The organism is Photobacterium marinum (genome assembly GCF_000331515.1).
GTDB lineage: Bacteria > Pseudomonadota > Gammaproteobacteria > Enterobacterales > Vibrionaceae > Photobacterium > Photobacterium marinum.
On the sequence record NZ_AMZO01000020.1, the window covers coordinates 57,672 to 115,342 of the forward strand.

The following is a 57,671-nucleotide window of genomic DNA, read 5'->3' on the forward strand; positions in this document are numbered from 1 at the left end:
TTTGTCTGAACTTCAACCCGGATAAGTTCCCGAGCTAAACTGGTCACCATGTTCAGCACTTGATTTTCCACATCACTGTCAAGCTGCTGCTGCGGCGTTGCCAGCTTATCAATCAGCGCTGTAAGGTGAGCAACGTGCTCGTTAATCTGAACCTGTCCCTGTTCCAGCCCTTGCTGTAGCCCCTGCTCCAGACCTTCCTGCTGACCAGCTTCCAGCCCTTCTGTCTTGCCAGCTTCAAAGCCTTCGGCATGACCGGCTGCGATACCTTCTACACGGCCTTCTTCATAAGCAGAATGACGAATATCTTCCAGATCAGCTGCCGTCAACGGCGGCGGGCCCAGTTCTTCCTCTTCTTCTGGAAGTTCAGGCTGCCATTGCGGATCATAATTTATTGCATTGTCGGTCGGAGCGCTGTGGTCATCGGCATAATCCGGATAAGCCCAGCGTTCCAGCTCCTGCGCCTGATGCTCAGTTACGCGCAGGAACCCACGACGACGTTCAAAAGACATAGTTTGTCCCTAGTGCGCAGCTCTTTGTATTAAGGGCAACATTACAAGAATTCATCAGCACCACCTCCGGACAACATCAATTCACCGGCATCAGACAGGCGACGAGCAATGGACAGGATCTCTTTCTGTGCAGCTTCAACATCAGCAACACGAATTGGTCCCATTGCCTCAAGATCATCCTGCAACATTTCTGCCGCACGCTTAGACATGTTACGCAGAATCTTGTCACGCAGCATATCGTCGGCACCTTTGAGAGCTTTCTGCAACTGTTCCTGAGGTACGTCACGCAGCAAGGTCTGAATACCGCGATCGTCGACTTCAGCCAAGTTGTCGAATACGAACATCAGATCTTCAATCTGAGCAGCCATATCTTCATCGTTTTCACGGATCTGATCCATCAACAGACCTTCAACATTGTTGTCGAGGTAGTTCATGATTTCTGCAGCAGCCTTAGTACCACCAATCTTCGCAGCCTGAGCACCAGCCTGACCAGCAAACTGTTTCTCCATGATGTCATTCAATTCATGAAGTGCGGCCGGCTGAACTTCTTCAAGGTTGGCGATACGCATCATAAGGTCAAGACGGACACGTTCCGGGAACTGGGACAGAATTTCTGCCGACTGCTCAGGTTCCAGATAAGACAGTACGATCGTCTGGATCTGTGGGTGTTCGTTAAGAATAATGCTAGCCACCTGACGCGGATCCATCCATTTCAGTGAATCCAGGCCGCGGGAGCCACTACCCATAAGGATCTGGTCAACCAGGTTGTTCGCCTTATCTTCACCCAGCGCAGCAACCAGAGCATTTCGAACAAAGTCTTCACTCCCCATACCGATGCTGGTGTATTTCTGGATATCTTCCAGAAAGTGGCGGTGAACAGCCGCTACTTTCTCCTGACTCAAATCCGCCATCGAGGCCATCATTCCACCGACACGCTGAACTTGCTTCGGCTCCAGGTGACGAATAATACTGGCCGCATCCTGCTCACTGAGGCTAAGCAGCAAAATCGCTGCTTTATCAGCCCCGGTCAGTGTCGAGACATCAAACTTTTTCTCTTCTGTGGTTGCGACTTCGTTAGCCATCTTCACTCACCCAATTCTTAACAACTTGTGCGGCCAGATCCGGTTCATTCGCAACCAGAGCCCTGACAGCTTTCAACAGGTCTTCATCTTTATGCAAATTCGGTAGATTCAGGCTGCTACTACTCAATTCGAGGACATCCGCACCATCAAGCTCGGCACCAATCAAATCAATATCATCATCACTGCTCGCTAGGATTGGCATACCATTTTCATCCAGCGGCGTGCCATCGGAAGCCTGATTTGGATAAAGTAGTTTACGCATTGCCGGACGAACCATAACAATCATGATAACAATAATCACCAATGCAGCTGCCAGCCAACGGATCCATGTATTAAAGTTCGGATGCTCCCAAATTGGCAGATCCGCTATCTGTTCTTCTTCCGGTACAGCGAACGGTACAGAAATCACTTCTAGCATATCGCCACGCAGATCAGAGAAACCGACCCCTCCTTTCAGCAGGCGGCTGATTTTTGCCAGCTCAGCTTCACTGACCGGAACACGGGTGATTTCACCGGTTTCGGGATTGACAACCTGCTTGTAATCAATCGCAACCGATACCGTCTGACGACTTATGATACCAGTCTGCGCACGCTTATGACGGATCTTGGTGTCCAACTCAAAATTACGGGTTGATTCACGGTGCACCGAGCCATTGTTAGAACCTTTGCCTGACTGCAATTCAGCAATATCCTGCGGGATGGAAGAATCGGCCGGCGGCTGATTACTCAGCGCTCCAGGAATACCAGCGACAATGTTGCCATTGTTGTAGTCTTCCAACGTATATTCACTTCGGGTTGAAGGAGTAGACGGGTCATATTGCTTCTGCGTCTCTTCAATTGCGCTGAAGTCCATCGTCACATCAACCTGGGAGGTATAATTACCTAGCCCCAGAACAGGGATCAGGATAGCGTCAATTTTCTCTCGCAGTGCCTGCTCCTGTTTACGTTCAAGCTCATATTCCTTACGCTGTGCGGTCGCGGCAGGATCTTCTGTGCCCGAACTCAGCAGACGTCCATGCTGATCAGTTACAGTTACGCGGGTCGGCTTCAAACCTGGAACGGCCGTGGCCACCATATCAACTATCGAGTCAACCTCTTGCTGCCCCAGAGAACCATTGCCACCCAAAGTCAAAAATACGGTGGCTGATGCTTCTTGATTGTGACGAACAAACACGCTCTGCTTTGGCATCGCCAGCAAAACCTGTGCTTTACGCACCTGACGGATTTGTTCGATCGCCCTTGCCAGCTGACGCTCACGGCTCAGCTTCAGACGCTCGCGCTCAAGACGCTGGGATACGCCGAACCCCATGTCTTTAAGCAGAATATCATCCCCTTCCTGAACCGTACTGTTCAAGCCGGCACGGGTCATTTCGAGCTTTATAGATGAAAATGTATCGGCGGGAACACGAATCGTATTGCCATCCAGGGTGTACTCGATTTTTTTCTGATCGAAGTGATCAAGAATAGGGATAAGTTCTTCTGTCTCAAAGGTGCCAAGTGGTCGCATCTCCGGCTCACGTAACCAGAAAACTACCAGTACAATCAATGCCACACAGATCGCAACAGAAAGCACCAAAATGACCTGGCGCAGCAAATCAAGGTTACCCAGCATGCTGTCGACACGCGTGGCACTTTTCTCTTCTGTATCAGGATCCTGCAATTCAAGCTCGGTATCGGAAACAACCGGAGCAGGAGCATTACCAGCAACAGCTAACTCATTGTTTGAAGATGGTTCAGACACTGATTAATTCCCGAATTAAACTGGCATGTTCATTAGTTCTTTATACGCTTCTACCAGCTTGTTGCGGACCTGTACGGTCGCTTCAAATGCAACACTGGACTTGTTACGAGCAATCATCACATCTGACAGGGATACGTTACGATCCCCCTCATCAAAACGTGTTGCCAGTTCACCCGATGCAGACTGAAGATTATTTACTGTTTTAATGGCATCGCCCAGAACAGCACCAAAATCGGCACTGACCTGTTGGCTGGTTGCCGGACGGTTTGTACTCTGGGCTTCCAGCTTCATCGCCTGCAATTCGGCTTGTAGTCCGTTGACTTTCATAACTCTTCCCCGCACAGTCAAAAGATTGTCACTTAAATCAAAATAGTGACGTTTTTATTCGTTTGAGATACTTTTCTACTGTTTCCTGCAAGCTTAACGCCAAGTCGGCTTAAAATGCCAATAAAATAGAATTCTCACCCTAAACCGGGATCTCTATCCCGGCGTCACGCATTTTCGCCAGTTTATAGCGAAGGGTTCGCGGACTGATCCCCAGTTTTTCGGCGACATCTTTTCGGCGCCCGTCGCAGGCTCGGATTGTCTCCAGGATAATCGCAAATTCCTGCTCTCGAAGCTCTCCCCCCAAACTTTCCGGTGTACCGGAAACCTGAACCGGTTCGAGATTCGGTACAGCGCTCGTTGATTCTACCGCGGTTTGCAAGCTTTGTGCATCCAGCCAGTCAAGTCCTTCCAGTAAAATATGCTCATTTTCAATATTACTGCCATCGCAAAGGATCAAGGCGCGCTGAATAACATTATCCAGTTCTCGCACATTACCTGGCCAGGCATATTGCTGTAACTTAAGTAATGCCGACTGACTGAATTTTGGCACCAGTAGTCCCTGCTTCACACAATGGCGCTCCGTCAGGTATGTTGCCAATGGAGCAATATCGCCTTTTCGCTCAGCCAAAGCAGGCCATACTAGCGGAAATACGTTAAGACGATAATATAAATCTTCGCGGAAGTGTCCTTCCGAAACATACTGTTTCAGATCCCGGTTACTGGTTGCCAACACCCGGACATCCAGTTTGATACTCTTACGGCTACCGAGGCGTTCTACTTCGCGCTCTTGAAGAACACGTAGAAGTTTTGCCTGGAGGTTCAGATCCATCTCACTGATTTCATCCAGCAAGATCGTGCCGCCCTGAGCTTGCTCGAATTTCCCCGGACAAGCCTGTACCGCACCGGTAAACGCCCCTTTTTCATAACCGAACAAGGTTGCTTCCAGCATGTTATCGGGAATCGCGGCACAGTTAATGGCAATGAAAGGACCTTCACTACGGTTTGAATGCTCATGGATATAGCGGGACATCACTTCTTTACCCGATCCGCTTGGCCCCAGAACCATTACGCTGGCATCAGTCTTAGCGACTTTTTCTGCCAGAGACAGCAATTTCAAAGATTTCTCGTCGGCAACAACCGCCCTGCCGGATTCATTTTTGACAGGTGCATAGCGGCTAACCATGTTCAGCAAAACTTCCGGCGCAAACGGCTTTGCCATATAGTCAATCGCGCCTTCTTTCATTGCCGATACCGCATCTTCGATATTGGCGTAAGCTGTCATTAACAGCACCGGTAATTTCGGCCAGTGCTGCTTAATACTGCGCAACAAACCCAGACCGTCCATTCCTGCCATCTGAACGTCGGAAACAACAATATCGACAGGTTCAGATTTCAGCAGCAACAGAGCCTGCTCGGCACTTTCGGCCTCCAACCACTGATAGCCAGCCAATGCCAAAGTATCAATCAGAGCTTCGCGTAGCCCTTCATCATCCTCAACAACCAGTACGCGGCTTTGATTCATCATAACTCTCCAATTGCTGCTTCGTTCTCGTTTTGGGCGGATTCAGGTATGGCGGCCTGAGTGTCAGCCAAAGGCAGTGAGATTGTAAAACACGCCCCCTGACCCGGCTCGGATTTCAAAGACAAGCGACCTTTATGGGCCGAGGCCACCATTTGTACCACAGCAAGACCGAGCCCGGTTCCCTGCTTTCTTGTCGTAAAAAATGGTTCCAGGATTTTGGCCTGCATCTCAGGCTCAATTCCGGGACCGTTATCCAGCACCGACAAATGGATGACACCATCTCGAAGCTGACAATTAACGGCAACTTTGCACTGCTTTCCAGCCATCTGCACGGCATTAGTGATCAGGTTGCCAATGGCACTTGCCAACGCATTAGCATTACCAAACACCTTCAGGCTTTCATCGTCACAGTCAATACTGAAATCGACTTGGTTAGAGACGATCATCGTCTCAACCATTCTTTCAAGCTCATTAAGCAGGCTTTCAAGCGTAAATAGCTCAACAACCTTATTGTCACCGCCTTTGGCAAACAGCAGCATATCATTGACTTGCTTTTCAAGATCATGAAGACGATCGACTAATTTAGCCTGAAAGCGGTCACGCGTCTGAGAATTCAGGTTCGGAGACGATAAATTCGAGGCATATAACATTGCGCTTGAAAGCGGTGTACGAACCTGATGAGCCAGTGACGCGACCATTTTACCCAATGATGACAATCGCTGCATTTCACTGATCCGTGATTGTAGCAATCGCGTTTCTGTCATATCAGTAATGAAAATCAATTGACCGCTGTCTGATGCCGAGATAGCTAATTTAACTTTGCGACCATTGCGTAGTGACACTTCATGGCCATCATCTTCCTGCGGAGAAAACGATCGTTGAATGACAGAAAACCATCGCTCGCCAACAAGCGGTTCACCAAGAAGGCGGTGAGCTTCAGGGTTGGCTTCGAAAACCTCACCTTTTGAGTCGAGAAAAATAACCCCTGAAGGCATCACATCCAGCGCCTGTTGGTAACGGCCAACCTGCTTAGTAAGGGAACCCAGCGGAGATACATTGTCGCCCATGAAACACCTGATCAGTTCGCAGAAAAGTCCTAATAAAGCACTTTCTATGCCAAAATAAAACCAATGGTATCAATAGGTTATTTACTTGAAAAGAAATTTGACGGCGTCAAGATTATGACACCGTCGGAATTTAATATATTTAGCGAAGATCTTCTTTATTCAGACCATACTTGCGCATTTTTTCCACCAGCGTGGTACGTCGCATACCCAGCATATCGGCGGCACGGGCTACGACACCTGTCTGCGCCTCAAGAGCCTGGCGGATCATCTCCACTTCCAGCTCTGCCAGCATTTCCTTCAGATTAACACCTTCAGGCGGTAGATCATTCACCGATGGAACATCCGGCTCAGAATAACTGGTTGCAAACATATCAGCCAACGCAGCCCGTTCCTGATCTTCTGTCGAAAGAAGTTGCTCTTCCGGTTGAAAGTCGGGCAGATCATTGTAACGATACTTCATCGGCAGATGGTTCACATCCACCATTTCCCCCGGATACAGAATGATCAAACGCTCAACCAAATTTGCCAGTTCGCGTACATTTCCCGGCCAATCGTGATCCATCAGAGAAGTAATGGCTCGCGGAGTGAAGTGCACTCGTTTAGCACCTTCTGATTCCATACGCGCTAACAGTTCCTGCAACAACAACGGAATATCGCAGATACGTTCACGCAGTGCAGGCATCTCAATCGGGAAAACATTCAAGCGATAATACAGATCCTCACGGAACGTATTTTCTTTAATCATATCATCCAGATTTCGATGAGTCGCAGCTACGATACGAACATTAGCCTTAATCGTACTGTTGCCACCCACGCGCTCAAAACAACGCTCCTGAAGCACGCGTAATAATTTAACCTGCATCGCCATTGGCATATCGCCAATTTCATCAAGGAATAAGGTGCCGCCTTCAGCCAGTTCGAAACGCCCTTTACGGGAAGAAATAGCGCCGGTGAATGCCCCTTTCTCATGACCAAACAACTCGCTTTCCAGCAAGTCTGGCGGAATCGCCCCACAGTTAACCGGCACAAATGGACCTTTACCACGGGAGGAATGATAATGAATATTCCTGGCCACAACTTCTTTACCAGTACCGGATTCGCCAAGAATCAATACACTGGCATCAGTACCTGCCACCTGTTCGACAAGATGACGGATCTCACTGATCGCTTCGCTACGGCCAACCATACTACGGAATAATGTATTTTTACGTGCCAGTTGAGGAACCTGATAAGCTCTCTTACCAAGAAACTCCTGACAATGACGTAGGGCATCCGATAGCTGCCCGTAATTCAGCGGTAGCTCAAGCTCACCAACATAATTCGGTAATCCCGCCAGTTCGCTGGCATGATCCGTTAACGCAATAACCGGGATATGGTTGTGGATTCGCAGGTAGTCAAGAATTTTGCTAAGTGACTTACCGGTAGTTATTTTACCCAGTAAACAGGCACTCCAATCCTTTTCCCAAAGCGAATTTTCCACCTCGCGCGTAGAGAAAGCCTCATGCTGTTCTCCAACAAAATTAAGAATGACACCAAGGTCATGACGATGCTGCTGATCGTCATCAATTACGAGGGTTTTAGCTAAACCTTGCATAGGAGAGATATTGCCTGCCTTTATAGGAAATTCTATTTCTGTGGCTTTTATACCAAACTGAACAACTTTCAACTTTTTACGAAGTTATTCAATTTTGTATTACTGAGGAACAGCAACCAAAAATTATTGCTTTCCATTGTAATAAAAGCTCAGGATAAGGCAACCAAGGACACACAAAAGCTGTGAACCCTGTACAAAGGAAAGTGCAATCCAGATCATTTTAGTTTATTTTTTGGCTTCCTGAAGAAGGAAGCCAATAATAAATTGATTGCACAAGGCAGAAAGGTGTTACTACATATCCAACTGCGTCATATTATGGTATTCCGCAGGGATTTGATCCCAAGCTGCTTTAATTTCACGCAACATATCAATTACATCATCAATCGGCTCAGGAAGATTGTCCTGGTTTGCCTTATAAATCTGCTGAATCATAAAGTCATATAGTGAATCTAAGTTTGACGCAATATCACCACCATCTTCCATAGAAAGACAGCTACGCAAACTAATCACAATATCCAACGCCTTACCCAAGCGCTCACCTTTAACTGCAATTGAGCCCTGCTGCATTGCAGCCTTGCCTTGGATCAAGCGCTCAATTGCTCCAGCCATCAGCATCGAGATCACCCGGTGTGGTGATGCTGATGTCAGCTGACTATCCACTGAGACTCGTTTATAAGCCTGTAGAGATCCTCTCATTGCCATTTTTTCTAACCTTACCGAAATTTATTGTATACCTGCATCGAGCGTTGCCCGTGCTGTAGTCGCTGAAGTTGGCCTGCAGATTGATCCCGGCGTTGACTGATCTGCTCAAGCAAACACGACGTTCGTTCAACGGCTGCCTGCCACGCTGATTTTTCCAGCTGTTCAGGCTTAGCCATTAATTCATGCAAGATCTGTTCACGCTGCTGCAATAACTGCTGCAACAGCTGCGGATCCACATCTCCATCGGTGGAGAGCATGGCCTCCAACTGGCCATCTAGCTGTTGTAAACGCTGCATGCTTAACTCTCTCACCTAAAATTCATTATGCTGCCGGCATCATGCTCATCATGGAGCTAAGCTGACCTTTCATCTGTCCCATAGCTCCATCCATCGCAGTGAACTGATCATGGGTACGCTGATAAACACTTTGCATCCGGCGATCCAGATTAGTCTGCTCTTTATTCAGACGCATCATCTGATCGTTAAGACTGTTCTGGCGACTTTTGATACTGCCAGTTATCCCGGTATGGGCATGAACCAAATCTTCGATCCGGCGGGCAAAACCTTTCCGGCTGCCAAAAAACTCACCAACATCGGTAAAATTTTGCTCCAGCTGTCTATCCAGCAGGTCATAGTCAATTTCCAGTCGCCCGGCCATTGTGGTCATCACGCCGAGTTCACTCAGCGTTTTGACTGTTTCCGGCGCGCCTTCAATCGGCGCAGAAAATGCGGAACGAAGCTGGTTATCTACCGTGCGGATAATACTATCGCCCACCAGCGGGCCTTTTTCCTGAGTTTCAGGATCAAATTTAGCCAGCTCCTGAGATGTTTGATAAAACTGGTTATAGGCGTTGACGAACTGCTCAATCGCCCCACCAACAGCAACGCGATCATAAGCCACATCAATAATGGCATCCGAATCACCCTTACTGTCTTTCAACGCTACCAGGTTGAGATCAACGCCTTTAATGGCATCTTTAATCGTATTGTTGTCACTGGTAACAGTGGCCAAACCATCGATGACGACCTTAGCATCCTTTGCAGCCTGCATTTCACTCATAGGGCTGACTTCATTATGTGCATTGAAGCCAAACTTTTGCAGTGTACTGGCTGGTGGTGCATCAACCCGAACCTTAATCGTATTCTGCTCACCGCTTTTATCAGCAGACAGAACCAATCGCGCCCCGGCGTCATCTTTAATCACTGACGCCATCACACCGGTGTTTGACGGATGACGATTAATCAGGCGTACTACATCAATAATCTTGCTTTCGTCCTCTGGGATCTCAACATCAAACTTAGTCGCCCCCAAAGAGATAGCCAGTTTACCTGCACCCATCTTTTCATCTTCGTCAAATGTACTTGATACAATCTTGTGTGACTGTGCAAGCTGGTCAACTTTGACGGTGTATTTTCCTGGAATAGCTTCATGTGATGCCTTTGCTGTCAGCACCTCATTGTTATCCGATGAAGCAGTACGTGCCGATAAGGTATGGTTACGACGAAAGTCAGCCATCATGAACTTCAGTTCATTCAACGAGCTTTTCAGTTTTCCATAGGCACTGATATTGACATCGACGTTGTCCCGGCGCTCATTGATTCGCGCTTCTTTCGGAGCCCGCTCAGATTCAACGATTTTGTTAACCATACCGTTAATATCAAAACCGGAAGCCGTGGCTGCTGCGCCTATATTCATTGACTACCCCAAATGATGTCGTTTTACACTTTCGTCTGTAACAATCCTCCCGAATGAGCGGCAAGCTGTCGGGATAAAGCTAACATATCTTCATCAGGAATTTGGCGAACCACATCACCGGTACGTTTATCGTAAATAGTGACGATGCTTTTGCCAGACTCTTCATCAATCCGAAAAGCCAGACCTTTATTCAGCGTATTTCCAACAAACTCTTCAATTTTTTCAACGACTTTCTCCAGCTCTTCACGCTGAAGGTGGCGCTGTTGTTCTATGTTGAAGCTTTGTTCTACGCGACGAACATCGGTCTCACCTTTATCGCTGCTTGATGCCACTGGTTGCTGATTGGATGAGTGAGCGGCAGCGGGTGTCCCCTGAGTACTACTACCAGATTTATTAGCAATATTTGTGCCAACAGAAGAATGGGTGCCATTCTCAGAAGAACGAGGAGGAAGTGAAGAAGTAGAAACGGGTTTGACATCCATATTCTTTCACCTTCTGAAAGCAGAAAACGGCAAGGAGCTGCCTCCTTGCCGTTATACGGAGGTATTAACCTAGCAGGCTTAGAGCGGCTTGAGGAGCCTGTTTTGCCTGAGCCAGGATAGACGTAGAAGCCTGAGAAAGAATCTGGTTCTTCGTCATGTTAGTTGTTTCTTTCGCAAAGTCAGTATCGCGGATACGACTGTTCGATGCGTTTACATTCTCGTTAACGTTGTCCAGGTTGTTGATTGTGTGGTTCAGACGGTTCTGAGATGCACCCAGTTCTGCACGGTGCGAGTCAACATACTTCATCGCGCCATCAAGAACTGCAACAGCCTGCTGTGCACCACCAACGGAGGTTACGTCAATTTCAGAAACAGTCTTGTCTGCCGCAACACCACCGATTGTTGCATCAACATCTTTACCGTCACTGCCAACCATGGTCATTGCACCGGTCTTAACGCCAACTGTACCTTCTGTAGTGAATAGCTGAAGCTCGCCTTTTTCAGAAACAGATGCGTTGATCTGGTCGTTCTGACCGTTGATGCGAGTCGCGATTTCTTCGATATCGTCGCCTTTAACCAGGTCAACACTGATATCAGTCGCCACACCAGAGATCTTGTCAGTAACTGTCAGGCCAATTGTCGTATCGGCTTTCAGTGTAGAGTCGGCTGGTGCAGTCTTGGTTGAAACCAGCATGCTACCACCCATCTTCGCTTCATCTGAACGGATGTTCTTGAAGTTCATCTGAACTGCTTCACCAGAGTCTGCACCAACCTGGAATGAACGAGAACCGAAGGTACCGTTCAACAGTTTAGTACCACCGAAAGAGGTTGTTTCTGCGATACGGTTAAGTTCATCGTTCAGCGCTGTTACTTCTTCCTGGATAGAGTCACGGTCTTCTTGTGAGTTAGAACCGTTAGCTGACTGTAGTGACAGGTCACGCATACGCTGCAGGATGCTTGTTGTTTCCTGCATAGAACCTTCAGCGGTCTGTGCCATTGAGATACCGTCGTTGGCGTTACGTACAGCTACGTCAAGGCCACGGCTCTGAGTTTCCAAACGGTTAGATATCTGAAGACCTGCTGCGTCATCTTTTGCACTATTGATCTTGCTACCGGTAGCAAGACGCTCCATTGAGTTACTTTGAGCTTCGGTCGCCTGACCCAGGTAGCGCTGAGCGGTCATTGCAGAAACGTTAGTATTTACTGTAACTGCCATAATGTCTCTCCTTAAAGTGTTCGATATGGCTTGACCAGCCCAGCCGGAAAAACCTAGTTATTCTTTGTACATGAGTTTTAACGGCATACGATTGGAAACCTTTAAGATTTTTTTTATTTTTTTTTGTGGTAGTTCAGAAATGTGATCAAGCTCATAAAAACCAACAATGCACAGCAAAGTTAAAATCATTATAAATCAACATCTTAGTCAAATAAGTCTTATTAAAACTTACAAGAAAGAAAAAACTGATATGTATGGAGAGAAGAGGCAATAGGTTAACTTTCACCACAAACAAAAACGGCAAGGGGCTGCCCCCTTGCCGTTTTCGCTCATCTGAGTTCGGAAAATTATTGTAACAAACTCATTGCAGCCTGAGGAACCTGCTTGGCCTGTGCAAGAATAGAGGTACTTGCCTGCTGCAGGATCTGGCTCTTCGTCATTTCCGTTGTTTCTTTCGCGAAGTCTGTATCGCGGATTCGGCTGTTAGACTCCGAAACGTTTTCAGAAACGTTAGCCAAGTTGTTAATGGTATGGCCCAAACGGTTCTGCTTCGCACCTAAATCTGCACGCATTGTATCAATGTATTTCAATGCAGCATCAATAATTGGCACAGCCTGCTGTGCGCCGCCTACAGATTCCACATCAATACCGCCGACAGTAACATTCTGTGCAGCACCGGCAATATCACCCGGAACGACTTTACCGTCTTCGTTCATCATGCTCATCTTGCCCTGTGTCACTGTCAGAGCACCGCCATCAGCAAACAGCTGAAGTTCACCTTCTTCGCTCACAGAGGCATTAACTGAACTATTCTGACCATTGATTCGGGTCGCGATCTCTTCAACATCATCACCTTTAAGCAGGTCAACACTTACATCGGTGACGTTACCCAGCTTATCGGTAATCTGGAAGCTTACCTTCGCATCAGCGTTCAGAATCGCTTTTGGTTCAATTTTTGTGGTCGAAACCAACAGGCTACCACCCATTTTATCATAATCGGCACGTACACTATCCATACCCATAATCAAGGCTTCACCTGAATCCGCACCGATCTGGAATGCCGCTTCACCGAATGTACCGTTAAGCAACTTACGACCACCAAATGCTGTCGTTTCAGCGATACGGTTAAGTTCATCCTGCAGTGCAGTTACTTCCTGCTGGATTGCCTCACGGTCTTCGTCCGAGTTAGCACCGTTGGCTGACTGTAGTGACAGGTCTCGCATACGTTGCAGAATACTGGTTGATTCTTGCATCGCACCTTCTGCAGTCTGCGCAATCGAAATGCCGTCATTGGCATTACGCATTGCGACATTCAGACCGCGCGTCTGTGCAACTAATCGGTTCGAAATCTGCAGACCTGCAGCATCGTCTTTAGCACTGTTAATCTTACTACCTGTAGATAGACGTTCCATTGAGGTATTAAGATCGCTTGTTGCTTTGCCCAGGTAACGCTGCGCAGTCATGGCAGACACGTTGGTGTTTACTGTTACACCCATTTTGCTCTCCTTTGACTTTCGCTATGTTAGCGAAACAGCCTACCCGCAACAGTCAGTTCTAAAGACAGTGAAGCGGGGCCAGCCATATGTGTAAACTTTCTTGGCAAGTCACTTGCCACCTAATTATTTCTTTTTAATATTAAGCAATCATCATGCCAAATTTTAAAAGCCTTAAATAACAGCAACTTAATCCATTTTGTTATCTTTTGTTTCAACAAGTGGCAACCGAATGCCCGTCTGGTTTGCCGTTTTGCCGCCTTAAAAACCGTTACCGAAGCAAAGGATTGGAATAGCTTTTATTAACCACTAGATATAGTTAAACAGATTCAGATCTTTGGTCTTAGCAAATGCCTGCTGAGAAGCCTGAAGCGCCATCATGTTTTCGTTCAATTCAATCACCGCGGTTGCATAATCAAGATCTTCCAGCGTACCGCGGGCCTGACTCATTACGATCTTAAAGTCTTCATGCATATCCTCCTGACGATCCAATGTCTGCAAACGAGTTCCAACTTCAGAACGAGCCCGGTTAATATGCTTGAAGCCTTCCGACAATTCCGCTGCCGTCTGGTGCAACTCAGCCGTTGCCGAGGCATCTGACACGCTGCTGTCAGACAGTTCGATACTGCGGCGGAATGAGTCAAAGATATTCACCTTATCCTGACGGGTAAGATCAATGGCATCACCATCTTCGATCTCCCCTTCGACATCGATCTTAAGTGTGCCCCATTCGATCCCTTTATTAGGATCATACTGAGCGGTACTAACTACACTACCGTTCTGAAACAATTGGTAAGATGTGCCAGCTGAGGTCGATGAAAATTCAACCCGGTAGCTGGACTGGTCTGCGTTATTGGTGTTTTGCGCCTGAGACAACAGAAGCAAAGAACCGCTCTGCAAAGCATAATCAGGCTGATAATCTCCGTAAGGGTTATCAACTTCCATAAACAACTTGTCGCCCGGGTCATTCACCGGAACATCTACAGCCGGTGCAACTTTCGCCATACGCTGGTAACTGTCACCGGCATAGGTCACATTACCGCCGTTATCACGAAAAAACGGCTGCTTGCTATATTGAGTACCGGCAAAGATAAAGTTGCCAGATTCGTCCTTGGCATTAACCAGGTTCATGAAATTATCGAACAACCCCTGCATATCCTGCTTGTGGGCTACACGGTCATCATCAGACAGAGAACCGTTGACCATCAGCATGGATTTGCGCTTGGCCTCATCCAGCATACTTTCAACTTCGGTGATCACTGTCTCTTCATTGTCCAGACGGTTTCGAGCCAATGTGATCGACTTCAGTGACTGTTCGATCTGAGTCGTCTGCTGATCAAAATTCTGAATATAGATAGAAGATACTGGATCATCTCCGGCAGTCAGCAAGCGTTTACCTGAAGCCAACTGCTCCTGGTTCTCCGCCACTTTTACCTGCTGACGGTTCATGTCATTTGCTACAGAGCTGTAATTGTGGAAACTGGCAATTCGGCTAATCATTTCAGTCAGTCTCCTCTATTAGCGTGACGCATTAAGTAGCGTGTCAAAAGTTTCATTCGCCACCGTCATGATCCGTGACGAGGCCATGTAGGCTTGCTGAAATTTCATCATGTTCGCCGCTTCCTCATCAAGGTTAACGCCCGCAATCTCAGCCACCCTGCTTTCCGCCGCATCTTTCTCTACCAGACCAACTTCCTTTAGGCGGGCTGCAGATGCTTTCTGCACACCCATTTCGGTATTCAGCCCCTGGTAGACATCAATCACTGTTGAGCGGCCGTCATCCATCATCTTGGTTGACTGCAACGTTTGCATTTTAATCAGGTTACCGTTGTCACCATCAGCATCGTTCAGGTTAACGGCAAACAGGTCACCACCAACCGCTCCCTGCCCTAGAGTGAATGCGGTACCACCAACATTAACTTCTCCTGTCGGCGGGTAAGGCTGAGGAGCCTGCAAAATATTGCCTTTCATATCCAGAACGGCAAACTGAGTGGCATCCGGTGATACCGCTACCTGAAACTCAGTCAGGCCACCAGCTCTGGTAATGTTAAACGGCGCCTGTCCTTGGGTCTTCGTTACTGAACTCAGATAACTTTGGGCGGCAATTTTTGCCGGATCAGTCATCGGTACATCAATTTCACCGGCCGCTGAGCGGGTAGGACGCAAAACAATGCGTTCGCCTGCCTTCATCGGCGCATCCATTTCAACCCGGAAACCATCCACCATAAAAGCGGGAGGATTACCACTCGGGATTACTTTCTGCTGAGAACCATCAGGCAATGCCAAGGTGTGCTGACTGCCATCGAACTTCAGGTCATACTCACCAACTTTCAGCGCATTCAAATCTTCGATATACACTTTCACATCAGCGGTCGAACCCGGTGGCAACATGGCCCTTGCCGCCGCAACTGCCGAATCGTTAACATCGCGGAACATGTTCTCCCCCACCTGACCATTTAAATCCAGGCCCTGGTGTTGAAGGTTGTTCACAGACTCCGCAAAACCGATAGCAATACGCCCCATCTCATCCATCGCATGGGAAAGGGTTTCATCACGGTACTGGAACATTGCTGCCATTTTGCCGCCAATATCATCGTTACGGATGGTCTTAAGCGATTTACCTTCAACAATTGCCAACTGAGTCTGCTGCGGATCTGGTTTGCCGTTCACCATGCGCAGTTCACTGCATTCGGTGCCCGAGACCAGGGTATGACCGCTGCCGATCATAATGTTGAAAGTTTCGTCATTCTTGCGGGAAACACTAACCTTGGTGTACTCAGACAGCTCGTTGATTAAGTTCTGATGGCGGTCCATCAAATCATTGTCGTGCTTTGAAACAGGCGACTTCACCAATGCTTTGTGCACATCCACCAACTCTTTGGCGATATCGTTAATACGTCCCAGCGTGCGTGACAGCGCTTCATTGGTTTCAGATTTCTGACGAGTAAGAATGGTATGATTGTCGTTCAGCCCTGCCGCCACCAGCTTCGCTTTTTCAAGCACTACTTTACGGGCCCCCATATCACTTGGGCTGTCAGCCAGCGCTTTCACTGAGTCATACCATTGGTTCATGTCCTCTGGAATTTTCTTGGCGCTATTTGCCAACATGCTGTCCAGGCGACCAAGCTGAGATTCACGTTCTGTTGCGTAGCTAAGGTTAGTGGTAGTCAGGTTTAGCTCATCGGTGGCAAACTGATCGTAACCGCGGCGAACTTCTGCCGCATGTACACCGGTACCATACTGGTTGCCCCCCCACCACATAGGGTCATTAGCTTGCTGTACCACAGACTGACGGCTGTAGCCTTCAGTATTAACATTATTAATGTTATGGCTGGTCGTATTTAACTGCCGTTGAGCAGTCAAAACGCCCTGGGTACCCATATTGAGCAAGTCAAACCCCATGAAGCCTCCAGTAATTTGAGGGGGTTACAATACATCTAGGGTTTATATTGCAAAAAGCGTTCCAACTTTTGCATCACTGTTAACCGTTTGATTTTAAAGAGGGAGAACATTGAGGGAGTGGTGTTTTTTTAAGCTGGGGCAAAGGGTTGCCGAAGCGAGTGGCGAGTCAAAATATCAGTTAAAGCACTAGAATAACCTATAGCCTTTACTTTCTTGCACGCTTCTCCTTCTTATTTCATTATTTTATTAACCCGATCCATCACGCTGATGATCTTATCGGAATAATTCGGGTCGGTGGCATAACCAGCTTTGTGCAGATTACGGATAAACGTCACCGGATCCTCTGGCTGTTGCAATGCTTCCGAATATCGCGGGTTAGTATTCAAAAAGCTGACATAATCGTTGAAGCTTTCCTGGTAACTGTCATAAGAACGAAAAGCCGCATTTTCCTGAACAGGAATACCATTGTGAAACTCCAGTGTTCGGGTCGCGACCTTTGAGCCGGACCACCGAGGATCGGCCTTGATATTAAAAAGATTATTGCTCGATCCGACAGCATTCTTCACCACTTTCTTACCCCAGCCGGTTTCCAACGCAGCCTGGGCAATCAAGACCGACGGATCAGTACCCAACGCATTAGCCGCTTTCTCGGCATAAGGACGCATGCGGGATACAAAGTCTTCCGGTGATTCGAACCTTTGTTCCATGTCAACCCGGTTCATTGAAGCAATAGCAGCAGGTGCAATGGCTTCAGGCTGTGGAGCAGGAGATTGTGGCACAGCTTTCCACGGCGAATTTACCAGTTGAGGCTGGCTATCATCGTTCCGGGAGGCAAACACATCATCCAACGGCTTTTCCTGAGGAGCAGCCGGACGAAGCGGTAAATCCTGAGCCTGCTCCTTATCGGATGAATCAGCTTTTGCTTTCTCTTTTAGCTCTTCGCCACCCAACTGCTCAACAATCAGATCAGCCAAACCAAGGGAGCCTGTCGCACTCAGCTCACTAGCCATCTGTTCATCATGCATCTGCTCGAAGAACTTGGTATTGCTACTGCTCATCAGGTCAGATTCAAAGGCTTCATTGGCCTCGCGCATCGACTTAAACAACATCTGAGTAAAGATCGCCTCGAACTGCTGTGCAGCAGCCTTCAAAGACGCCCCTTCATCTTCTTTGATCCCCGCCCTCAATCGCTCAAGGTTGGATATATCATGGATAAAACCCGGATCAGTTGTTTTCATATCACCCTCGAGACCCTAAAACCTCAATTAAATAATAATCAGCTGGCCTTCAATAGCGCCTGCCTGTTTTAGCGCCTGCAAAATAGCCATCAAGTCTGACGGAGCCGCACCCACTTGGTTAACGGCACGTACCAATTCATCCAATGTAACACCCGGCTCAAATTTAAACATCCGGGAATCTTCTTCTGTCACCTGAATGTCAGAGTTTGGTACAACCACCGTATTGCCACCAGAGAAACCATTTGGCTGACTCACCGAGTAGTTTTCTTTAATTGAAACAGTCATACCACCGTGAGTGATTGCCGCCGGTTTCAGTTTCACGTTCTGGCCAACGACAATGGTACCGGTCCGGGAGTTAACAATGATCTTTGCCGCCCCTTCTGCCGGATCAAACTCAATGTTTTCAACTGTCGACAGAAATGCCACACGCTGACTGACATCCCGCGGCGCACGAACACGTACTGATGTCGCATCAACAGCTGCTGCCATTTGCGGGCCAAGGAACTGGTTGATGGAATCAGCCATACGCTGAGCGGTAGTAAAGTCTGACTCATAGAGGTTAAAGGTCAGGAAGTCACCACGACCAAACGGGTTTGGCACTTCACGCTCAACAATCGCTCCGTTTGAAATACGGCCTACGGTCGGATTATTACCGACAACTTTTGAACCGTCAGCACCAGTGGCACTAAATCCGCCTACGACCAAGCTGCCCTGGGCAATCGCGTAGACTTTTCCATCCAGACCTTTAAGGAAGGTTTGCAGCAAAGTACCACCGCGCAGACTTTTGGCAGAACCAATCGAAGATACCGTAATATCAATGGACTGGCCTTGCTTGGTAAATGGCGGCAAAGTGGCATTTACGGCCACTGCGGCAACGTTTTTGGTTTTCGGCTTAGTGCCCGACGGCAACTGAATGCCGAAGTTTTGCAGCATGGCATTAAAGCTCTGGTCGGTAAACGGGGTGGTTTCACCTGTACCTGGCAAACCCACAACCAGACCATAACCCACCAGTTGGTTACTCCGTACTCCGGCAACAGCGGCAACATCTTTGATCCTTGCCGCCTGTAACGGCAGGGCCAGAAACATCATCAAACCAAGACAAAAAGTCCGTAATTTCACTATGAAACTCCGTTAGATACTAACGTTGAAGAAACGAGCCAGCCAGCCTTGCTCCTGGACATCCTGACGATCGCCGGTACCGGAATACTGGATACGTGCATTGGCTATTCGGGTGGAAGCAACTGTATTTTCCTGACTGATGTCATCCGGACGAATCGTGCCGCTCAGGCGGATATATTCATCTCCGGTATTCAGTGTCAGCCATTTCTCTCCTCGCACCAACAAGTTGCCATTTGACAGAACATCGATAACCTCAACTGAAATAGAGCCTTTGATACTATTGCTTTGGTCTGCTGATGTGCTGCCTGCAAATTTATTGGCATTACTAACTTCATAAGAAAGGTCGCGATCACCCATAGTCACCGCCTTACCACCTAGCTGAAGCGGATCCATCGACATATCTGTCGACTTGTCCAGATCTGAGCTGGCACTTTTCTTGGCCTGGGTTTTTTCTTCCAGTAATACAGTGACAATATCGCCGATACCACGAGGTTTGGTGTCGTCATACAAGTCCTGAGCACCATTCACATCAAACAAAGAGCCCGTTGCAGCGGCATAATGTTCTGGTTTTTCCTGCGGCCGTATACCTGTCCATGCCGGATCACCAGCTTGAGGATCTTCACGACGACGCATCATTTCAATCAGAGAAGGCCCTTGTTCAGTTGAGCCTTCTACAGCATCGACCATGGTTGTCGCCTGGCTGACATCAGATTCTTCAACCTGCAACTGAGTGCATCCGGAGAGGACAATCATGACACCTGCAAGAAGTTTTTTCATTGCCACTCTACTCCTGTTATAGCTGCTGGTTAACGTAGCTCAGCATCTGGTCGACGGTCGAGATCACTTTCGAGTTCATCTCGTACACGCGCTGAGCTTCAATCATGTTCACCAGTTCTTCCGTAACATTTACGTTCGATGTTTCCAGCATCGACTGACGAATAGAACCGAAACCGTCAAGACCAGGAACACCTTCCTGAGGATCACCGCTGGCACCGGTTGGCAAGAACAAGTTCTGGCCGATTGGTTCAAGGCCGCCCGGGTTGATGAAATCAACGGTTGTGATCTGACCCAGCACCTGGTTCTGTTGCTGCCCACGAATACGGGCAGACACCTCACCGTCAGTACCAACAGTAATTGCTACGGCATCTTCCGGTACTACAATCTCCGGCTGAACCACATAACCCGAGCCACTGGTTACCAGCTGACCTTCCGCGTTGATAGTGAACTGACCGTTACGGGTATAACCGATGTTGCCGTCAGGCAGCAGGATCTGGAAGAAACCGTCACCTTCGATCATCATATCCATTGCATTATTGGTCGTCTGGGTATTACCTTGGGTAAAGACCTTCTGGGTCGCGACCACTTTCGAACCGGCCCCCAGCATCAGACCTGATGGCAGTTCGGTATCCTGACTAGACTGGCCACCCGGCTGGTTAATGTTCTGGTAGAACAGGTCTTCAAATACAGCCCGGCTCTTTTTAAAACCTACAGTCGAGGCGTTAGCCAGGTTGTTAGAAATGGTCGAGATATTTGTTTGCTGGGCGTCAAGACCGGTTTTACTTACCCATAAAGCTGGATGCATGTTTTATTCCTTATTATCGGTTTAGCCTAAACGCAGCAGTGAAGAAGACGCAGCATCCATCTCTTCTGCGGTTTTCATTAATTTGACCTGCATTTCAAAATGACGCTGCAAATCGATCATACTTGTCATTTCACCCACGGCATTAACGTTACTGCCTTCCAGCGCCCCTTTCAGCAAGGTAACACCAGCATCCGCTTCATAAGTCATACCCGGATTTTTCGGCTTGAACAAGCCATTGACGTCTTTATACAAATCACGGTTATCAGGACGAACCAGCTTCAGGCGATCAACCACCTCCATCGCTTCCGGCGGAGCGCCCTGAGGAAGTACTGAAATTGTCCCGTCATTACCGATTTCAATTTTGCTGATTGGAAGAGGAATGAAAATCGGTGCGCCGCCTTCACCCAACATCAGGTTGCCGTTACTGTTTTGCAGCATACCTGTTTCGTCAATCTTAAGGTGACCGGCACGGGTGTAAGCTTCCTGGCCAGAGGCATCTAATACCGTCAGCCAACCGTCACCTTCTACAGTCACATCCAGATCACGTCCCGTGGTCATTACCGCGCCTTGAGAAAAGTCCTGTCCCGGACGTTCAGTCATCGCAAACACTCGTGACGGCAAACCTTCACCATAGGCCTGCATGCTTCGCGCCTGCTCAAGATCTGCCCGGAAACCGGTTGTTTTCACGTTGGCAAGGTTGTTGGCATGTAGCTGCATACCATACATATCTTGCTTAGCGCCACTCATGGCCAAATACAGTGCGCGATCCATTATCGACTCTCCAATCACATTCTAATGATTTTTAAGCAATAACTATGCCACCGAATTATGGTGTTATAAATCAAACAATTAGGAATAAGGCCTTAGAATACAGGCAGAGGAAGGACAAATTTCTGACAGTGAAGGACAAAATTTGCCGCTTGTTCGACACTTAGCAGAACAAGCGGCAATATTCTCACGACTGTTATTTTCTGTATATCGTGATTACCAGAAAAGCAGCTCGTTATTTATTAACGAATTTGCAGGATAGTCTGCTGTAGCTGATTATCCACTTCAAGAGCACGGGAGTTCGCCTGGAAGTTACGCTGCGCGGTGATCAAATCCACCAACTCCTGAGTCATATCAATGTTTGACTGTTCCAGCGTACCACTCTTAACGGCACCGAATGCGCCCTGGCTGGCTTCACCCCAGATAGCTGCGCCAGAATCCTGACTCACCACCCACTGAGTACCGCCTTTAGACACCAGGCCCTGCTCGTTAGGAACGCGTACCATACCTACACGGCCAAGGGTAACGTTCTCACCGTTACTATAAGTCGCAACAATCGAACCTTTGGCATCGATATCAACTTTAGCCAGGTAACCTGTTGTCGCACCATCCTCATTGAAACGACGAACTTCGAACGGCGCAGCATACTGAGTCGGATCGTCAAAATTAATAGTCAGTGCCTGATTTTCATCAGCACCATTAAGATCCAGCCCCGCACCAGCCGCTCCCAGAGGCTCGGCAATCACCGGATTACCGCCGTTGACCGATGCCACGGAACCGTCAGTGTTGAAGTCAATAAAACTACCTTTCTGACCAGTTGCTGTTGACGCGCCGCCATTAGTGATATCGACAGGCTTTTCACCATTCGCATCTGTTGCTGTATAGAAAACTGACCAACGGTTTGAGGCTGTATTATCTTTCACATAGTAAGTCGTCATCTTGTACGGCTGACCCAGTGAGTCGTAAATAGTGACAGAAGTCGACTTGTTGTAAGTGTTCGGATCGCTGAAATCAAATTGCTTAGGGTCTTTCGGATCACCACCTGCTGGCAGGTTAACGCCGACATTAAGCGTAGTTGAAGCCCGTGGTTGACCAAACTGGTCCGGTACCTTCAGCGACTGAGATTCATAAGACGTGACCTGATCGGTCTCCTGATCCACCTGATAACCCAGCAGGTACTGACCTTCTGAGTTAACAATATTGTTATCTTTGTCCAGGTGAAATGCACCATTACGTGTCAGGCTATTGTTCTGAGGCTGAAGTCGGTCATCAGCAACAGCAAAGAAACCACTGCCTGAAATACGAAGATCCATCGGGTTATTGGTATAAATACTTGAGCCTTCGTGGAACTGTTGAGCTACCACAGAAGTCTGAACACCGCCACCGGTTGTGGTCTTAGCATTCGAAAAGACCGAGTTAGAGTAAACGTCACCAAACTCGGCACGAGACTCTTTAAAGCCATAAGAATTGGAGTTGGCAATGTTGTTACTTGTGGTATTAAGGTCTTTCTGCGACGCTCCGATACCGCTCAGAGAAATATTAAAACCCATGTTATGAATCTCCTAAAAGCTTTATGCCTGGCCTACTTCAAGAACTTCGGCTAGTTTAAATGGCGAGTCGAAGCCCGCGAGGTTAAGCATGACATTGCCATCACCTTTACCAAGCAACACACTGTTGACATTCGCATAGGTAGACACATCGAATTCCCGGTTTTCGCCATCAAGCATACCTGATACTTTCAACTTGTAGCGACCTTCCGGCAACGCATTGCCACTATCGTCTTTACCATCCCATTCAACACGGTGATCACCTGCCGGTTTAGCCCCCATGTCGAAGGTTTTAATTAGCTGGCCCTGCTCGTTTTCGACCCGGACCATCAAATTGTTAATTGCATTCGGCAGCTTCACCATTCCGGTCATACCGCCTTCGCCTTTCTTAACTCCGGTTGCGCTCGGAATAAGCACATCACGCCCGACCAGCGATGAAGCCTGCAACGCCTGATTTGACGTCATGGCAGAGTTAAGGCTGCCGAACTGCTCATTCATCTGAGTGATCCCGTCAACCGTGGCAAATGATGCCATCTGGGCAATCATCTGATCATTGCCGACAGGCTTAAACGGGTCTTGCTGCGCAAGCTGCTTGGTAAGAAGGGAAAGAAAGTCTTCTTGCTTGAGCTCATTTTGCCCGGTAACTTTCTGATCTTCCTGCAGCTTTTTCTCTTGCATCCCCTTGAGCTGGTCAAGGTAGGACAGAGTGCTTTGACCTGCGCCGTTAATACCGGTCATAACAGATACTCCTTAACCCTTATTTACCCATCTGCAATGTGCTCATCAGCATTTGCTTACTTGCATCTGCCACCTGAACATTGCTCTGATAGGAACGAGAAGCTGAAATCATGTTCGCCATTTCTTCCATTACGTTGACGTTAGGCTTGTAGATATAACCTTCAGCATTGGCCAACGGATGATCCGGGTTATATTCCGCACGTAACGGCTTTTGGCTCTCGACAATGCCTTTCACCTGAACTGGCACACTGTCATCGCGCTGGTAACTGGCACTCTGCAGCGCTGCAGCAAATACCGGATGGCGCGCTTTATATGTTTCTTCGGCAGAACTACTTACACTGTTGGCGTTAGCCAGGTTACTTGATGTCGTGTTCAGGCGAACTGACTCTGCACTCATCGCCGATCCGCTGACATTAAAAATGTTAAACAAGCTCATTTATTATTCTCCTTTTAATGCCTTGCTCAGGTTCTTGAACTTAGAACCCAGAAAGTCGAGAGATGCCTGATATTCAAGTGAGTTCTGCATAAACAGGTTTTGCTCAAGTTGTGCATCTACGGTATTGCCGTCACCGGTATCCGGTTGAGTCGGTACACGGTACTTTTGCTCACCCATCAAAGTCGTAGAGGCAGAGATATGCCGATTATTGGTGCGGCTAAGGCCAATCTTTGCCTCCGATGTTGCCGCACTCAATGCCCGCTGAAAGTCGATATCTTTTGCTTTATAGCCCGGCGTATTGGCATTGGCGAGGTTACTTGCCAGTGTTTCCGCGCGCTTAGCGCGAACACCTACGGTGTGCTGATGAATACCTAGTGCTTTATCAAAAGAGATAGACATAACTGCCTCCAAAAATCGTTACCGATAAATAAGCAAAGGGTATGCCAAAAATTGAAGCCAGTGAGAATAGTGTCGAAAATTGAAGAAGTGAGTAAAAGATAAAATGGGGGAAGGAGAATTGAGTATCGAGGAACGAATTAGGTTCCTCGATTACTCAGGAGTCGATACGGTTGGAATTAATGCCAAACAGCTATGTCATGCTTTGTGCCTCTCCTGTCGGAGAAGCCCACCGCAACTATTTTAGCTTGTAAATAATCCCAGGATTACAGCGAATCATCTCAAACTTGTCAGTCAGCCCCGTTAACGATTCAGAGGCTCCCAGCAACAAGTAACCACCAGGGTTAAGACTTGCGGCCATCTGGTTCAGTACCTTCGCTTTCATTTCAGGCGAAAAGTAAATCAGTACGTTACGACAGAAAATCACATCGAACTTACCCAGCAACGCATAACTGTCTTTCAGGTTCTGCGGACGGAAATTAACCATTCGCTTAACCTTATCGTTCACTTTCATCCGGCCGTCACCATTATTTTCAAAGAAGGTACGGCGACGTTCCGGAGAAAGTCCTCGACTCAGTGCCAGGTTGTCATAAATACCGGCACGACACGTTTCCAGCATGGTCTGCGAAATATCTGTTGCCGTGATCTGTACACCACTGGCGAGCATACCAGGACGACGAGCCTGCGTTTCAAGCACAGTCATCGCAATTGAATACGGCTCCTGGCCCGAAGAACTGGCTGATGACCAAATCTTGAGCGGACGCTTGTTTGCCGCAAGATCCGGTAAGATTCGATCAGCCAGAACGGTATATGGGTAGGTATCACGGAACCACAACGTCTCATTCGTCGTCATGGCATCCACCGCAGCTACACGCAATTCACGATTACGGCCACTGATCACTAGTTGCAGTAACTCGGAAAGAGATGATAGCGAAAATCGGCTGACCAACGGACTCAGACGGCTGCGTACCAAATACTGCTTACTGTCGCCAAGTACAATACCGCACTGCGCTTCAAGAAAACGACAAAAATCGCGGTATTCCTGGTCTTTTATTGTTATAGCTGTCATCTACTACTCTATATTCAGGATTCAGGTTATTCCGGCATCGCGGCCTTAACCGCAGCCCCTAACTCATCCGGGTTAAACTTAGGGATGAATGCGTTGGCACCTACACGCTCAACCATTGCCTGGTTAAAGACACCACTCAGAGAGGTATGCAAGATTACATGCAGATCTTTCAGGTCGGCATGATTACGGATCTCTGCCGTTAATGTATAACCGTCCATCTCCGGCATTTCAATATCGGAAATAACCAGAGCAAGTTGCTCGTAGATACTTGACTCTTTCGCCATCTCCTTAAGCAGCTCGATGGCTTCCTTACCGTCTTTAACCATTACACATTCGCAGCCGATAGCTTCAATTGCACGCTGGATCTGCTTACGAGCAACAGTGGAATCATCAGCGACCAGCACTCGACGAACAACCGGCATATCATCAACCAGCTCTTCAAGTACCGTACCTGTGATATCGGTATCAACCGGAGAAATCTCATCCAGGATTTTTTCTACATCCAGGATTTCTACCAGTTCGTCATCGATTTCTGTTACCGCTGTCAGGTAGTTTTCCTTACCTGCACCTTGCGGTGGCGGAAGAATCGATTCCCAGTTCATATTAATGATTCGCTCAACAGATGAAACCAGGAAGCCTTGGATCGAACGGTTAAATTCCGAGATGATCACAAAACAGTTATCCAAATCATCAATTGGACGGCCGCCAGTTGCTAGGCTCATATCAATAACAGAGATAGTCTGTCCGCGAATATGAGCAATCCCTTTTACTAATGGGTGCAAATTTGGCATTGTAGTCAACTTAGGGCACTGAAGCACCTCTTTGACTTTAAATACGTTTATACCGTAGCGCTGACGTCTGTTGAGTCTAAAAGTTAATAGCTCCAACCGGTTTTGACCAACAAGCTGGGTGCGCTGATTCACTGAATCAAGTATCCCCGACATAAGGGTGACTCCATGTTATGCGTTTTTATTTCTATACGTGTACGATAAGCAGCCCTATCGTACACGTATGATGAGCTTCGAGACTAATTTTAGCCCCTGAGACTATGCATTGAAGAGTAGAAACCGTGACCCAAAGAACACATTTAACACTCTTAATATTACTAATCGGCCTGCCGGCAATTTTCTTTAGCACAAATATGTCAGCAGCGCCGCAAAATACCTTAGATAGAGTACAACATACCGCTGAGGAATTCGTCAAAAATGTTGTCGAAAAGCCAGAAAAAGGACAACTCACTGTCAAAGCAGCAAATTTAGATTCCCGACTCAAGCTGACACCCTGTCCAGCCCAACTTAAACTCTCAATACCCGGTAAACAGAACCTATCCGGTAATGTTACCGTCTTAGTTCGCTGTGAGCCAGAAAACTGGCAAGTTTATGTCCCAGTGCGTATTAAACTGCTCCTACCACGAGTGGTTGCGGCGAAGCCCCTTTCCCGCGGCGAAGTCCTTTCTGCCTCCAACCTTGATATCAGAATGGTTGAAACCCGCTTCCAGCGCGGCATTCTTTTTGATAATCCGCAACAAATCATCGGTTCGAAAGTCAAAAGAAACGTCAATATGGGTGACACCGTCGAAGGTGGTGACATCTGCCTGGTCTGCCGTAATGATTCTGTGCTGATCAAAGCCGGCGGAAACGGACTCAATATAGTAACAAAAGGAATAGCTCTGTCTGACGGCTCACTCGGAGAGCAAATCCGGGTTCAAAATACTAAGTCAAAGCGTATTGTCGATGGTATTATCACTGGCGTTGGTGAAGTAACCGTAAATTTTTAATTTAATGCTAAAGTTATTTTTGAGGTGGCCGAAACAAAGGCTGTATCTAATTTAATGCTCAAAGGCTTATTTTATGGCAAGTATTGATCAGCTACGCTCCGGCCATCCGATGACGACGGCCCGAAGCAGTAGCAACAGCGCGTCTGGCTCAACGTCAGAAGCAGCTAAAAATCAGCAGCTTGCGGCCTCCGGAAACGGCCAAAAGGATGCTGTTTCCCTGAGTTCGCAAGGTAAAGCTGTCGGACAAATTCACCAACAGCTCGCCGCTGAACCCAGCTTTGACAGCGCTAAAGTCGCTGCAATCAAAGAAGCTATTACCAATGGCGACTATCAGATTGATGCTGAGAAACTGGCGTCAAATATGATGAAGTTTGAAGATGAGCTGCGTGGTCTGTAAACGCAGCCTGTCACTTTGCAATTTGTGATTCAGAGAGATAATGATGTCCCAAACCATTGAACAGTTACTAGAGCTGCAACTGGCGACCCTAGTTTCTCTCTCTCGCCTGCTGGAACAAGAAAAAGAGGCAATAGTCGCCCGTAAAGCGGCAGATATTGCCCGGCTTGCAGGCGACAAACTGGCCTTGATAAACAAGGTACAACAGCAGGATCACCAAATTGCGAGTCATGCTCATCGACAACAGTTAACTGAAAACCCGGAGCTGGCGGAGAAGATTGAAACCATTCAGACAACTGTCTCACGCTGCAAAGAAATCAACGAAGTCAATGGCGAGGCTCTTCAGCGCGCCCAGCTTAGCTTCCACAAACTCAATAACTTGTTCCAGCAAAGCCGTGGCAAACAACAAATGACTTATAACAGTAGTGGTGTTGCCCAAAACATCCGCTCACTTGGCACAAATATCAAAGCCTAAGCGCGGCATACCGAATGTGCCTATTCCCTCTCCCCATAACTCCCTGCTGTATACGTCATCGTAAACGTCAGGCGTTTTTCTCCCCCCCAAAGACACCGCTAAAGTCAGTTTTTTTACATAAAACTCGTGCAGCAAGCATTGCCTCATCACAGTATCATCTCAAATTACTCGCTAACTCATGCTTCATGCTTCATGCTTCATGCTTCATGCTTCATGCTTCATTATCCAATCAGATCAAAAAGGCGAAGCGTGTAAATACATCGCTTCGCCTATTCTCTCAGTTCCAAATCAGATTGCTCAGATGAATTCCTAGAACAACGTCTCTTGGTTTGTCGGAACGTGATACACTTCTCCGTGCTCTTTCATACGATCCATCTGACGAAGATCAAGTTCCATCTCCGTTACGTAGCTGTCACCAACAGGATAACTACGAATTACCTTCGCACCACGAATGATGCCATCGACTGCGCCGTCGGTATTTTCAATTCCCAGCTGCTGATCTTCCAAGCCGGCACGGGCACTGATACGCATACCATAAACCTGTTCAGTTAATTCACGGTAAGCATCCAATTTGGATGCTCGCATCGCACGCACCTGCTTTTCTTCCAACGTTCTTCCACGTTGCTCACTGATAGAGGCATACCCCACGGCAGTGATCAAATCTTTATTTGGGATCTGGGTCAGAGGCTGACAACCAACCAGTAAGACAATTACCAGCATTAACCAATAACGCATAACAACTCCTAAGGTTTCAGCACAATATTATTGCGCTCAAAGGTATCCGCTTCATTACGGATAATTTTACCGTTTTGCAGACGCATTTTATTGAGAGTATCAAGATCCCGACCGATTCGATCTGATGGCAGGAATCCCTGTGCTGTAGCAATGACGACCCGCGAACGCATACCAATAATACGAGCATTGACCATAACACCACCACCCTGCCTTAGCATAGTCCCTGTCAGCACATAATCGACCGGTTGTTGGGATGCCAACTCCTGCCAATTTCTGCTAATAGCAAAGTCACCTGCTGGCGTTACCTTGATAGCCCCTGTCGCTTTATAATCAACAACGGTATAACCCCGCTGCTGCATCTGATAGATAAAGCCTTCAGTAACAGTATTGCCCAGCCAATTGGTTTCACTCATGTCCTGCAGATCAACAAATGATGTGACAGCCAGTGGTGTTTTGGCACTCAGGTACTGATTAGAAGTCACTAACTGCTCAGTGAGCCCTTCGACAAAAAAGTCCAATGTGTGACGTGGCGTTTCCGCTAACAGAAAAGAACTGCCGGTATAGGGCTCTTTACCGTTATATATCGGAGAATATGAGCAAGATACAGTCATCGCTGCCAGTATCAGGACTATCCATTTTTTCATTCTTGCCTGCTCCGGTGAAAAGATAGTTGTAGCCTGTTATCGTTCATTTTCAGAAAAACTTTACTGATTAATTCCTTATCATTACAAAAGTGAGTTAAGGAACACTCTTTGCATGATGTTCATATACTTGAAAGAAGAAACAGCACGTTTTATCTTCAGTTAAATACTTGGCAAGCAATTTTCGTACCTAAGTTGAATACAATGAATAGACAACTAAAAAAGCTCCTCGTCAGCCTATCTTTATTTGCCTCATTCCAGGCCAATGCCGCTTGGATGGAAGTAACAGGTTCAGCCATGATGCTGGAAAGTGAAAGTACTGCACGCATCAACGCCCTGGAAGATGCAGTATATCAGGCAATGAGCTATGTAGGAGCTGATATTGCCAGCTTCTCGCACTTACGCCCTTACCTTGCTACCGATCAGGAAGAATACCAATTCAGTGGCAGTGAAGTACGTCACGTAATGGTGTTGGATACGAAAAAGAAAAGCGGCAAATATTACCTGACAGCACGTATTGATGTTTACCCATCGGCAAAGACTTGCCACAAGGTACAGTACAAGAAAGGCGTATTGCTCGGTAACTTTACTATCACCTCACCACAGCATGCATCAATGGGTGGCGTTTACCAGCTAGGTAATGATTTTACCCAGATGCTAAAACGACAAATAGAGAGAAAGTCACAAAGCTTTATTGTTTCTGGCATAACACGTGTCCCAATAAACACCGGGCAACCTACCACATTAACAATGCTTGCCGAAGACACTGATGCCCAGTACATCGTCAATGGTCAAATTACCGACTTAACGTCAACGTTGGATCAAAATCTGCTGAAAAGTGACAAAATCAACCGTCAATTTGCAGCCACCCTGCAAGTTATTGACGGCAAGACAGGAGAACTTCTGTTACAAAATAATTACCGGGAAATTGCCCAATGGCCATTTTCTAAAGTCAGCCAAGTTGATACTCGCGGTGCTCGCTTCTGGCAGTCCAGTTATGGCCAGGCAGTGCAGAGAGTCAGCAGGAATATGATGCTGGACTTAGAAACAGCGCTTTCCTGCCGCACCAGCCTGCCGGAAGTCGTCAACGTGTTTGGCAATACCGTTCATATTAACATTGGTCGTATCCACGGTATCAAACGCGGTGATCAACTAAAACTTTGGCACAGCGCCGGCTTTATCGATCAACAGGGGATCCCGCGCAACCGGATGGTACAGACAGACATAACTCTGACGGCTGAACGGGTTTATGAAAAATCAGCCGAGCTCACAATCGAACAAACAGAGCTGGCTTCAAGCATCCAGCCTGGTGATTTACTAACCAAGCAGTTACCTTGATGATACTAATTGCTTAAAAAACGGAAAGATTCAGGTATAATAGCAAACCAAGCAAGTCTGGAATGCTCCCTTAGCTCAGCTGGATAGAGCGTCCCCCTCCTAAGGGGAAGGCCACAGGTTCGACTCCTGTAGGGAGCGCCATTTTCTTGGTTTGCCAATACCAACCATCATTTTGACTCTCTTGTTCTCCTGTTATAAAACAGCCCTCTTTGTCATATACATAGCTTCATTCGCCTCCACTGAATACAAGAACACTAACAGTAAGTACATCGCCAGTTTTTTATTTTGACAAATAACAAAAAACCCCGCCAAAGCGAGGTTTGATTCTCTTTCTCTTATTTGAGAAAAGATGAAATTTGGTGGAGCTAACCGGGATCGAACCGGTGACCTCTTGCATGCCATGCAAGCGCTCTCCCAGCTGAGCTATAGCCCCAAAAGCTGATTAAAGATACTAAAAATATAATTAAATCATGTCAATACATGACTCTCTATCAAGCCATACCACATAACAATTCTGTTAGCCGATTCACACTTTAAGACCAGCCCATTGCCTGCACCTTATCATGAAAAGCTCAACGAAAAACAATGAATCGCTTAATAAGAATTAAAAAAAATGATCGTGTTCTACGCTTTAACTGTATCAATTGGTAATGAATACACGAATAACCTGATAGTTAATTATGGAGAAGTCAGACGTATGAAAAAACTAGCCGCCCTTGGGGCAATCCTGTTGCTAGCTGCTAGCTTTGGCTCTTCTGCATATATCTTAACTGGTACCGATGCAGATCAACCTGAGGATGCTGTAAAGCATTGTGCTACAGCTAAAAATTATTGGGTATGTATCGAGAACTACAAGAGATTCAACAAATAATAAAAAAGCGGAAGAGACAGATCACCTCTTCCGCTAGCTTTAGCTTATATTAAGTAATTAAATTAAGCGTTAGCTTCACGCTCGGCAATGAACGCCAATGCCATATTGATACGAGCAACAACTCGCTCCTTACCAACAAGCTGCATTACAGCATCTACAGATGGAGACTGGCCTTGACCAGTAACAGCTACACGCAATGGCATACCAACTTTACCCATACCAAGTTCCAGCTCTTCACAGGTTTCCTTGATCAGGTTGTGCAGGTTTTCTGTTGTCCACTCCGCCATTGCCTCTGCTTTAGCAAGAGCCAACATCAGTGCTTCTTTTGCTACCGGGCGCAGATGCTTCTTAGCTGCACCGGCTTCAAACTCATTGAAGTCCTGGTAGAAGTAACGAGACTGTTCGGCCAGTTCAATCAGAGTATTACAGCGCTCACCCACCAGCTTAATCACCTCAGTGATTGCAGGGCCGTTAGTGATATCAATTTCTTTCTGATCCAGGTGCCATTGCAGGTACTCAGCAACATACTCAGGTTCAGCAGTCTTGATGTAATGGTTGTTCAACCACAACAGCTTGTCTGTATTGAATGCTGAAGCGGACTTACTGATTGAGTCCAGGCTGAACAGCTTGATCATCTCTTCCAGAGAGAAAATTTCCTGATCACCATGAGACCAGCCAAGGCGTACCAAGTAGTTCAGTAGCGCCTGTGGCAGGTAACCTTCATCACGGTACTGCATTACACTTACCGCGCCATGACGCTTAGAAAGTTTCGCACCATCATCACCAAGTATCATTGCACAGTGAGCAAATTCCGGTACAGGCGCGCCTAGAGCTTTGTAGATGTTGATCTGGCGCGGAGTATTGTTGATGTGATCTTCACCACGAACAACTTGAGTAATTCCCATATCCCAGTCATCAACAACAACACAGAAGTTGTAAGTCGGGCTACCATCAGCACGGCGAATGATCAGATCATCAAGTTCACTGTTAGCGATCTCAATACGGCCACGTACGTGATCATCAAAAACAACAGTGCCTTCTTTCGGGTTACGGAAACGAATAACGAAAGGTGTTTCTTCTGTTGCCGCTTCATTTGCTTCAATTACACGCGGATGCTTAGCATCGTAACGAGGCTTCAGGCCAGAAGCCATCAGCTCTTCACGTAGCTCATCAAGAAGCTCTTTCGGACAGTAACACTTGTATGCTTTATCTTCTGCAAGCAGCTGATCGATAAGCTGGTTATAACGATCGAAACGTTTAGTCTGATAGTATGGGCCTTCGTCCCAGTTCAAACCAAGCCATTCCATACCTTCAAGGATGGCATCAATCGCTTCTTGCGTAGAGCGCTCAAGGTCGGTGTCTTCAATACGAAGAACGAATTCACCATCCATGTGCTTTGCATGTAACCAAGAATATAGAGCTGTTCGAGCGCCACCTACATGCAAAAAGCCTGTAGGGCTCGGAGCGAAACGAGTTTTAACCGTCATTGAACATTACCTAATTTGTGAGGAAATTCGCAGTACGAACACTGCGAGATAGATGAACGCTATTTTACCACCGTGATGTAAATCTACAATGACTCGAAACAATGCAGTTTTAGCAGAAATAATTCTAACGTTTTTTAGTAACATTCATATTCTTTGCCTTATCCAAGTTATCTTCTTCTAATGGGGCTTTCGCAGCACGACCATCTTAAAACGCAACACAAAACAATGTAAAACCAGACGTGTGACCAAGCTCCTACAACCCAAACAATAACACCACAAATCTTTTTAAATTGATGATTTAACAAGTAAAATTACGATAAAAACACCTTGACATGGATTGGCCACATTTGGTGGGCGATAAGGAGAAATGATGAAGTTAAAACAACTTGCCTTGGCTGCAATACTCCCCTCTCTTTCATTTAATTGCGTGGCTGATGTCATTCTAACGCTGCCAGATAACGTTCGCCTCCTGGCAATCAATGAAGTAGAAGCAAATAAAGGATGGGACAGCATCTTCAAAGGTACAGACGAATCAATCACCCTCAAAGATGGAGAAAACCAACTGGTTTATCAAATTGACCATTACTTTTATAAAGGTGATACCCAAAGTGAGCGATACCGCTCTGGGCCGATGATACTGACATTCACTGCAGAAAATACAAATCTGCAACTGGCCCTGCCTACCTTTTCCGACATAGAGCAAGCCAGAGCATTTGCCAATCTACCGACACCAAAATTCACAGATAAGACAGGAAAACCTTACCCTTTTAAGCATGACAAACTCAGTATCAAGGGGTTAGCCATCAGCCATGATTATGCTGACTATGTAAAGTCATACAATGCACAAGGTGGCACCGCCGCTTGGACAAACTCTTCGGCTATAGCAATCGTTTCTCCAATCTCTAAGGCATCAACGCCAGAGATAATTCCAACGACTACAGTACAAAGTACAGAACCAAATAAAATTCAAACTAAGCAAAGCCAATCAGCGGTAGCCGCTGAGAAACTTAAATATTGGTTCAATCAGGCAGATGATAAAACTAGAAAGGAATTTATCAACTGGGCGATTAATAACTTATAACTGAAATTACTACCGATAAAAATAAAAGGGCCCAAAGGCCCTTTTTCATATTCATGCAATCTTAATTAGAAATAAACCATCTAGCTAATTTTCAAAAGCAAAATAACAAATAATGGGAGCCATTCAGGCCCCCATTATTAATATCTTAACTTAGGTATTAGATTAGAAACCGTATTCCATACCCAGGCGTACAACAAATGTATCCTTCTCGATCATTTGACCATCATCATTTGCTGATTTCAGATCACGCTGTGCTATACGCAAGTAAGGAACAAAGCCATTCTTCGAATACATCAGCTGACCAGAAAGAATGCTATCTTCATCATTATTTTTCTTACCGGCTGTTTCTGATTCAAAGTTCTCGGTATACCCCAGCTTAAAGCCCCAAGGACCATTCCAGTATTGACCGATAATAACGAAAGAGTCTTGATCTGTCTTCTCACCGCCAACGACATCACTTTCACCAGACTTATAAGCACCCGCTAAGCCAAAACCGGCTGGCAAAGATGCTTCAAAGCCAACTAGATAACCGAAAGTATCAGCCATTGTTGAGTCAACTTTATCAACTTTACTCCAAACAGGCGCAGTTTCAGGTTTCTTATCAGCATCAACCCAATCCCATTTTGCAGCCGAGCCATCTTTCAGCTTGCGGTCACTTTCTGATTCAAGTCCGACATGGAAAGTAACCATATCAGCGACACGATAATGTGCAGAAGCCCCATACCAGTTGTTACCGTCAACATCTTTATCACCACGGCCTGTCGCTAAACTAAAATTAAAGTCTCCGAAGCTGGGTGAGTCATAACGAGCCATATCACCATGGCGATCACGATGGAATTTAACATCACCACCAAAGTCCCAGGACGCACCCAAACCTGGGTTAGCATAAGGCCAATCAACTAATTCATACATTGGCGTTAACATACGACCAAAACGTACCTTACCCCAGTCACCTTTCATACCAATAAAGGTGTCTCGATTACCCAAGGTGGCACCTTCGCCATCTTCACCCACATAACCTGATTCAACCTGCATAAAGACGTTCAGGTTATCAAACATATCTTTACCGGCGCGGAAACCAATACGGGATTCGTTTTCGTAATCGTAACCAGTACTTGCATCTTTTGATACATTGGTTGAAAGGTTTGTTTCATCGGTATCATAATTAACGACAGAGATTGCAGCTACACCATAAACCTCTACATTAAAGTCATTATTTTCACCGATTTGGTAAGCATTAGCAGACGCAGATACCATAGCTGCTGTAGCAATAGCAGCACCCAGAACAGAGCGCTTAAAGATCTTATTCATGGAAAAACTCCTAAAAAATACTAGCTGTATACCGATGCCCAATAGGTTGGCCGCCGAAGGCACCGAGTAAGTCTCCCGATATTTCAACTCAATAATAACCGAGTTAAATCATACGTTTTAGTTCATTCAGAACTGCTGTTTCACTTCAGCTATTAGACTACTTTCGCGGCGCAAAACATCAATCAGAACTTAATTTATTGTTTTAAAAATATGATGAGTAACAAACTTTTGACGCTAAAGTGATCAGTATCATATATTCCACGCCAACAATAACACTCTGACTAAAAATCAATTAAATACAATAACTTAAAAAAATAAAGGTATGAATATTGTGATCGATTTCTAAGAGCAATAATGAAACTTACTTTGTTTCATTAACTAAAAACCAAATTTAACAGAATGGTTATTTGAGAATATTTCGTTTAAAAAAATAACCAAAAGGAATATTCGTGTATTAGGTGGGAGATTAGAGATTGGAGGAAATTATGGCGCAGACTTTTTGGTCTGCGCCATATTTACTGATGGGAATATTATTAACGATTCATGAAATCAACCAAGTCTTGCTCATCCCAGATTTCAATATCAAGATCCTGGGCTTTTGTCAGTTTTGAACCCGCTGCTTCTCCGGCAACCAGCAAATCGGTCTTCTTCGAAACACTACCCGTTACTTTGGCGCCAAGATCCTGCAGTGCTGCTTTAGCTTCAGAGCGGGTTAACTGAGACAGGGAACCTGTCAGTACCACAATTTTTCCGTCAAGCGGCAATTCAACACCTTCTTCACGCTTCTCAATCGCTGGCCAGTTGATCCCTTCTTCCAGCAACTCGTTGATCACTTTAAGGTTATGCTCTTCACGGAAGAAGTTATAAACGTGCTCAGCGACGATATCACCGACATCTGGTACTTTAATCAGCTGTTCTTTACTGGCCGCATTGATCGCATCCAGTGTTTCAAAATGAAGAGCAAGGTTAGCCGCGGTTGCTTCACCCACTTCACGGATCCCCAGTGAATACAGGAAACGAGGCAATGTAGTCAGCTTGGATTTTTCCAGCGCATCCACCAGCTTCTGAGCTGATTTCGGCCCCATACGTTCCAACACGGTCAACACGCCCGCTGAAAGCTTAAACAGGTCTGCTGGTGTGGAAACCATTTCACGGTCTACCAGCTGCTCAATAACTTTCTCACCACAACCATCTACATCGAGAGCTTTACGGGAAACAAAGTGCTTAAGGGCTTCGATACGCTGAGCCTGACAGAACAAGCCACCTGAACAACGGGCAACAGCTTCTCCTTCGACACGCTCAACTTTGGATTCACAGATCGGACAGGCTTCCGGGAAAATAATTGGCGTGGCATTTTCCGGACGGCGAGACTCCACTACAGACACGATCTGTGGGATCACGTCACCAGCACGACGAATAATCACGGTATCGCCAATCATCACACCAAGACGCTCAACTTCATCTGCGTTGTGAAGAGTTGCATTACTCACCGTCACACCACCAACAAAGACAGGCTCAAGCTTGGCAACCGGAGTAATCGCACCTGTACGACCGACCTGAAACTCTACGTTGTTCAGTAAAGTCATTTCTTCTTGTGCCGGGAATTTATAGGCGATCGCCCAGCGAGGTGCACGGGCAACAAAGCCAAGCTGATCCTGAGTCTCGACATCATCAACTTTGATAACAACACCATCGATTTCATAAGGCAGCGACGGACGTTTTTCTGCAATATCCTGATAATAAGCAATCACGTCGTCTAAGCTATTCAGCTGACGAATTTCAGGGCACATTGGAATACCCCACGACTTCAGCTGAACCAGGCGTTCATACTGACTTGCCGCCAGATCCATGCCTTCAACAACGCCCACCGAATAAGCAAAGAAGCTTAGCGGACGAGTCGCAGTGATCTTTGAGTCCAGCTGACGCAAACTGCCGGCAGCAGCATTACGCGGGTTAGCAAAGGTCTTTTCACCTTTCTTTTGAGCACGGGCATTCAGTTCATCAAAGCCTTGCTTAGGCATGAATACTTCACCACGCACTTCCAGACGCTCCGGCCAACCTTCTCCCTGCAACTTCAGAGGGATAGAACGGATAGTACGAACATTGGTTGTAATATTTTCACCGGTTGTACCGTCGCCACGGGTGGCAGCCTGAACCAAAATGCCATTTTCATACATAAGGCTGACAGCCAAACCGTCAAGCTTTGGCTCACAACAGTAGCTCAGAGATAGCGATGGGATCAGACGATCCTGCATTCGCTTCTCAAACGCACGCAACTCATCATCGTTAAACGCATTGTCTAGCGATAACATTGGCAGTTCATGAGTCACTTGCGTAAATCCATCCAGCGGCTTGCCGCCAACACGCTGACTTGGTGAATCCGGAGTAATAAGCGCTGGATTTTCAGCTTCCAGCGCCAGCAGTTGCTGCATCATCCGATCATATTCAGCGTCAGGGATCTCCGGGTTATCTTCTACGTAGTAGCGATGCCCGTGGTATGCAAGTTGGTCGCGCAGCCCCTTTAGTTGCTGCTGAATGTCTTGACTCATTGTTCTTCCTATCGAATAAAAAAGGCCCCGAAGAGGGGCCTGATTATAAGCTAATTATTTCTTGGTGTTATGCCCGAGAGTAGAGTTTTGCCTTTTCCCGATATTCATCAATACGGTGCGGGGTAATCATCGCCCTTTCATGGTCTAACACATCAGCTCCGAGCTCATCAGCAATTCGTTGAACCGTCTGAAGCATAATATTAAAGTTGTAATCCGCTCTGCCCGGACAAGGCAACATCAGATAAAACGCAATTCCCGGAGTTTCAAAACTATCATCGCCGCCCTCAGGGAACTGAGCCGGGTGAACCATGTTGGTGACCGAGAAAATAATTGCTCCGGTACCTGCATTTTCAGCATGACGGTGGTACACCGAATTTTCCCCATAGAACAGATTATTTTGTTCCAGAGTATTAAATAATTTACTACCAGTCAGAATCTCACCGTTACGAGCATGAATATTCAGAACCAGATAATCAGGTGGCAACACAGGCTCTGGCTCCACTGAAGACTCTGCAACTTCATCAGCAATCACTTCATTACTGATCGGTTGTTGTGGTTCAACGACAGGTTCTGCAGTTTCAGTTGGCTCAACAACAATCATCTGCTCTGGTTCTTTCAACTCAGGCTGAGGAAGCTCTGCCTCAGCTGTCACCTGCTTGATGCCTTCTGACTGAGGCTGAACAATTTGTGGCTGAGGTACATTCACCTCTGGCGTCATCATCGGCTCTGCTGACGGCTGACTGACCGCCTCTGCAACTTTAGAAGCCGGCTCTTGCTGAGCTGACATCTTCGGCAAATCAAAATCAGCAGACTCTTTAAAATTACCTGCGGCTGAATCCATCAGGGGATCAACCTCAGCCTTATCACCAAAGTGCAGTTCAGGTTCTTTACGAGGCGGTCGCGGATTTCCCTGAGCCGGTTCATCGCTGTTAACCACTCTTACGTTACCCACACCGTCTTCATCAAAACCATCCGCATCAACCGGCTTGGATGATTCATCTAACTTGCCCAGCGGCTTTTCACTGAACTTAGCGGGTTTTTCCTTTCGACTGCTCCAAAGGCCATGCAACAGTAACGCGGCAATCGCCAACGCACCGACAATAATAAGAACCAGACGCAATTCCTGCATATGAATACTCTGAATATACTCGTTACCCATTACGGGACTAATGACACACGATAATTCATCGGGCTGCCCAGAACATGAATCCATCAGGCCTGGAGTAACACCGAATAACTCTACCGATTCCTTTTATTATCTCGCTTATCCCAAGGCAGATAATAAAAGGAATCTCCAATAATGTACCAAATCTAAGATCATAAAGAGAAGTTGATTATATCGATTCCTGCAAGATAGTGTGGCTGAGCACAAAAACGGACAAAAATCAGCCGGAATATTGCGATATTTTACTTTTAATCTACACGATTAAGGTGATGATATTTGATTCACTGCACCGCTCACCGTTAATATGCACTCACCAGCCTTTTCTCATATTTAAGTTCATTGATAGAGAAAAGCCCATAAAGGAGAATCAGATGCGTCAGTCACCAGCAATCCAACACCCGGTCAGTGGTGCCCAGTATTTCTTCAAAGGAATGTCACTGGCCATGCAGCCCGGTACCCGCCGTTTCGTTCTTTTACCGCTGCTGGTGAATATTCTGCTTTTCGGAACGGCTTTTACTCTGGTGTTGAGTCAACTCAGCGAGTGGATCGATAGCTGGCTGGCTTACCTGCCGGAATGGATGGACTGGCTATCCTATATATTGTGGCCATTACTGGCTGTTGCCACCCTCGTCACCTTTTCCTATTTCTTCAGCACCATTGCTAACTGGATTGCAGCACCTTTCAATGGCTTACTGGCAGAACACCTTGAAGCCAAACTTACCGGTGAACGCCTGCCGGATGCTGGCATTAAAGCCATCATCAAAGATTTCCCTCGTATCATGCACAGGGAATGGGTAAAGCTGAAATACTACCTTCCTAAGGCCATTGGCCTGCTTATTCTGCTATGTATCCCAGCTATAGGCCAGACGGTGGGCCCAGTGCTCTGGTTCCTGTTCAGTGCCTGGATGATGAGTATTCAGTATGCCGACTACCCTTTCGATAACCATAAGGTACCATTTAGCGCGATGCGTGATGCCTTGAAAGTTAAGCGCGGTAAGTCACTAAGCTTCGGTAGCCTGGTGATGCTCTTTACTATGACTCCAATCCTAAATCTGTTTGTTATGCCAATCGCAGTCTGCGGTGCAACAGCCATGTGGGTAGACAACTACCGTGATGAATACAAACGGAGATAAGCTCAGATAATGAATAAAGGAAAGGTGAGTGTCTGTCGATTCTCGCCTTTCTTATTTTTAAAAGGCTTGGATAATCGACCTTCCCTCATACCAAGCCTTCACGGCTTAGCTCGTACCGCCCCTTAATAGTCCCCCTCTGACTCTGAGAGATTCCCTTGTAGGGGTCACTCATTTCCATCGCCTCCAACAATGCGCCTCTTATATAACAATAAGATATAACAATTAATTACTTTCCAAATGAACATGACCGATTATTCTTTAAGTGTCATTTTTACAGATCGCGTTACGAAGGAACGAAAAGCATGAGCAAAATCTACGAAGATAATTCCCTGACTATTGGTAACACCCCGCTAGTTCGTCTGAACCGTGTCAGTAAAGGTAATGTGCTGGCCAAAATAGAAGCGCGTAACCCAAGTTTTAGTGTTAAGTGCCGTATTGGCGCAAACATGATCTGGGATGCCGAAAAGAAAGGTATTCTGAAAGAAGGCGTCGAACTGGTTGAACCAACCAGTGGTAACACAGGTATTGCCCTTGCTTTTGTTGCAGCAGCTCGCGGCTACAAGCTAACCCTGACCATGCCGGAAAGTATGAGCTTAGAGCGCCGCAAACTGCTCAAAGCCCTTGGAGCCAATCTTGTCCTGACTGAAGCACCAAAAGGCATGAAAGGCGCTATTGAAAAAGCAGAAGAAATTGTGGCATCCGATCCATCGAAGTACCTGCTTCTTCAACAGTTCAACAACCCGGCTAACCCGGAAATCCATGAAAAGACCACTGGACCAGAAGTCTGGGATGCTACAGATGGCGAAATAGATGTCTTTGTCTCAGGCGTCGGAACCGGCGGTACATTAACTGGTGTCAGCCGTTATATTAAACAGCAAAAAGGCAAAGCCATTACTACTATTGCAGTTGAGCCATCAGAGTCGCCAGTTATTACTCAGACCCTGAACGGCGACGAAGTACAACCAGCTCCGCATAAAATTCAGGGTATCGGCGCAGGCTTCATTCCTGGCAACCTCGATCTGACATTAATTGATGAAGTTGAGCGAGTAAGCTCCGAAGAGTCCATTGAAATGGCTCGCCGCCTAATGGATGAAGAAGGGATCCTGGCCGGAATTTCATCTGGCGCAGCGGTGATTGCAGCAAACAGAATTGCAGAGCGTCCGGAGTACGCAGGCAAAAACATCGTTGTTATTCTACCAAGCTCTGGTGAACGTTATCTTTCAACCGCACTCTTTGCAGGGCTATTCACTGAAAAAGAAACCCAACAGTGATCACATTTTGAAAGATTAGGTTCACGATTGTTGCTCAAAAGCCCCCCAACAGGGGGGTTTTTTGTTGCATTTTGAACTGAGCTTTAATATAAATCCGTTGAATTTTATTTTAAGCATCAAAATAAAAGGTCAATAAACCGCCATCTTGATGCATCAAAAACAAGAAATGTCACAAAAATTTGACTTGGATTAAGCAAATACGACGGACTGTTGGGTAGTTTATACTCCAGATTAGCGAGCTAATGTTATCCGCGTTAAGCTTACTTTCAGTTAAGTAAATATCAAATACTACTATATCAATAATCGGGGTGAAATATGTATCAGAAGCAAGTTGAGATCACTGCAGAAAACGGTCTACACACTCGTCCAGCAGCTCAGTTCGTAAAAGAAGCTAAAGGTTTCGACGCGGACATCACTGTTACTTCTAACGGTAAGAGCGCAAGCGCGAAAAGCCTGTTCAAACTACAAACTTTAGGTCTGGTAAAAGGTACAGTTGTGACTATCTCTGCTGAAGGTGCTCAGGCACAGCAAGCTGTAGATCACCTAGTTGCCCTAATGGACGAACTGCACTAATTCGCAGTCCGTTTGTTACTTCCCCTAGTTTTAAGTTAATTTAAGGTAAGGCTATGATTTCAGGTATCCTGGCATCTCCTGGTATTGCTTTCGGTAAAGCACTACTACTGCAGGAAGAAGAGATTGTTCTAAACAAAACTCCTGTCGCTGCAGACCAAATCGAAAACGAGATTCAGCGTTTCTTCGATGCTCGAAAAAAATCCTCTGAGCAACTAGAAGTAATCAAAGAAAAAGCAAGAGCAACCTTCGGTGAAGAGAAGGAAGCCATCTTTGAAGGCCACATCATGTTGCTGGAAGATGAAGAGCTAGAAGAAGAAATCATAGCCTTCATTAAAGACAACAAAGCGTCTGCAGACCTTGCAATTCACTCTGTGATTGAAGAGCAGGCGACAACGCTTGAATCACTTGACGATGAATACCTAAAAGAGCGTGCAACCGACATCCGTGATATCGGTAACCGCGTTGTTAAGAATGCTCTGGGCATCAACATCGTAAACCTAAGCGCAATCAACGAAGAAGTTATTCTGGTTGCTAACGACCTGACTCCTTCTGAAACTGCTCAAATCAATCTGAAATTCGTTCTTGGCTTCGTGACTGATATCGGTGGTCGTACTTCACACACCTCTATCATGGCGCGTTCTCTGGAACTACCTGCAATCGTAGGTACTAACGACATCACAGCTCAGGTTAAGAATGGTGACATGCTGATTCTTGACGCAATCAACAACAAGATTGTGATTAACCCATCTGACGATGAGCTGACTAAATTCAAAGCTATCCGTGACGCATACCTAGCTGAAAAAGAAGAACTGGCTAAACTGAAAGATCTTCCAGCTATCACGCTAGACGGCAAGCAGGTAGAAGTTTGCGGTAACATCGGTACAGTTAAAGACTGTGACGGTATTCTTCGCAACGGCGGTGAAGGTGTTGGCCTGTACCGTACAGAGTTCCTGTTCATGGATCGCGATGCCCTTCCAACTGAAGAAGAGCAATACCAAGCGTATAAAGAAGTTGCAGAAGCAATGCACGGCGAGCCAGTGATTATCCGTACTATGGATATCGGTGGTGACAAAGATCTGCCGTACATGGATCTGCCAAAAGAAATGAACCCGTTCCTTGGCTGGCGTGCAGTTCGAATCAGCCTGGACCGTCGTGAAATTCTACGTGACCAGCTTCGTGCTATCCTGCGTGCATCTGCGCACGGTAAGCTTCGCATCATGTTCCCGATGATTATCTCTGTTGAAGAAATCCGTGAACTGAAGGCAGCTATCGAAGAATACAAAGCAGAACTTCGTGCTGAAGGCCTGGCATTCGACGAAAACATCGAGATCGGTGTGATGGTTGAAACACCTGCGGCTGCTGCAATTGCACACCATCTGGCGAAAGAAGTTGCATTCTTTAGTATTGGTACTAACGACTTAACCCAGTATACTCTTGCTGTTGACCGTGGTAACGAGCTGATTTCTCACCTTTATAACCCACTATCACCTGCAGTACTGACAGTGATTAAGCAAGTAATCGATGCTTCTCACAAAGAAGGCAAGTGGACTGGTATGTGTGGCGAGCTTGCTGGTGACGAGCGTGCAACCCTACTTCTACTAGGTATGGGTCTGGACGAATTCAGCATGAGCGGAATTTCGATTCCACGCATTAAGAAAGTTATCCGCAACGCGAATTTTGCTGACGTTAAAGCTATGGCTGAGCAAGCACTGGCTATGCCTACTGCTGCTGAGATTGAAGCACACGTAGAAAAATTCATCGCAGAAAAGACCATCTGCTAATTAATAGCTGCAGATAGAATAAAACGCTTAGGAGCAACGATATGGGTCTGTTTGACAAATTGAAGAAGCTGGTTTCAGACGACAGCAACGAAGCTGGTGCAATTGAAATCATCGCACCACTATCTGGTGAAATCGTAAACATCGAAGATGTGCCAGATGTTGTTTTTGCTGAAAAAATCGTTGGTGACGGTGTTGCTATCAAACCTGCTGGCAACAAAATGGTTGCACCAGTAAACGGTACTATCGGCAAGATCTTCGAAACTAACCACGCTTTCTCTATTGAGTCTGATGATGGTATCGAACTATTCGTTCACTTCGGTATCGACACTGTTGAACTGAAAGGCGAAGGCTTCACTCGTATCGCAGAGGAAGGCCAAACTGTTAAAGCTGGTGACGCAATCATCGAATTCGACCTAGCTCTTCTTGAAGAAAAAGCTAAATCAACTCTGACTCCAGTTGTTATCTCTAACATGGACGAAATCAAAGAGCTGAACAAGCTTTCTGGTGCAACTACAGTTGGTGAAACACCAATCCTGCGCATCAAGAAGTAAGATAGTAATATCTTCAAGAAAACGCAGCCTCCGGGCTGCGTTTTTTTATGGGTATAAAAGATATCAATATCGAGCATGAAGATGCGTGATATAAAAAAGCAAGAGCGGTGAACTCTTGCTTTTCTTGTCCTTCGAAGCAAAGCACACTCGCTTCTGCTATAAACTCTCTAAAACTTCCTTCGAAGGTGCAAAGAAATATGCGCCGTTAACAGCACGAGTGAAACGTAGCAGCTGATCAACTGTACCATCAGTTTCACCATACATGCTCTCCAGCATGGCGTTGAAGTTATGTTGCGTATTACAATAAGCAATAAACAGCAGGCCGTGATCACCAGTCACCGAGCCATATGGCAGGCTATGACGAACAATTTTAAGCCCTTTACCTTCCTCTTTGATATCAACACGACCAACATGTGAATCAGCAGGAACGTCCTCAAGCTCAACAGAATCTGGCTTAGTTCGACCAATCACTTTTTCTTGCGCTTCTACTGCCATCTTATTCCAGGCTGGCAAGTTGTGAATAAAGCGCTGAACCATAACAAAACTACCGCCGGCAAACTCACCATCAGCAATCAGAGCAACATTACGACGGGATTCTTCCGTTTTTGGGTTCTCAGTACCGTCAATAAAGTCGGTCATATCACGTGCGTCCAAGTACTTATAACCATAAGTCTCGTCCATAACTTCCACTTCCTGAGCAATTGGCTGCAAGAACTGCCGTAGCGTGTAAAAGTTAAGATCATGACGGCTGGAGTTCACGTGCAGCAAAATATCACCACCTGTTGCAGGTGCAGTAGTATCACCAGAACCTAACTGACGAAAATCGTCAAAACCAGCCGGGCAGCCTTTTTCCAGGCTCAACCAGAATGACTTACCAAAGGCGATACTAGCGCGCAGTGAAGCACCAGGCTGCTGCTCATTCACTTGCGCCAGCACATTATGAAGCTCCTGACATTGCTTGATCACAGCCTGCTTATCACCAGTAACTTTCATTACTACATACAGTGCAAACGGACCTGCTTCCGGCAAAATGGCTGGTTGTGCAATAGCCATATATTTCTCCTAATTATTATTAACTGACATCTTATACCCTGGCACATTAAAGTTACCGAGCAATCCCCTAAGTATCCTCAAAAATACTAGGGTATAAAGGCATAATTATAACGCTCAAGGTACCAAATAACTGAGTATTTCCTCTGCTATCAAAAATTAAATCTGCTCTTTACTTCCTTACGTTCGTAAACGAAAATTGGCACAGCTCACAAATACAAGCAATTGCATATAATGAAAAGCCTTCTGTCCCTATTCATCTCAATGTGTCTACTTGCACTGGCTGCCCCTTCGGCCGCCACTGAAAGCGTTTCTATACAGCTACGCTGGCTGCATCAGGCACAGTTTGCCGGCTTTTATATGGCAAAAGAAAAAGGCTTTTATCATGATGCCGGACTTGACGTTACTATCCTGCCAGGCGGTAACAACAAAGTACCAATCAAAGAAGTTCTTAACGGCAATGCTGATTTCGGTGTTGGCAACACTGAAGTGCTAGTAGCCTATGGCCGAGGGTTTCCTGTTACTGCTCTTGGGGCTGTTTTCCAGCTGTCACCATCTATCCTGATGGCAAACGCTGATAGTGATATTCAAACTATCCATGATTTAGTCGGAAAGCGTGTAATGATGTTTTCCGGCACTGAAGATGCTGAACTTATCCTTCTTCTTTCTCGTAACCATATCTCTCTTACCGATCTTGAACAAATAACAACATCAGCCAATATCAATGACCTACTTTCAGAAAAAGTAGACGCCTTCAATGGTTACCTGACCAATGAGCCATTCTTTTTTGAGGAAAGCGGCGCAAAAGCATTGATTTTCAACCCTGCAGATTACGGTATTCGCTTTTACAGTGATGTTATTTTTACCAGCCAGGCACTGGCTGAAAACCGACCTGAAACTGTTGATAATTTTCTGAATGCCACGATAAAAGGATGGTATTACGCCCTTACCCACATAGAAGAAACACTGGATGTCATAGAGCAAAAGTATCACCCACAGAAAAGTCGGGCTAACCTTGAGTATGAATTAAAGACAGCATCAAAACTGATCATGCCTGATGTTGTCGATATCGGTCACATGAGCCAAGCACGCTGGCAGCTCATTGCGGATGAGTTAGCTGAACTCAATATCATTCCACAGACGACTATAGATCAGAACTTCCTCTACCCGTTACGAAGCAAAATCGCCTGGCAGCAACTAAAGGTTTGGATTCTTATTGGCGCTATCTTGCTGACAATTACATCCATGGCTGCCGCTTACTTTTCTTATGTCAATCAAATGCTGAAAAAGGAGATATCGCGAAGGAAAGAAGCGGAACAAAGGGCTGAAGAAATGGCCCGAAAAGACACCCTTACAGGAATTGCTAACCGTTATGCCCTGGTCGAAAAACTGCATCATACGATAGCAAACAGCACCACCCGGAAACCTGCCTTGTTATTCATCGACCTTGATAACTTTAAAGCTGTTAATGACACCTATGGTCACTCCATCGGTGATCAGGTATTGCAGCGGTTCTGCGCACGAGTAAGTACACTGCTGGATAGTGAAACGACTTTTTTTGCCCGGCTGGCAGGCGATGAATTTGTCATCCTGCTTTACAACAGCAATAAACATGAAACGCGAAGACTGGCTCAATCGCTGTCAGCTTATGCCGGAAAACCCTTCTTCATTGATAACAATCGGATCCAAATTGGTGCCAGTGTTGGTATTACCTTTTATCGACAAAATGATACACCAGATTATTTTCTTTCCCGGGCCGACAGCAAAATGTACAGAAACAAAAAACGCTCCCAGAAGGAGCGTTTCAAAAACGTCAGTCATGTTCTTTAAATTCTAAACAGATGTCACTTCCACTTTCAGTTTCACTTGCTCATCTGCATCGCCATCAGAACTTTCAAATGATGCCGGCGAATTCAAACCAGTTGAAATCGTTGGTGAAATAATCGTCCGCCAGGCCCCGTCATCAAGTCGCTCCTGCACCTTAAAGGCGATTTTTACTTCTTCAGCCGATACTTCCAATAACTCTGCGCTACCAACTAATTCCCGACGATTAGTACTTTCATTATTGAAGCCGAAAAACACTTCATTATCAGTGCCAAAGAACACAGTCTCTTCACCCGGCAACAGGGACAGGGATGTATTCACTGTCTGGGTCATACCAGCGCTTGATAGTTCAAAGTCCACATCCAGAAGCCAATCAGCCATGGCTAATGGGCTTAAAAAGGCGCTAAAGAGGACTAAACCTTTACCCCAATCATTCATCTGCATTACCTCTCCAAAGGCTGGTCTGCAAATGTATTTCTAACCCTGGTGCTACGGATAAGATAGAGGCCCAGCCATACGGTTATTAACAGCGTTATCGCTCGGGACCAGCTAAATGCACCATTTAATAATGTCAGTTGATACACTTGCAGAGCACAATCTGTCATGTAGGCCGCGAGCAAGATCGATTTACCACGCCGCCACAATGCATTAATTAGTTTTTTGTTTTTGTGTCGTTGTCCGGTTACCCACATTAAAAACAATGCGGGTAACCCCATTACCATTGCGAAATAAAGGTTATTTCGCACCGGATACAAAATTTCTAAAACCTGGGCGCCCTGTTCACGACTGGCGCCGGCCATAACAAATATAATCCATGCTTTTGCATTAAAAATTAAAGTCAGCCAGAGCATTGCTGACGGCTTTAATAAGCCATGCTTGTCATAAGCATCTATCGGATAAAGCAAACTGATTCCCCGTACACCATTTCTCTTTTTAGCAATGGCGGCACAGATTACAGAATTCAACCTCAATAGGAGTAGCACGTTATATTTATTATGCTGATACCATAATTCATATCGCTCTAATCACAACCCGGCAGTGGTAAATTCTGTGGCTGACCGCACTTTTCGATTGTTTGTCTTGTAGCCCAGATCACGCTTTGCGTAGCTAATATCGTGTGATTTTCTCATTTTATTACATAGCTCACAGTCTGAATTTAAGTTTTTTTAATTCATTAAAACCCTCACCAAGCCATTAAATATCATTAACTTAGGCTTAATGATATAAAACAGTTTAGCCCGTTCATTTTTTGTTCACAATGTGAAATTTTCCTACATTTGTAAGGAAAATCTCCTAGTTGCCTCTCATCAAAAGCGTCCGACTTCAGGGTATAATCACCACAGAATAAATAATTCACTGTTCCTCATGGATTAATCATGGCTAAAAAAAACCAGCAAAACACCCCGTCGCCGGAAACTCAGGCTGAAGCGATGAGAATAGCGAAAGCAACACAGAAACAAGGCCAGACCAAAGAGCAAACCAAACTCATTGCCCAGGGAATTCAAAAAGGTATTGAGCAATACAAAAAGCAGCAAAAGATGAAGGCCCGCGAACGCGATAAATTCCGCAAAAAGCAGGCGAAAGAAAAACAAACAGTAGAAGCCACAGAAACTCATACGGCTACCGAGCAACAAACCATTTATAAACAGCACTGGCTACCTTGGCTATTGCTTGCTTTGTCATGGGTTGGTTTTGCTGCCTATACTTTTTTGCCGGCAGTAAAATAAAAGGGCTCTCCCTTTATTTGCTAACCGCTCGAAAGAACAAGGATCGTGTTATGAAAAAGGCATCAACTTATATATTGGTAATATTCTCCAGTCTGCTTCTTTTCGGTTGCTCTAATAGTGACCAGCAGCAGATAATGGCCGATCGCACCGGGTCTCCCTGTGGTGAAAAACCTAACTGCGTTTCAACACTGGAATCCAGAGAAGATTTTACACTGGCGCAATTTACGCTCAGCCAACAAGGTGGACAGAACTGGCAGGCTATTATTGATAATGCCCTTGAGCTTCCCGGAGCCAGCATGGCGCAACAAGAAGACAATTACTTCCGCGTAGAATGCCGTAGCCGGATCTTCGGCTTTGTAGATGATTTTGAAGTTCGCCGACAGGGCGATACCCTCATCGTCCGATCTGAATCAAGAACCGGTTATTCCGATTTCGGTGTTAATAGAGAGCGAGCAGAGCAATTTCGCCAACTGTTAATTGCTGCGGGTTTACTCAAGCCTTAATAACGTTAAAAAAGGTACAAAACACACTTGATAATGATTCCCATTTAGATCTATAGTTACCCTATCGATCCGGAGGGAAGACCATGGACAGACCATCATTTCTGGTATTAAGCATTATCGGCTTATTTAGTATGGTCGCCTTGCATCTTGCTGAAATTTGGCTGGGCGGGCAAGCTATGTCACTTAAGCAGTTCCTTCTCGAGTGGTTACCTCTTTACTGTTGCTGGGCAAGCCTGTTGCTTATCGGTGTGTTCAAGCGCTCGCTACAAAACTCAGAAAACCACTTTCACACGAGCTCTGGGAATTAACACCTGTAAAAAAGCCATGTCTCACGACATGGCTTTTTTTGATTAGCGATGTTCAGCTTCCAGAAATAGAAGCAGAGGCTACTCAAACTTCTTTGTCTTTACCCAAGGAAAGAAGCCAGATAGAAATGGCAGCCACCCCAACAAATCCTGTCAGGATAATCACCGGCATAGCGGCATAACCCAGGGTATGCCAGATAATCGACTCTAATGTACTCATCGTCTTTGTACCTTTCTGTTATTGCCGGGAATCCGGATTACCAGCCTTCCACATCTTTCATGTCAGGCAGTTTATGTGCGATCCCTTTGTGACAATCAACGCAGGTCTTCTCACCTGATGCCAGCGCAGTTGAATGCTGTTTAACGCTGCGCGCACCCTGTTCGGAGAAATCCATATATTCAAAGTCATGACAGTTACGACATTCCTTCGAATCGTTGTTCTTCATCCGGTGCCATTCACGGTTTGCCAGATACCCCCGGCGCTCTTTGAACTTTTCTTCGGTATCAATTGTCCCCATCGCAAAAGCCACCAGCTCTTTCGATGCCTGGACTTTACGAACAATCTTATCTGTCCAGTTATGCGGTACGTGACAGTCTGAACAGATAGCACGTACACCGGAACGGTTTGAATAGTGCACCGTCTCACGGATCTCTTTAACAATCGGAGCATGACAACCGGAGCAGAACTCTTCGGTGTTGGTCAATTCCATCCCGGTGTTAAAAGCCCCCCAGAACAGCAGGCCGCCGATAAAGCCCATAAACAGGACCAATCCCACAGCCACCTTACTCGGTGACGTCATCCGCCGCCAAAATGTTTTCAATATGTTCATCTATAGCCTCTCTGTGTCTGTTGGCTATGACTAGCGCAGCGCATCAACACGCTGGAAGTTATTTTCAACCAATGGCTTGGCATCAGCCTGTGGTACGTGGCACTGCAGACAGAAGTAGCGTGAAGGTGAGACATCTGACAGCACCTGGCCCTTACGCGGTGACTGGTAATGCGTCACACTGATCTTGGTTGCGCCCATTTCATTGGCATTTTTCCAGCTGTGGCACGCCAGGCATTTATTGGCATTCAGCGACACTTCGTAGTTACGAATAGTGTGCGGGATCAGTGGTGGCTGGTACACATAGTCACTGTCGATTGTGCCCTGATCGCGAGGGTAACGTTTCATCGGATCCGCCGCACGGGTCGTTTCCAGTTCAATACCACCACGCAGTGATTCCAGGCCACCAATTCCACCAGGATTGTTCAGTGCTTCTGCACTTTGTACGGCACCGGCTACCATCATGCCAACTGCCATCACAGCTAAAACTAAACGTTTCATGTTCTTCTCCGCCTTATGGCTAAATTCGAGTCAGGCTAGCTGCTGCCCGTTCCTCGGAACGGACAGGCTTTGCTATTACTTCAATGAGTTACACTTTAGTGATCTTGATTGGGCACTTCTTGAAATCGGTCTGCTTAGACAGCGGATCCGTTGCATCCAGAATCAGTTTGTTAATCAAAATCCGTGCATCAAAGAAAGGTACGAAAACCAGACCGACAGGCGGGCGGTTACGTCCACGTGTTTCAACTCGACAACGAACTTCACCACGACGGGAAGCAAGGTTGACTTCATCACCACGGCGCAGGCCACGAGCACGGGCATCATCCGGGTGGATATAACACACAGCATCCGGCACGGCTTTATATAGCTCAGGTACACGACGGGTCATTGTCCCTGTGTGCCAGTGCTCAAGTACACGGCCAGTACATAGCCACATATCGTATTCTTTGTCCGGCATTTCCGGAGCAGGCTCGTACGGTGCAAAGATGATATTTGCCTGACCATCCGGCTTACCGTAGAAACGGTAACCTTCACCGGCTGGTACATATGGATCCGAACCTTCTACGAAACGCCACTGGGTTTCTTTACCGTCAACCACCGGCCAACGCAGACCGCGAACCTGGTGATAAACATCGTAAGGCGCCAGGTCGTGACCATGACCGCGACCAAAGGCTGCGTATTCTTCAAACAGGCCTTTCTGAACATAGAAGCCCTGAGACTTAGCGTCATCATTCAGTTCCTGGGCTTCAGACAGCGGGAACTTATCTACCTGACCGTTGCGGAACAGCATGTCGTACATTGTCTTACCGCGGTATTGAGGTGCTTTCGCCAGCAGATCCTCTCCCCATACATCTTCAATCTTGAAGCGCTTGGAGAATTCCATGATCTGCCACAGATCCGATTTCGCATCACCCTGGGCTTCAACCTGTTGATACCAGGCCTGAGTACGGCGCTCGGCGTTACCGTACGCACCTTCTTTCTCTACCCACATTGCTGTCGGCAGGATCAGGTCAGCCGCCTGTGCTGTTACTGTCGGATATGGGTCAGAACAAACAATGAAGTTTTCCGGGTTTCGGTAGCCTGGCAGGCGCTCTTCGTTGATGTTCGGACCAGCCTGCATATTGTTGTTACACATTACCCAGTAAGCATTCAGCTTTCCGTCTTTCAGCATGCGATCCTGCACCACGGCGTGATAGCCCGGCTTCGGTGGAATAGTGCCTTCAGGTAGTTTCCAGATTTTTTCACTGATCGCACGGTGCTTAGGATTCTTAACAACCATGTCAGCAGGCAGACGGTGAGCAAACGTACCCACTTCACGCGCTGTACCACAGGCAGATGGCTGGCCGGTCAGTGAGAACGGGCCACAACCCGGCTTGGAAATCTTACCGGTCAGAAGGTGGATGTTATAAACCAGGCTGTTCATCCAAACACCACGGGTGTGCTGGTTCATGCCCATGGTCCACAGTGACATTACCTTGGTATTCGGATCCGCATACTGCTTCGCCAGTGCCAGCAGTTTCTCAGGCTCTACGCCTGACATCTCAGAAGCTTTCTCTAGTGTGTACTCAGCTACAGAAGCCTTGTACTCTTCAAAACTCATCGGATGCAGTTTGCCAGAGTTAGCATTCGCCGCTTTCTGCTGTAGCGGGTGCTCATCACGTAGGCCGTAACCGATATCTGTAGTCGCACGCTTGAAGTGAGTGTGCTTATTTACGAAATCCCAGTTCACCGCATCATTCTGAATAATGTAGTTCGCAATGTAGTTCGCAATCGCCAGATCGGTCTGAGGCTCAAAGATCATACCGTTATCCGCCAGTTCGAAAGAACGGTGGGTATAAGTCGACAGCACGTTCACTTTGACATGAGGATTGCTCAAACGGCGGTCAGTCAGGCGAGTCCACAGCACGGGGTGCATCTCGGCCATGTTTGAGCCCCATAGCACAAACGAATCAGAATGTTCGAAATCGTCGTAACAGCCCATTGGCTCATCGATACCGAAGGTACGCATGAAAGCACCAACCGCAGACGCCATACAGTGACGGGCATTCGGGTCGATGTTATTCGAGCGGAAACCCGCCTTCATCATTTTGGCAGCCGCATAACCTTCCATCACGGTCCACTGGCCGGAACCGAACATACCAACACCGGACGGGCCCTGCTTCTTCAGTGCTTCTTTCCACTTTTCAGCCATCACATCAAAGGCTTGATCCCATGATACCGGCTGGAAATCACCGTCTTTGTCGAACTTGCCGTTCTTCATGCGCAGCAGCGGCGTCTGCAGACGATCTTTGCCATACATGATTTTCGACAGGAAGTAACCCTTGATACAGTTCAGGCCCTTGTTCACCGGCGCTTCCGGATCACCCTGGGTAGCCACAACGCGGCCATTCTGAGTACCAACCAGTACTGAACAACCTGTACCACAAAAACGACAAGGCGCTTTATCCCATTTAATTTTGGTTTGATCAGAACTAACAATTAAGTTAGTGGCTGATGCCGGCAATGAAATACCGGCTACAGCGGCTGCCGATGCAGCGGCGTTTGCTTTCACAAACGCACGTCTTGTCATTTTCATGCGTCATCCTCAGATTGCGAGTCAAAGTGTTCAATTTGGTGGTAAACCAAAAAAGTAGTTAAAACGTGTTCTAAGTTATTGATTTTATCTATGGTGTCGGTCACGAAGCCCTGATTTTCTGTTTCCAGGACCACGATGATTTTGCCTTCTTCACTTTCGCCGTAAATTTCTGCATTTGGCAAAGTCGCTATCTGAGCCTTTACTCCCTCAAGGTGTTCAGGTTTAACGTGAACCACCAGGCTAGATATGTGCACTTCTTGTAATGCCATCGCTTTTACTCTTCTAATTGATGGGTAACCATAGTGATTGCCGAAGCCGGACATACCGACAAGCAGGCACCGCAACCAGTACAACCCTCATTATTCAGTACTGGCTGGGCAACACCGCCCGGTTGTAACCGGAAACTAATGGCCTGCACCTCACACATATCCCCGCAGCTCCGGCACTCGATTCGGTTCCGGGCCAGGCAGCCCTGACCAATGTCGGCCTTCAGAGCCCAGGGCGATTCCGTCCTGGGATGAAACAAAGCTTCGGGGCAGGCTTCAGCGCAGCCATAGCAAAACGTACATTCACCCTGGTTGAAGTCGACGGTCGGAAATCCGCCATCGCCTTTAATAATGATCTTGGTTTCACATGCATGAAGACATTTGTTGCAGCGCGTACATCGGTCAATAAACGTATCTTCATCGACAACCCAGGGCATTCGCTGCAACTGAGGCTTGCGACGTCGGGTCAGTAGGCTACGGCGGGAACGGTCAAACATATGCTCTTACTCCGTATAACCTTGGTTGAATATTGAAAATTTGATGTATTTCAGGCTGTACTCAATGCACTTTCTAGCATTAATAAGCTGTCATTTTTGTTTACAACCAGTGTAAATTCGGAAATAAATGCTTAAATACCCAGTAAGGGTTAATTAGGGGGTAAATTTGTCTTGGATCAATAAAAGAAAATGACATCCCTCACACTATCTACTACTGCCCTTTAAAGAACAGCGCTCAATAAATACTCAAAGGGTTAGTACAGCCTCTAAATCTCAGTGTAGAAGAAAGGACTTTAAGTGAAAAAAAGGCCGTTCAAACCCGTGACAACCACCATAGCCCGAGCCATGCTGGCTATTCTGCTGCTATCGGTGATGACCACCAGCTTTGCCCTGGTGACTCTGGCCTCCAGCCTCAACGATGCCGAAGCCATTAATGTTTCCGGCTCGATGCGAATGCAAAGCTATCGTCTGGCCTATGACATCCGTACCGATTCCGAACAAGTTGCCACGCATATCGCTCAATTCGAACAGTCGCTCTTCTCCCCCTCAATGGCGGCGCTGGAACACTGGACCGTACCGTCTGATATCCGGCTTCACTACTACAACCTGATCGGTCGGTGGGAGAACCTGCAACCCCTGATTGAAAACGGACAATCGCAGCAATTTCTTGACGAAGTCGCAACTTTTGTCGACAGGATCGACCGCTTTGTTTTTGAGTTGCAGGAATTCTCAGTCATTAAACTCCAAGTGCTTGCTATCACTGGAGGGATCGGCCTAAGCCTGATCCTGATCATCGTCCTGTTCACCATCCACTTTACTCAACGTAAAGTCGTGTCACCGCTCAACCAACTGGTTTCCGCCAGCAAACAGATCCAAAACGGCGTGTTTGATATCGAATTGAATGTCAAAAGTGATAATGAACTCGGCACACTGGCAAGTACTTTCTCTCAAATGGCTACTGAGCTAGGCAAGCTGTACCGGGGACTGGAAAAGAGTGTAGATGAAAAAACGCGCCGCCTGCGCCATGCCAATGAGTCACTCGAAGTCCTCTATCACTGCTCACAGGAACTGTCAGTCAGTCGTCTGTCATCGAAGAATTTCGCCGCGATGCTCGACACCATGGTAAACATTGAAGGCCTGACTGCAGCCAAGCTGATCATTGAAGAAAGCAGCGGCGGCAATACCGAAATCACTGCCGGACAACCTGCAGATCAGCAGTGGCAATATCAGGATTTAGAGCTGGATAACCAGGTTCTCGGCCAGCTATGGTGGCAATACACCCTGCCATGCCCGGACAAAAACCTGATCGACAATATAGCCCGAACCCTGTCACGGGGGATCTACTACAACCGAGCACAAAAACAGGCAGAGCAGTTATTGCTGATGGATGAACGCGCCACCATTGCCCGAGAGCTGCATGACTCATTAGCCCAGTCGCTCTCTTACCTGAAAATTCAGATGACCCTGCTCAAACGTCAACTTGGCAAGAATGAAATTGATAACTCCATGCAGATCATCACGGATATCGACAGCGGACTGTCCGGCGCTTATACCCAGCTGAGGGAGCTGCTCAGCACCTTCCGCCTGACCATCAAAGAAACCAACTTCGGTGAAGCCCTGGTTGAGATGCTCAAGCCGCTGGAAGAACAGAGTGATGCTTTGCTGATTATCGATAACCATTTGTCATCATTAAATTTAGATGCCCATCATCAGGTTCATCTGCTACAACTGATCAGAGAAGCAGTTTTAAATTCGATCAAACATGCCGAGGCCGATGAAATCATCATTGCCTGTCACCAAAGTGGCGATCAGGTCAACATCACAATCAGTGATGACGGTCAGGGTTTTGACCCGACGAGTGAAAAACTGAACCACTACGGCCTGGCGATCATGACTGAGCGGGCATCGCGCCTCAACGGCGAGCTAAAAATTAATACAAAGCAAGGTTCAGGCTGCGAAGTCGCCCTGAGCTTTTCCCTTGAACCTTAAGGATAACAATATGACGTGTTGGAAAATTATGATTGTGGATGACCACCCGCTGATGCGACGGGGGATCAACCAGCTACTCAGTTTTGAACCTGATTTTGAAATTGTTGCCGAAGCCAGCAATGGCGCAGATGCCGTTACTCTTGCGACAGAAAAAGATCCCGATCTGATCTTACTCGACCTCAATATGAAAGGGATGTCAGGGCTTGATACCCTTAATGCGATGAGAGCTGAAGATATTCAGTCAAGAATCGTTGTTCTGACTGTCTCTGACAGCCGCTCAGATATCAAAGCACTGATCAACGCCGGTGCCGATGGTTACCTGTTGAAAGATACCGAACCGGATCAGTTAATCGAATTGCTGAAGCAAGCTTTGCGGGGCGATAAAGCCTATAGTGATTTGGTGCGCGAATATCTGGAAGATGCCTCAGAGCAAGACTCTCTGCTCAATACCCTGACCGAGCGGGAAATGCAGATCCTGAAAGAAGTTGCCAAAGGCTATCGCAACAAACAAATTGCCGACTCACTGTTTATCTCTGAATCTACAGTTAAAGTGCACATGAAGAGCCTGCTGAAAAAGCTGCAGGTAAAATCACGCACGGCGGCAACCGTCCTTTACCTGGAATCATTGGGGCAATAATGCAGAAACGAACCTTCACCCTCTTTTGTCTTTTACTTCTTAGCGGGTGTGAAACCACACGGCTTCAACCACAAAGTGAAGATGTCCGGCTACGCTGGGACAGTGCAGAGCA

General features: G+C 46.7%; 59 protein-coding genes and 2 tRNA genes (2 of these 61 cut by a window edge). 19 read left to right on the plus strand and 42 right to left on the minus strand.

Annotation, left to right across the window (positions count from 1 at the left end):
* From fliH to C942_RS13515, 26 genes are all read right to left on the minus strand, one after another.
* Positions 1–509, minus strand: partial view of a flagellar assembly protein FliH gene (fliH, locus tag C942_RS13390; RefSeq protein ID WP_007466492.1) — the 5' portion only. The gene continues 295 nt to the left of window position 1, outside the view; only the first 509 of its 804 coding nucleotides appear in the window; it begins with the start codon at positions 507–509; the stop codon falls past the left edge of the window.
* A 41-nt stretch (positions 510–550) separates the two neighbouring features.
* Positions 551–1,591: a flagellar motor switch protein FliG gene (fliG, locus tag C942_RS13395; RefSeq protein WP_007466493.1), complete on the minus strand. Its 1,041-nt coding sequence runs from the start codon at positions 1,589–1,591 to the stop codon at positions 551–553.
* Entirely contained in the window at positions 1,584–3,332 is a 1,749-nt protein-coding gene (gene fliF, locus C942_RS13400) for a flagellar basal-body MS-ring/collar protein FliF (protein ID WP_007466494.1), read from the minus strand. Before fliF ends, fliG begins: the two co-directional genes overlap by 8 nt.
* 15 nt (positions 3,333–3,347) lie before the next feature.
* A complete protein-coding gene (gene fliE / locus C942_RS13405) occupies positions 3,348–3,659 on the minus strand; it encodes a flagellar hook-basal body complex protein FliE (protein ID WP_007466495.1) in 312 nt (103 codons plus the stop codon).
* A 139-nt stretch (positions 3,660–3,798) separates the two neighbouring features.
* Positions 3,799–5,181 (minus strand): sigma-54-dependent transcriptional regulator, encoded by a 1,383-nt coding sequence (locus tag C942_RS13410; protein WP_036800144.1) that lies wholly within the window; start codon positions 5,179–5,181, stop codon positions 3,799–3,801.
* Positions 5,181–6,248 carry a sensor histidine kinase gene (locus tag C942_RS13415; protein WP_007466497.1) on the minus strand — a complete coding sequence of 356 codons (1,068 nt, stop codon included), beginning with the start codon at positions 6,246–6,248 and terminating at the stop codon, positions 5,181–5,183. The genes C942_RS13410 and C942_RS13415 overlap by 1 nt, the downstream gene beginning before the upstream one ends.
* A gap of 139 nt (positions 6,249–6,387) precedes the next feature.
* Entirely contained in the window at positions 6,388–7,842 is a 1,455-nt protein-coding gene (locus C942_RS13420) for a sigma-54 dependent transcriptional regulator (protein ID WP_007466498.1), read from the minus strand.
* A 291-nt stretch (positions 7,843–8,133) separates the two neighbouring features.
* Positions 8,134–8,538, minus strand: a complete 405-nt coding sequence (gene fliS / locus C942_RS13425) for a flagellar export chaperone FliS (protein WP_036800234.1) — start codon at positions 8,536–8,538, stop codon at positions 8,134–8,136.
* A gap of 17 nt (positions 8,539–8,555) precedes the next feature.
* A complete protein-coding gene (locus C942_RS13430; RefSeq protein ID WP_007466500.1) occupies positions 8,556–8,840 on the minus strand; it encodes a hypothetical protein in 285 nt (94 codons plus the stop codon).
* A 25-nt stretch (positions 8,841–8,865) separates the two neighbouring features.
* Positions 8,866–10,239: a flagellar filament capping protein FliD gene (gene fliD / locus C942_RS13435; RefSeq protein WP_007466501.1), complete on the minus strand. Its 1,374-nt coding sequence runs from the start codon at positions 10,237–10,239 to the stop codon at positions 8,866–8,868.
* A 23-nt stretch (positions 10,240–10,262) separates the two neighbouring features.
* The gene (locus C942_RS13440; RefSeq protein WP_007466502.1) at positions 10,263–10,721 is read right to left on the minus strand and encodes a flagellar protein FlaG; all 459 of its coding nucleotides are present in this window, start codon (positions 10,719–10,721) and stop codon (positions 10,263–10,265) included.
* A gap of 64 nt (positions 10,722–10,785) precedes the next feature.
* On the minus strand, positions 10,786–11,937 hold the full coding sequence (locus C942_RS13445) for a flagellin (RefSeq protein ID WP_007466503.1): 1,152 nt from the start codon (positions 11,935–11,937) through the stop codon (positions 10,786–10,788).
* 347 nt (positions 11,938–12,284) lie between these two features.
* Positions 12,285–13,433: a flagellin gene (locus C942_RS13450; RefSeq protein ID WP_007466505.1), complete on the minus strand. Its 1,149-nt coding sequence runs from the start codon at positions 13,431–13,433 to the stop codon at positions 12,285–12,287.
* Positions 13,434–13,739: 306 nt separating this feature from the next.
* Positions 13,740–14,930 (minus strand): flagellar hook-associated protein FlgL, encoded by a 1,191-nt coding sequence (gene flgL / locus C942_RS13455; RefSeq protein ID WP_007466506.1) that lies wholly within the window; start codon positions 14,928–14,930, stop codon positions 13,740–13,742.
* 18 nt (positions 14,931–14,948) lie between these two features.
* Positions 14,949–16,832, minus strand: coding sequence for a flagellar hook-associated protein FlgK (gene flgK / locus C942_RS13460; protein WP_007466507.1), 1,884 nt, complete (start codon positions 16,830–16,832; stop codon positions 14,949–14,951).
* Between the two features lie 230 nt (positions 16,833–17,062).
* The gene (flgJ, locus tag C942_RS13465; protein ID WP_007466508.1) at positions 17,063–18,070 is read right to left on the minus strand and encodes a flagellar assembly peptidoglycan hydrolase FlgJ; all 1,008 of its coding nucleotides are present in this window, start codon (positions 18,068–18,070) and stop codon (positions 17,063–17,065) included.
* 27 nt (positions 18,071–18,097) lie between these two features.
* Positions 18,098–19,159 (minus strand): flagellar basal body P-ring protein FlgI, encoded by a 1,062-nt coding sequence (locus C942_RS24910; protein ID WP_036800235.1) that lies wholly within the window; start codon positions 19,157–19,159, stop codon positions 18,098–18,100.
* 42 nt (positions 19,160–19,201) lie between these two features.
* Positions 19,202–19,966, minus strand: a complete 765-nt coding sequence (gene flgH, locus C942_RS24915) for a flagellar basal body L-ring protein FlgH (protein WP_036800150.1) — start codon at positions 19,964–19,966, stop codon at positions 19,202–19,204.
* A gap of 16 nt (positions 19,967–19,982) precedes the next feature.
* The gene (gene flgG, locus C942_RS13480; RefSeq protein WP_007466511.1) at positions 19,983–20,771 is read right to left on the minus strand and encodes a flagellar basal-body rod protein FlgG; all 789 of its coding nucleotides are present in this window, start codon (positions 20,769–20,771) and stop codon (positions 19,983–19,985) included.
* A gap of 21 nt (positions 20,772–20,792) precedes the next feature.
* Positions 20,793–21,542, minus strand: coding sequence for a flagellar basal-body rod protein FlgF (gene flgF, locus C942_RS13485; protein WP_007466512.1), 750 nt, complete (start codon positions 21,540–21,542; stop codon positions 20,793–20,795).
* Between the two features lie 239 nt (positions 21,543–21,781).
* Positions 21,782–23,089 (minus strand): flagellar hook protein FlgE, encoded by a 1,308-nt coding sequence (flgE, locus tag C942_RS13490; protein WP_007466513.1) that lies wholly within the window; start codon positions 23,087–23,089, stop codon positions 21,782–21,784.
* Positions 23,090–23,110: 21 nt separating this feature from the next.
* Complete coding sequence (gene flgD / locus C942_RS13495; protein WP_007466514.1) at positions 23,111–23,824, minus strand: flagellar hook assembly protein FlgD; 714 nt, start codon at positions 23,822–23,824, stop codon at positions 23,111–23,113.
* A gap of 19 nt (positions 23,825–23,843) precedes the next feature.
* Positions 23,844–24,260, minus strand: a complete 417-nt coding sequence (flgC, locus tag C942_RS13500; protein WP_007466515.1) for a flagellar basal body rod protein FlgC — start codon at positions 24,258–24,260, stop codon at positions 23,844–23,846.
* Positions 24,261–24,263: 3 nt separating this feature from the next.
* Entirely contained in the window at positions 24,264–24,659 is a 396-nt protein-coding gene (flgB, locus tag C942_RS13505; RefSeq protein ID WP_007466516.1) for a flagellar basal body rod protein FlgB, read from the minus strand.
* A gap of 235 nt (positions 24,660–24,894) precedes the next feature.
* The gene (locus C942_RS13510; protein ID WP_007466517.1) at positions 24,895–25,725 is read right to left on the minus strand and encodes a CheR family methyltransferase; all 831 of its coding nucleotides are present in this window, start codon (positions 25,723–25,725) and stop codon (positions 24,895–24,897) included.
* Between the two features lie 26 nt (positions 25,726–25,751).
* Positions 25,752–26,669 (minus strand): chemotaxis protein, encoded by a 918-nt coding sequence (locus tag C942_RS13515; protein ID WP_007466518.1) that lies wholly within the window; start codon positions 26,667–26,669, stop codon positions 25,752–25,754.
* 125 nt (positions 26,670–26,794) lie between these two features.
* On the opposite strand from C942_RS13515, the gene flgA reads away from it, so the two are divergent.
* From flgA to C942_RS13530, 3 genes are all read left to right on the plus strand, one after another.
* Complete coding sequence (gene flgA / locus C942_RS13520; RefSeq protein WP_007466519.1) at positions 26,795–27,502, plus strand: flagellar basal body P-ring formation chaperone FlgA; 708 nt, start codon at positions 26,795–26,797, stop codon at positions 27,500–27,502.
* Positions 27,503–27,575: 73 nt separating this feature from the next.
* Positions 27,576–27,899 (plus strand): flagellar biosynthesis anti-sigma factor FlgM, encoded by a 324-nt coding sequence (flgM, locus tag C942_RS13525; protein ID WP_007466520.1) that lies wholly within the window; start codon positions 27,576–27,578, stop codon positions 27,897–27,899.
* Positions 27,900–27,942: 43 nt separating this feature from the next.
* A complete protein-coding gene (locus C942_RS13530) occupies positions 27,943–28,371 on the plus strand; it encodes a flagella synthesis protein FlgN (protein ID WP_007466521.1) in 429 nt (142 codons plus the stop codon).
* A 309-nt stretch (positions 28,372–28,680) separates the two neighbouring features.
* Here C942_RS13530 and C942_RS13535 read toward each other — a convergent pair whose 3' ends face one another.
* Both C942_RS13535 and C942_RS13540 read right to left on the minus strand, forming a co-directional pair.
* On the minus strand, positions 28,681–29,106 hold the full coding sequence (locus C942_RS13535; protein WP_007466522.1) for an LPP20 family lipoprotein: 426 nt from the start codon (positions 29,104–29,106) through the stop codon (positions 28,681–28,683).
* An 8-nt stretch (positions 29,107–29,114) separates the two neighbouring features.
* Positions 29,115–29,750 (minus strand): FlgO family outer membrane protein, encoded by a 636-nt coding sequence (locus tag C942_RS13540; protein WP_007466523.1) that lies wholly within the window; start codon positions 29,748–29,750, stop codon positions 29,115–29,117.
* 201 nt (positions 29,751–29,951) lie between these two features.
* On the opposite strand from C942_RS13540, the gene C942_RS13545 reads away from it, so the two are divergent.
* Both C942_RS13545 and C942_RS13550 read left to right on the plus strand, forming a co-directional pair.
* Positions 29,952–31,085 (plus strand): flagellar assembly protein FlgT, encoded by a 1,134-nt coding sequence (locus tag C942_RS13545; RefSeq protein WP_036800154.1) that lies wholly within the window; start codon positions 29,952–29,954, stop codon positions 31,083–31,085.
* Between the two features lie 64 nt (positions 31,086–31,149).
* A tRNA-Arg gene (locus tag C942_RS13550) sits at positions 31,150–31,226 on the plus strand.
* Between the two features lie 216 nt (positions 31,227–31,442).
* Here the strand turns inward: C942_RS13550 and C942_RS13555 are convergent.
* Positions 31,443–31,518, minus strand: a tRNA-Ala gene (locus C942_RS13555).
* Between the two features lie 264 nt (positions 31,519–31,782).
* Here C942_RS13555 and C942_RS25365 point away from each other — a divergent pair.
* Positions 31,783–31,956 carry a hypothetical protein gene (locus tag C942_RS25365; RefSeq protein WP_007466525.1) on the plus strand — a complete coding sequence of 58 codons (174 nt, stop codon included), beginning with the start codon at positions 31,783–31,785 and terminating at the stop codon, positions 31,954–31,956.
* A gap of 62 nt (positions 31,957–32,018) precedes the next feature.
* On the opposite strand, the gene gltX is transcribed toward C942_RS25365, so the two are convergent.
* On the minus strand, positions 32,019–33,443 hold the full coding sequence (gene gltX / locus C942_RS13565; protein ID WP_036800159.1) for a glutamate--tRNA ligase: 1,425 nt from the start codon (positions 33,441–33,443) through the stop codon (positions 32,019–32,021).
* Between the two features lie 367 nt (positions 33,444–33,810).
* On the opposite strand from gltX, the gene C942_RS13570 reads away from it, so the two are divergent.
* The gene (locus C942_RS13570) at positions 33,811–34,524 is read left to right on the plus strand and encodes a YccT family protein (protein ID WP_083882349.1); all 714 of its coding nucleotides are present in this window, start codon (positions 33,811–33,813) and stop codon (positions 34,522–34,524) included.
* 162 nt (positions 34,525–34,686) lie between these two features.
* Here C942_RS13570 and C942_RS13575 read toward each other — a convergent pair whose 3' ends face one another.
* The 3 genes from C942_RS13575 to zipA form a co-directional block, all read right to left on the minus strand.
* The gene (locus C942_RS13575; RefSeq protein WP_007466528.1) at positions 34,687–35,835 is read right to left on the minus strand and encodes a porin; all 1,149 of its coding nucleotides are present in this window, start codon (positions 35,833–35,835) and stop codon (positions 34,687–34,689) included.
* A 533-nt stretch (positions 35,836–36,368) separates the two neighbouring features.
* Positions 36,369–38,384 carry an NAD-dependent DNA ligase LigA gene (gene ligA / locus C942_RS13580; RefSeq protein ID WP_007466529.1) on the minus strand — a complete coding sequence of 672 codons (2,016 nt, stop codon included), beginning with the start codon at positions 38,382–38,384 and terminating at the stop codon, positions 36,369–36,371.
* 67 nt (positions 38,385–38,451) lie between these two features.
* Positions 38,452–39,543: a cell division protein ZipA gene (zipA, locus tag C942_RS13585; protein ID WP_232428176.1), complete on the minus strand. Its 1,092-nt coding sequence runs from the start codon at positions 39,541–39,543 to the stop codon at positions 38,452–38,454.
* Between the two features lie 377 nt (positions 39,544–39,920).
* Between zipA and cysZ the strand changes: the two genes are divergently transcribed.
* The 5 genes from cysZ (at position 39,921) to crr (ending at position 44,858) form a co-directional block, all read left to right on the plus strand.
* Positions 39,921–40,682 (plus strand): sulfate transporter CysZ, encoded by a 762-nt coding sequence (cysZ, locus tag C942_RS13590; protein ID WP_007466531.1) that lies wholly within the window; start codon positions 39,921–39,923, stop codon positions 40,680–40,682.
* 302 nt (positions 40,683–40,984) lie between these two features.
* Positions 40,985–41,953: a cysteine synthase A gene (gene cysK / locus C942_RS13595; RefSeq protein WP_007466532.1), complete on the plus strand. Its 969-nt coding sequence runs from the start codon at positions 40,985–40,987 to the stop codon at positions 41,951–41,953.
* Positions 41,954–42,268: 315 nt separating this feature from the next.
* Positions 42,269–42,526, plus strand: a complete 258-nt coding sequence (ptsH, locus tag C942_RS13600) for a phosphocarrier protein Hpr (protein WP_007466533.1) — start codon at positions 42,269–42,271, stop codon at positions 42,524–42,526.
* A 53-nt stretch (positions 42,527–42,579) separates the two neighbouring features.
* Positions 42,580–44,307, plus strand: coding sequence for a phosphoenolpyruvate-protein phosphotransferase PtsI (gene ptsI / locus C942_RS13605; RefSeq protein WP_007466534.1), 1,728 nt, complete (start codon positions 42,580–42,582; stop codon positions 44,305–44,307).
* A 41-nt stretch (positions 44,308–44,348) separates the two neighbouring features.
* Positions 44,349–44,858, plus strand: a complete 510-nt coding sequence (gene crr, locus C942_RS13610; RefSeq protein ID WP_007466535.1) for a PTS glucose transporter subunit IIA — start codon at positions 44,349–44,351, stop codon at positions 44,856–44,858.
* Positions 44,859–45,014: 156 nt separating this feature from the next.
* On the opposite strand, the gene C942_RS13615 is transcribed toward crr, so the two are convergent.
* Positions 45,015–45,911: a Dyp-type peroxidase gene (locus tag C942_RS13615; RefSeq protein WP_007466536.1), complete on the minus strand. Its 897-nt coding sequence runs from the start codon at positions 45,909–45,911 to the stop codon at positions 45,015–45,017.
* A gap of 231 nt (positions 45,912–46,142) precedes the next feature.
* Here C942_RS13615 and C942_RS13620 point away from each other — a divergent pair, with 231 nt between their 5' ends.
* A complete protein-coding gene (locus C942_RS13620; RefSeq protein ID WP_007466537.1) occupies positions 46,143–47,738 on the plus strand; it encodes a GGDEF domain-containing protein in 1,596 nt (531 codons plus the stop codon).
* A gap of 3 nt (positions 47,739–47,741) precedes the next feature.
* Here the strand turns inward: C942_RS13620 and C942_RS13625 are convergent, their stop codons facing one another.
* Complete coding sequence (locus C942_RS13625; protein WP_036800241.1) at positions 47,742–48,170, minus strand: hypothetical protein; 429 nt, start codon at positions 48,168–48,170, stop codon at positions 47,742–47,744.
* 5 nt (positions 48,171–48,175) lie between these two features.
* On the minus strand, positions 48,176–48,637 hold the full coding sequence (locus C942_RS13630; RefSeq protein ID WP_007466539.1) for a DUF2919 domain-containing protein: 462 nt from the start codon (positions 48,635–48,637) through the stop codon (positions 48,176–48,178).
* Positions 48,638–49,108: 471 nt separating this feature from the next.
* On the opposite strand from C942_RS13630, the gene C942_RS13635 reads away from it, so the two are divergent.
* From C942_RS13635 to C942_RS13645, 3 genes are all read left to right on the plus strand, one after another.
* The gene (locus C942_RS13635; RefSeq protein WP_007466540.1) at positions 49,109–49,459 is read left to right on the plus strand and encodes a DUF2956 domain-containing protein; all 351 of its coding nucleotides are present in this window, start codon (positions 49,109–49,111) and stop codon (positions 49,457–49,459) included.
* A gap of 50 nt (positions 49,460–49,509) precedes the next feature.
* A complete protein-coding gene (locus C942_RS13640; RefSeq protein WP_036800164.1) occupies positions 49,510–49,962 on the plus strand; it encodes a DUF1499 domain-containing protein in 453 nt (150 codons plus the stop codon).
* Between the two features lie 83 nt (positions 49,963–50,045).
* Positions 50,046–50,270: a hypothetical protein gene (locus C942_RS13645; RefSeq protein WP_007466542.1), complete on the plus strand. Its 225-nt coding sequence runs from the start codon at positions 50,046–50,048 to the stop codon at positions 50,268–50,270.
* A gap of 82 nt (positions 50,271–50,352) precedes the next feature.
* Here the strand turns inward: C942_RS13645 and C942_RS24705 are convergent, their stop codons facing one another.
* From C942_RS24705 to napF, 6 genes are all read right to left on the minus strand, one after another.
* Positions 50,353–50,487: a TIGR02808 family protein gene (locus C942_RS24705; protein WP_007466543.1), complete on the minus strand. Its 135-nt coding sequence runs from the start codon at positions 50,485–50,487 to the stop codon at positions 50,353–50,355.
* Between the two features lie 37 nt (positions 50,488–50,524).
* Complete coding sequence (locus tag C942_RS13650) at positions 50,525–51,097, minus strand: NapC/NirT family cytochrome c (protein ID WP_036800167.1); 573 nt, start codon at positions 51,095–51,097, stop codon at positions 50,525–50,527.
* Between the two features lie 30 nt (positions 51,098–51,127).
* Positions 51,128–51,571 (minus strand): nitrate reductase cytochrome c-type subunit, encoded by a 444-nt coding sequence (locus tag C942_RS13655; RefSeq protein WP_369808743.1) that lies wholly within the window; start codon positions 51,569–51,571, stop codon positions 51,128–51,130.
* 112 nt (positions 51,572–51,683) lie between these two features.
* Complete coding sequence (napA, locus tag C942_RS13660) at positions 51,684–54,170, minus strand: periplasmic nitrate reductase subunit alpha (RefSeq protein WP_007466546.1); 2,487 nt, start codon at positions 54,168–54,170, stop codon at positions 51,684–51,686.
* Entirely contained in the window at positions 54,167–54,439 is a 273-nt protein-coding gene (locus C942_RS13665; protein ID WP_007466547.1) for a chaperone NapD, read from the minus strand. Before C942_RS13665 ends, napA begins: the two co-directional genes overlap by 4 nt.
* A 5-nt stretch (positions 54,440–54,444) precedes the next feature.
* On the minus strand, positions 54,445–54,933 hold the full coding sequence (napF, locus tag C942_RS13670; protein ID WP_007466548.1) for a ferredoxin-type protein NapF: 489 nt from the start codon (positions 54,931–54,933) through the stop codon (positions 54,445–54,447).
* 297 nt (positions 54,934–55,230) lie between these two features.
* Between napF and narQ the strand changes: the two genes are divergently transcribed.
* The 3 genes in view from narQ to C942_RS13685 are tightly spaced (at most 10 nt apart) and all read left to right on the plus strand, a layout consistent with a single transcriptional unit that may run on beyond the window.
* A complete protein-coding gene (gene narQ / locus C942_RS13675; RefSeq protein WP_007466549.1) occupies positions 55,231–56,922 on the plus strand; it encodes a nitrate/nitrite two-component system sensor histidine kinase NarQ in 1,692 nt (563 codons plus the stop codon).
* Between the two features lie 10 nt (positions 56,923–56,932).
* Entirely contained in the window at positions 56,933–57,559 is a 627-nt protein-coding gene (locus C942_RS13680) for a response regulator (protein WP_036800170.1), read from the plus strand.
* On the plus strand, positions 57,559–57,671 hold the 5' end (the start) of the coding sequence (locus C942_RS13685) for a DUF4156 domain-containing protein (protein ID WP_007466551.1). The gene runs 214 nt beyond the window's last position; only the first 113 of its 327 coding nucleotides appear in the window; it begins with the start codon at positions 57,559–57,561; the stop codon falls past the right edge of the window. Before C942_RS13680 ends, C942_RS13685 begins: the two co-directional genes overlap by 1 nt.

Coding starts and splice junctions, on each gene's coding strand:
- fliG (WP_007466493.1), bottom strand. CDS start 1,591: ATGGCTAACGAAGTCGCAACCACAGAAGAGAAAAAGTTTGATGTCTCG.
- fliE (WP_007466495.1), bottom strand. CDS start 3,659: ATGAAAGTCAACGGACTACAAGCCGAATTGCAGGCGATGAAGCTGGAA.
- C942_RS13410 (WP_036800144.1), bottom strand. CDS start 5,181: ATGAATCAAAGCCGCGTACTGGTTGTTGAGGATGATGAAGGGCTACGC.
- C942_RS13415 (WP_007466497.1), bottom strand. CDS start 6,248: ATGGGCGACAATGTATCTCCGCTGGGTTCCCTTACTAAGCAGGTTGGC.
- C942_RS13420 (WP_007466498.1), bottom strand. CDS start 7,842: ATGCAAGGTTTAGCTAAAACCCTCGTAATTGATGACGATCAGCAGCAT.
- fliS (WP_036800234.1), bottom strand. CDS start 8,538: ATGAGAGGATCTCTACAGGCTTATAAACGAGTCTCAGTGGATAGTCAG.
- C942_RS13430 (WP_007466500.1), bottom strand. CDS start 8,840: ATGCAGCGTTTACAACAGCTAGATGGCCAGTTGGAGGCCATGCTCTCC.
- fliD (WP_007466501.1), bottom strand. CDS start 10,239: ATGAATATAGGCGCAGCAGCCACGGCTTCCGGTTTTGATATTAACGGT.
- C942_RS13440 (WP_007466502.1), bottom strand. CDS start 10,721: ATGGATGTCAAACCCGTTTCTACTTCTTCACTTCCTCCTCGTTCTTCT.
- C942_RS13445 (WP_007466503.1), bottom strand. CDS start 11,937: ATGGCAGTTACAGTAAATACTAACGTTTCTGCAATGACCGCTCAGCGC.
- C942_RS13450 (WP_007466505.1), bottom strand. CDS start 13,433: ATGGGTGTAACAGTAAACACCAACGTGTCTGCCATGACTGCGCAGCGT.
- flgL (WP_007466506.1), bottom strand. CDS start 14,930: ATGATTAGCCGAATTGCCAGTTTCCACAATTACAGCTCTGTAGCAAAT.
- flgK (WP_007466507.1), bottom strand. CDS start 16,832: ATGGGGTTTGACTTGCTCAATATGGGTACCCAGGGCGTTTTGACTGCT.
- flgJ (WP_007466508.1), bottom strand. CDS start 18,070: ATGAAAACAACTGATCCGGGTTTTATCCATGATATATCCAACCTTGAG.
- C942_RS24910 (WP_036800235.1), bottom strand. CDS start 19,159: ATGATGTTTCTGGCCCTGCCGTTACAGGCGGCAAGGATCAAAGATGTT.
- flgH (WP_036800150.1), bottom strand. CDS start 19,966: ATGAAAAAACTTCTTGCAGGTGTCATGATTGTCCTCTCCGGATGCACT.
- flgG (WP_007466511.1), bottom strand. CDS start 20,771: ATGCATCCAGCTTTATGGGTAAGTAAAACCGGTCTTGACGCCCAGCAA.
- flgF (WP_007466512.1), bottom strand. CDS start 21,542: ATGGATCGCGCACTGTATTTGGCCATGAGTGGCGCTAAGCAAGATATG.
- flgE (WP_007466513.1), bottom strand. CDS start 23,089: ATGGGTTTTAATATTTCTCTGAGCGGTATCGGAGCGTCGCAGAAAGAC.
- flgD (WP_007466514.1), bottom strand. CDS start 23,824: ATGACCGGTATTAACGGCGCAGGTCAAAGCACTCTGTCCTACCTTGAC.
- flgC (WP_007466515.1), bottom strand. CDS start 24,260: ATGAGCTTGTTTAACATTTTTAATGTCAGCGGATCGGCGATGAGTGCA.
- flgB (WP_007466516.1), bottom strand. CDS start 24,659: ATGTCTATCTCTTTTGATAAAGCACTAGGTATTCATCAGCACACCGTA.
- C942_RS13510 (WP_007466517.1), bottom strand. CDS start 25,725: ATGACAGCTATAACAATAAAAGACCAGGAATACCGCGATTTTTGTCGT.
- C942_RS13515 (WP_007466518.1), bottom strand. CDS start 26,669: ATGTCGGGGATACTTGATTCAGTGAATCAGCGCACCCAGCTTGTTGGT.
- flgM (WP_007466520.1), top strand. CDS start 27,576: ATGGCAAGTATTGATCAGCTACGCTCCGGCCATCCGATGACGACGGCC.
- C942_RS13530 (WP_007466521.1), top strand. CDS start 27,943: ATGTCCCAAACCATTGAACAGTTACTAGAGCTGCAACTGGCGACCCTA.
- C942_RS13535 (WP_007466522.1), bottom strand. CDS start 29,106: ATGCGTTATTGGTTAATGCTGGTAATTGTCTTACTGGTTGGTTGTCAG.
- C942_RS13540 (WP_007466523.1), bottom strand. CDS start 29,750: ATGAAAAAATGGATAGTCCTGATACTGGCAGCGATGACTGTATCTTGC.
- C942_RS13545 (WP_036800154.1), top strand. CDS start 29,952: ATGAATAGACAACTAAAAAAGCTCCTCGTCAGCCTATCTTTATTTGCC.
- C942_RS25365 (WP_007466525.1), top strand. CDS start 31,783: ATGAAAAAACTAGCCGCCCTTGGGGCAATCCTGTTGCTAGCTGCTAGC.
- gltX (WP_036800159.1), bottom strand. CDS start 33,443: ATGACGGTTAAAACTCGTTTCGCTCCGAGCCCTACAGGCTTTTTGCAT.
- C942_RS13570 (WP_083882349.1), top strand. CDS start 33,811: ATGATGAAGTTAAAACAACTTGCCTTGGCTGCAATACTCCCCTCTCTT.
- C942_RS13575 (WP_007466528.1), bottom strand. CDS start 35,835: ATGAATAAGATCTTTAAGCGCTCTGTTCTGGGTGCTGCTATTGCTACA.
- ligA (WP_007466529.1), bottom strand. CDS start 38,384: ATGAGTCAAGACATTCAGCAGCAACTAAAGGGGCTGCGCGACCAACTT.
- zipA (WP_232428176.1), bottom strand. CDS start 39,543: ATGGGTAACGAGTATATTCAGAGTATTCATATGCAGGAATTGCGTCTG.
- cysZ (WP_007466531.1), top strand. CDS start 39,921: ATGCGTCAGTCACCAGCAATCCAACACCCGGTCAGTGGTGCCCAGTAT.
- cysK (WP_007466532.1), top strand. CDS start 40,985: ATGAGCAAAATCTACGAAGATAATTCCCTGACTATTGGTAACACCCCG.
- ptsH (WP_007466533.1), top strand. CDS start 42,269: ATGTATCAGAAGCAAGTTGAGATCACTGCAGAAAACGGTCTACACACT.
- ptsI (WP_007466534.1), top strand. CDS start 42,580: ATGATTTCAGGTATCCTGGCATCTCCTGGTATTGCTTTCGGTAAAGCA.
- crr (WP_007466535.1), top strand. CDS start 44,349: ATGGGTCTGTTTGACAAATTGAAGAAGCTGGTTTCAGACGACAGCAAC.
- C942_RS13615 (WP_007466536.1), bottom strand. CDS start 45,911: ATGGCTATTGCACAACCAGCCATTTTGCCGGAAGCAGGTCCGTTTGCA.
- C942_RS13620 (WP_007466537.1), top strand. CDS start 46,143: ATGAAAAGCCTTCTGTCCCTATTCATCTCAATGTGTCTACTTGCACTG.
- C942_RS13625 (WP_036800241.1), bottom strand. CDS start 48,170: ATGAATGATTGGGGTAAAGGTTTAGTCCTCTTTAGCGCCTTTTTAAGC.
- C942_RS13635 (WP_007466540.1), top strand. CDS start 49,109: ATGGCTAAAAAAAACCAGCAAAACACCCCGTCGCCGGAAACTCAGGCT.
- C942_RS13640 (WP_036800164.1), top strand. CDS start 49,510: ATGAAAAAGGCATCAACTTATATATTGGTAATATTCTCCAGTCTGCTT.
- C942_RS13645 (WP_007466542.1), top strand. CDS start 50,046: ATGGACAGACCATCATTTCTGGTATTAAGCATTATCGGCTTATTTAGT.
- C942_RS24705 (WP_007466543.1), bottom strand. CDS start 50,487: ATGAGTACATTAGAGTCGATTATCTGGCATACCCTGGGTTATGCCGCT.
- C942_RS13650 (WP_036800167.1), bottom strand. CDS start 51,097: ATGAACATATTGAAAACATTTTGGCGGCGGATGACGTCACCGAGTAAG.
- C942_RS13655 (WP_369808743.1), bottom strand. CDS start 51,571: ATGGCAGTTGGCATGATGGTAGCCGGTGCCGTACAAAGTGCAGAAGCA.
- napA (WP_007466546.1), bottom strand. CDS start 54,170: ATGAAAATGACAAGACGTGCGTTTGTGAAAGCAAACGCCGCTGCATCG.
- C942_RS13665 (WP_007466547.1), bottom strand. CDS start 54,439: ATGGCATTACAAGAAGTGCACATATCTAGCCTGGTGGTTCACGTTAAA.
- napF (WP_007466548.1), bottom strand. CDS start 54,933: ATGTTTGACCGTTCCCGCCGTAGCCTACTGACCCGACGTCGCAAGCCT.
- C942_RS13680 (WP_036800170.1), top strand. CDS start 56,933: ATGACGTGTTGGAAAATTATGATTGTGGATGACCACCCGCTGATGCGA.